Source organism: Bacillus sp. GW823-FHT06A11, assembly GCF_058795355.1.
In genome coordinates this window covers 859,937-917,607 of record NZ_JBXAHS010000001.1, presented here as the reverse complement: position 1 = coordinate 917,607, position 57,671 = coordinate 859,937, and the positions used below count along the sequence as shown (strand labels likewise).

General features: G+C 35.1%; 48 protein-coding genes, 3 other RNA genes and 3 riboswitches (2 of these 54 running past the window's edge). Of the genes, 41 read left to right on the top strand and 10 right to left on the bottom strand.

The features are described from left to right. The 13 genes from AC1Q8L_RS04455 to pbuX all read left to right on the top strand — a co-directional run. Positions 1 to 235, top strand: partial view of a YppG family protein gene (locus AC1Q8L_RS04455; RefSeq protein WP_000487718.1) — the 3' portion only. Its footprint begins 323 nt before the window's first position; 235 of the gene's 558 nt are visible here — the last part of the coding sequence; its start codon lies beyond the left edge, outside the window; its stop codon occupies positions 233 to 235. A gap of 155 nt (positions 236 to 390) precedes the next feature. After that, positions 391 to 819 (top strand): CotD family spore coat protein, encoded by a 429-nt coding sequence (locus AC1Q8L_RS04450; protein WP_000546289.1) that lies wholly within the window; start codon positions 391 to 393, stop codon positions 817 to 819. Between the two features lie 56 nt (positions 820 to 875). Further along, positions 876 to 1,430, top strand: coding sequence for an SLOG family protein (locus AC1Q8L_RS04445; protein ID WP_000862916.1), 555 nt, complete (start codon positions 876 to 878; stop codon positions 1,428 to 1,430). Between the two features lie 97 nt (positions 1,431 to 1,527). Continuing rightward, positions 1,528 to 1,863: a cell division regulator GpsB gene (gpsB, locus tag AC1Q8L_RS04440; protein ID WP_000622431.1), complete on the top strand. Its 336-nt coding sequence runs from the start codon at positions 1,528 to 1,530 to the stop codon at positions 1,861 to 1,863. 86 nt (positions 1,864 to 1,949) lie between these two features. Next, positions 1,950 to 2,340, top strand: an RNA gene (rnpB, locus tag AC1Q8L_RS04435) — RNase P RNA component class B. Between the two features lie 180 nt (positions 2,341 to 2,520). After that, positions 2,521 to 3,660, top strand: coding sequence for a THUMP domain-containing class I SAM-dependent RNA methyltransferase (locus tag AC1Q8L_RS04430; protein WP_000521224.1), 1,140 nt, complete (start codon positions 2,521 to 2,523; stop codon positions 3,658 to 3,660). Between the two features lie 61 nt (positions 3,661 to 3,721). Next, positions 3,722 to 3,904 carry a DUF3921 domain-containing protein gene (locus tag AC1Q8L_RS04425; RefSeq protein ID WP_000368570.1) on the top strand — a complete coding sequence of 61 codons (183 nt, stop codon included), beginning with the start codon at positions 3,722 to 3,724 and terminating at the stop codon, positions 3,902 to 3,904. A 139-nt stretch (positions 3,905 to 4,043) separates the two neighbouring features. After that, positions 4,044 to 5,981: an ATP-dependent DNA helicase gene (locus AC1Q8L_RS04420; RefSeq protein ID WP_000493700.1), complete on the top strand. Its 1,938-nt coding sequence runs from the start codon at positions 4,044 to 4,046 to the stop codon at positions 5,979 to 5,981. Positions 5,982 to 6,082: 101 nt separating this feature from the next. Beyond that, positions 6,083 to 7,600: a carboxypeptidase gene (gene ypwA / locus AC1Q8L_RS04415; protein ID WP_000215076.1), complete on the top strand. Its 1,518-nt coding sequence runs from the start codon at positions 6,083 to 6,085 to the stop codon at positions 7,598 to 7,600. A 48-nt stretch (positions 7,601 to 7,648) separates the two neighbouring features. Next, entirely contained in the window at positions 7,649 to 8,122 is a 474-nt protein-coding gene (locus AC1Q8L_RS04410) for a GNAT family N-acetyltransferase (RefSeq protein ID WP_000542515.1), read from the top strand. A 162-nt stretch (positions 8,123 to 8,284) separates the two neighbouring features. After that, positions 8,285 to 9,031, top strand: coding sequence for a type I methionyl aminopeptidase (locus tag AC1Q8L_RS04405; protein WP_000628414.1), 747 nt, complete (start codon positions 8,285 to 8,287; stop codon positions 9,029 to 9,031). Positions 9,032 to 9,147: 116 nt separating this feature from the next. Then, a riboswitch (purine riboswitch) is annotated at positions 9,148 to 9,249 on the top strand. 108 nt (positions 9,250 to 9,357) lie between these two features. After that, positions 9,358 to 9,951, top strand: a complete 594-nt coding sequence (locus AC1Q8L_RS04400) for a xanthine phosphoribosyltransferase (RefSeq protein WP_000866483.1) — start codon at positions 9,358 to 9,360, stop codon at positions 9,949 to 9,951. 3 nt (positions 9,952 to 9,954) lie between these two features. Further along, complete coding sequence (pbuX, locus tag AC1Q8L_RS04395) at positions 9,955 to 11,277, top strand: xanthine permease PbuX (RefSeq protein ID WP_000809229.1); 1,323 nt, start codon at positions 9,955 to 9,957, stop codon at positions 11,275 to 11,277. Positions 11,278 to 11,292: 15 nt separating this feature from the next. On the opposite strand, the gene AC1Q8L_RS04390 is transcribed toward pbuX, so the two are convergent. Beyond that, positions 11,293 to 12,456, bottom strand: a complete 1,164-nt coding sequence (locus AC1Q8L_RS04390; protein ID WP_000193087.1) for a DUF418 domain-containing protein — start codon at positions 12,454 to 12,456, stop codon at positions 11,293 to 11,295. A 548-nt stretch (positions 12,457 to 13,004) separates the two neighbouring features. Between AC1Q8L_RS04390 and AC1Q8L_RS04385 the strand changes: the two genes are divergently transcribed. Further along, positions 13,005 to 16,664: a dynamin family protein gene (locus AC1Q8L_RS04385; RefSeq protein ID WP_000182156.1), complete on the top strand. Its 3,660-nt coding sequence runs from the start codon at positions 13,005 to 13,007 to the stop codon at positions 16,662 to 16,664. A gap of 3 nt (positions 16,665 to 16,667) precedes the next feature. Here the strand turns inward: AC1Q8L_RS04385 and AC1Q8L_RS04380 are convergent, their stop codons facing one another. Further along, complete coding sequence (locus AC1Q8L_RS04380; RefSeq protein WP_000369740.1) at positions 16,668 to 16,922, bottom strand: DUF3931 domain-containing protein; 255 nt, start codon at positions 16,920 to 16,922, stop codon at positions 16,668 to 16,670. Between the two features lie 72 nt (positions 16,923 to 16,994). On the opposite strand from AC1Q8L_RS04380, the gene AC1Q8L_RS04375 reads away from it, so the two are divergent. The 5 genes from AC1Q8L_RS04375 (at position 16,995) to ssrS (AC1Q8L_RS04355) (ending at position 19,096) form a co-directional block, all read left to right on the top strand. Continuing rightward, positions 16,995 to 17,453, top strand: coding sequence for a GNAT family N-acetyltransferase (locus tag AC1Q8L_RS04375; RefSeq protein ID WP_000011410.1), 459 nt, complete (start codon positions 16,995 to 16,997; stop codon positions 17,451 to 17,453). 30 nt (positions 17,454 to 17,483) lie between these two features. Then, entirely contained in the window at positions 17,484 to 17,756 is a 273-nt protein-coding gene (locus AC1Q8L_RS04370; protein ID WP_000451820.1) for a YpbS family protein, read from the top strand. A 2-nt stretch (positions 17,757 to 17,758) separates the two neighbouring features. Beyond that, on the top strand, positions 17,759 to 18,592 hold the full coding sequence (locus AC1Q8L_RS04365; RefSeq protein ID WP_000637575.1) for a sulfurtransferase: 834 nt from the start codon (positions 17,759 to 17,761) through the stop codon (positions 18,590 to 18,592). A gap of 116 nt (positions 18,593 to 18,708) precedes the next feature. Beyond that, positions 18,709 to 18,891: non-coding RNA, 6S RNA (gene ssrS, locus AC1Q8L_RS04360), on the top strand. A gap of 21 nt (positions 18,892 to 18,912) precedes the next feature. After that, a non-coding RNA gene (ssrS, locus tag AC1Q8L_RS04355) (6S RNA) lies at positions 18,913 to 19,096 on the top strand. A gap of 54 nt (positions 19,097 to 19,150) precedes the next feature. On the opposite strand, the gene AC1Q8L_RS04350 is transcribed toward ssrS (AC1Q8L_RS04355), so the two are convergent. After that, positions 19,151 to 19,600 (bottom strand): hypothetical protein, encoded by a 450-nt coding sequence (locus AC1Q8L_RS04350; protein WP_001235522.1) that lies wholly within the window; start codon positions 19,598 to 19,600, stop codon positions 19,151 to 19,153. A gap of 83 nt (positions 19,601 to 19,683) precedes the next feature. Here AC1Q8L_RS04350 and AC1Q8L_RS04345 point away from each other — a divergent pair, with 83 nt between their 5' ends. The 15 genes from AC1Q8L_RS04345 to AC1Q8L_RS04275 all read left to right on the top strand — a co-directional run bounded on the left by AC1Q8L_RS04345 (position 19,684) and on the right by AC1Q8L_RS04275 (position 34,266). Further along, positions 19,684 to 19,995, top strand: a complete 312-nt coding sequence (locus tag AC1Q8L_RS04345) for a hypothetical protein (protein WP_000169030.1) — start codon at positions 19,684 to 19,686, stop codon at positions 19,993 to 19,995. Between the two features lie 3 nt (positions 19,996 to 19,998). Beyond that, complete coding sequence (locus AC1Q8L_RS04340) at positions 19,999 to 21,237, top strand: glutathionylspermidine synthase family protein (RefSeq protein WP_000084938.1); 1,239 nt, start codon at positions 19,999 to 20,001, stop codon at positions 21,235 to 21,237. Continuing rightward, a complete protein-coding gene (locus tag AC1Q8L_RS04335; protein WP_000606862.1) occupies positions 21,230 to 21,616 on the top strand; it encodes a DUF350 domain-containing protein in 387 nt (128 codons plus the stop codon). The genes AC1Q8L_RS04340 and AC1Q8L_RS04335 overlap by 8 nt, the downstream gene beginning before the upstream one ends. A 213-nt stretch (positions 21,617 to 21,829) precedes the next feature. Further along, positions 21,830 to 21,995: riboswitch (M-box (ykoK) riboswitch) on the top strand. 335 nt (positions 21,996 to 22,330) lie between these two features. Then, a complete protein-coding gene (locus AC1Q8L_RS04330) occupies positions 22,331 to 23,056 on the top strand; it encodes a P-type ATPase actuator domain-containing protein (protein WP_000964944.1) in 726 nt (241 codons plus the stop codon). A gap of 132 nt (positions 23,057 to 23,188) precedes the next feature. Continuing rightward, on the top strand, positions 23,189 to 24,055 hold the full coding sequence (locus AC1Q8L_RS04325) for a 5'-3' exonuclease (protein ID WP_000757069.1): 867 nt from the start codon (positions 23,189 to 23,191) through the stop codon (positions 24,053 to 24,055). Positions 24,056 to 24,410: 355 nt separating this feature from the next. After that, on the top strand, positions 24,411 to 24,551 hold the full coding sequence (locus tag AC1Q8L_RS04320; protein WP_001228048.1) for an FbpB family small basic protein: 141 nt from the start codon (positions 24,411 to 24,413) through the stop codon (positions 24,549 to 24,551). A 328-nt stretch (positions 24,552 to 24,879) separates the two neighbouring features. Next, entirely contained in the window at positions 24,880 to 26,073 is a 1,194-nt protein-coding gene (locus AC1Q8L_RS04315; protein ID WP_000833049.1) for an acyltransferase family protein, read from the top strand. Then, positions 26,074 to 26,817, top strand: coding sequence for a YveK family protein (locus AC1Q8L_RS04310; protein WP_000807053.1), 744 nt, complete (start codon positions 26,074 to 26,076; stop codon positions 26,815 to 26,817). Continuing rightward, positions 26,804 to 27,424, top strand: a complete 621-nt coding sequence (locus AC1Q8L_RS04305) for a CpsD/CapB family tyrosine-protein kinase (RefSeq protein ID WP_002093924.1) — start codon at positions 26,804 to 26,806, stop codon at positions 27,422 to 27,424. Before AC1Q8L_RS04310 ends, AC1Q8L_RS04305 begins: the two co-directional genes overlap by 14 nt. 18 nt (positions 27,425 to 27,442) lie before the next feature. Then, positions 27,443 to 28,081, top strand: a complete 639-nt coding sequence (locus AC1Q8L_RS04300) for a sugar transferase (protein ID WP_000617644.1) — start codon at positions 27,443 to 27,445, stop codon at positions 28,079 to 28,081. Between the two features lie 56 nt (positions 28,082 to 28,137). Further along, complete coding sequence (locus AC1Q8L_RS04295; protein WP_000533729.1) at positions 28,138 to 29,574, top strand: oligosaccharide flippase family protein; 1,437 nt, start codon at positions 28,138 to 28,140, stop codon at positions 29,572 to 29,574. A 3-nt stretch (positions 29,575 to 29,577) separates the two neighbouring features. Then, positions 29,578 to 30,792 carry an O-antigen ligase family protein gene (locus AC1Q8L_RS04290; RefSeq protein WP_000429879.1) on the top strand — a complete coding sequence of 405 codons (1,215 nt, stop codon included), beginning with the start codon at positions 29,578 to 29,580 and terminating at the stop codon, positions 30,790 to 30,792. Continuing rightward, entirely contained in the window at positions 30,767 to 31,576 is an 810-nt protein-coding gene (locus AC1Q8L_RS04285; RefSeq protein WP_000237699.1) for a glycosyltransferase family 2 protein, read from the top strand. Before AC1Q8L_RS04290 ends, AC1Q8L_RS04285 begins: the two co-directional genes overlap by 26 nt. After that, positions 31,573 to 32,625 carry a glycosyltransferase family 4 protein gene (locus AC1Q8L_RS04280; protein WP_001023701.1) on the top strand — a complete coding sequence of 351 codons (1,053 nt, stop codon included), beginning with the start codon at positions 31,573 to 31,575 and terminating at the stop codon, positions 32,623 to 32,625. The genes AC1Q8L_RS04285 and AC1Q8L_RS04280 overlap by 4 nt, the downstream gene beginning before the upstream one ends. A 93-nt stretch (positions 32,626 to 32,718) precedes the next feature. Then, a complete protein-coding gene (locus AC1Q8L_RS04275; RefSeq protein WP_000006065.1) occupies positions 32,719 to 34,266 on the top strand; it encodes a glycoside hydrolase family protein in 1,548 nt (515 codons plus the stop codon). A 112-nt stretch (positions 34,267 to 34,378) separates the two neighbouring features. On the opposite strand, the gene AC1Q8L_RS04270 is transcribed toward AC1Q8L_RS04275, so the two are convergent. Then, positions 34,379 to 49,411 (bottom strand): cell surface protein, encoded by a 15,033-nt coding sequence (locus AC1Q8L_RS04270; protein ID WP_492339408.1) that lies wholly within the window; start codon positions 49,409 to 49,411, stop codon positions 34,379 to 34,381. Between the two features lie 128 nt (positions 49,412 to 49,539). Here AC1Q8L_RS04270 and AC1Q8L_RS04265 point away from each other — a divergent pair, with 128 nt between their 5' ends. Beyond that, a complete protein-coding gene (locus AC1Q8L_RS04265; RefSeq protein WP_000571021.1) occupies positions 49,540 to 50,400 on the top strand; it encodes a GNAT family N-acetyltransferase in 861 nt (286 codons plus the stop codon). Between the two features lie 42 nt (positions 50,401 to 50,442). On the opposite strand, the gene AC1Q8L_RS04260 is transcribed toward AC1Q8L_RS04265, so the two are convergent. Next, the gene (locus AC1Q8L_RS04260) at positions 50,443 to 51,003 is read right to left on the bottom strand and encodes a cysteine hydrolase family protein (protein WP_000806317.1); all 561 of its coding nucleotides are present in this window, start codon (positions 51,001 to 51,003) and stop codon (positions 50,443 to 50,445) included. 182 nt (positions 51,004 to 51,185) lie between these two features. On the opposite strand from AC1Q8L_RS04260, the gene AC1Q8L_RS04255 reads away from it, so the two are divergent. Continuing rightward, positions 51,186 to 51,446, top strand: coding sequence for a DUF6123 family protein (locus AC1Q8L_RS04255; RefSeq protein ID WP_001195212.1), 261 nt, complete (start codon positions 51,186 to 51,188; stop codon positions 51,444 to 51,446). 2 nt (positions 51,447 to 51,448) lie between these two features. Here AC1Q8L_RS04255 and AC1Q8L_RS04250 read toward each other — a convergent pair whose 3' ends face one another. From AC1Q8L_RS04250 to AC1Q8L_RS04240, 3 genes are all read right to left on the bottom strand, one after another. After that, positions 51,449 to 52,354 (bottom strand): DMT family transporter, encoded by a 906-nt coding sequence (locus AC1Q8L_RS04250; RefSeq protein WP_000712599.1) that lies wholly within the window; start codon positions 52,352 to 52,354, stop codon positions 51,449 to 51,451. Positions 52,355 to 52,367: 13 nt separating this feature from the next. After that, positions 52,368 to 52,754: a reverse transcriptase-like protein gene (locus AC1Q8L_RS04245; RefSeq protein WP_000573877.1), complete on the bottom strand. Its 387-nt coding sequence runs from the start codon at positions 52,752 to 52,754 to the stop codon at positions 52,368 to 52,370. A 68-nt stretch (positions 52,755 to 52,822) separates the two neighbouring features. Then, entirely contained in the window at positions 52,823 to 53,695 is an 873-nt protein-coding gene (locus tag AC1Q8L_RS04240) for an aldose 1-epimerase family protein (protein ID WP_000127410.1), read from the bottom strand. A gap of 132 nt (positions 53,696 to 53,827) precedes the next feature. Continuing rightward, positions 53,828 to 53,872: riboswitch (PreQ1 riboswitch) on the top strand. A 6-nt stretch (positions 53,873 to 53,878) separates the two neighbouring features. Here AC1Q8L_RS04240 and AC1Q8L_RS04235 point away from each other — a divergent pair. The 3 genes from AC1Q8L_RS04235 (at position 53,879) to AC1Q8L_RS04225 (ending at position 55,366) form a co-directional block, all read left to right on the top strand. Continuing rightward, the gene (locus AC1Q8L_RS04235; RefSeq protein ID WP_001026474.1) at positions 53,879 to 54,364 is read left to right on the top strand and encodes a QueT transporter family protein; all 486 of its coding nucleotides are present in this window, start codon (positions 53,879 to 53,881) and stop codon (positions 54,362 to 54,364) included. Between the two features lie 153 nt (positions 54,365 to 54,517). After that, on the top strand, positions 54,518 to 55,177 hold the full coding sequence (locus tag AC1Q8L_RS04230) for a ribonuclease H family protein (RefSeq protein ID WP_000875548.1): 660 nt from the start codon (positions 54,518 to 54,520) through the stop codon (positions 55,175 to 55,177). A gap of 12 nt (positions 55,178 to 55,189) precedes the next feature. Continuing rightward, positions 55,190 to 55,366 (top strand): zinc-finger domain-containing protein, encoded by a 177-nt coding sequence (locus tag AC1Q8L_RS04225; RefSeq protein ID WP_000358801.1) that lies wholly within the window; start codon positions 55,190 to 55,192, stop codon positions 55,364 to 55,366. A 33-nt stretch (positions 55,367 to 55,399) separates the two neighbouring features. Here the strand turns inward: AC1Q8L_RS04225 and AC1Q8L_RS04220 are convergent, their stop codons facing one another. Both AC1Q8L_RS04220 and cspB read right to left on the bottom strand, forming a co-directional pair. After that, positions 55,400 to 55,648 carry a DUF2564 family protein gene (locus AC1Q8L_RS04220; RefSeq protein ID WP_000534400.1) on the bottom strand — a complete coding sequence of 83 codons (249 nt, stop codon included), beginning with the start codon at positions 55,646 to 55,648 and terminating at the stop codon, positions 55,400 to 55,402. 119 nt (positions 55,649 to 55,767) lie between these two features. After that, positions 55,768 to 55,965, bottom strand: coding sequence for a cold shock-like protein CspB (gene cspB, locus AC1Q8L_RS04215; RefSeq protein WP_001161731.1), 198 nt, complete (start codon positions 55,963 to 55,965; stop codon positions 55,768 to 55,770). A gap of 261 nt (positions 55,966 to 56,226) precedes the next feature. On the opposite strand from cspB, the gene AC1Q8L_RS04210 reads away from it, so the two are divergent. Both AC1Q8L_RS04210 and AC1Q8L_RS04205 read left to right on the top strand, forming a co-directional pair. Further along, positions 56,227 to 56,955, top strand: a complete 729-nt coding sequence (locus AC1Q8L_RS04210; protein WP_001043751.1) for a YqcI/YcgG family protein — start codon at positions 56,227 to 56,229, stop codon at positions 56,953 to 56,955. Positions 56,956 to 56,969: 14 nt separating this feature from the next. Continuing rightward, a protein-coding gene (locus AC1Q8L_RS04205) for a LysE family transporter (RefSeq protein WP_001196847.1) crosses the window boundary here: on the top strand, positions 56,970 to 57,671 show its 5' portion. It continues 42 nt past the right edge of the window; the window shows 702 of its 744 coding nt (coding positions 1-702); it begins with the start codon at positions 56,970 to 56,972; the stop codon falls past the right edge of the window.

Sequence of the window (57,671 nt, the reverse complement as noted above, 5' to 3'; positions counted from 1 at the left end):
AGCGCCCTATGCTAATCAACAAGGGATGTTTTATCCACCAAAACAACCGTATCCGACGCAGAGTAAACAAAAGCAACAACAGCCAAGTCAGTTTTCTAGTTTTGTTTCTCAATTTAAAACATCAGATGGTAACTATGATGTAAATAAAATGATGAACACAGCTGGCCAGATGATGAATGCGATGAATCAGGTGACAGGTATTGTAAAGCAAGTTGGAGGCTTCTTTGGTAAGTAATGTTGAAGGGTTGTCTCTGAAAGTATTGTATATGAAATAAAGGACTAGACAAATTTCCTTGTAATAAATGGGTATATATAACAAACGGCTTTCTCTCTTTTCTCATACTGTAAAGTGTAATCAGATTTTTTTAACGAGAGAGGAGAGAAAAAACTATGCATCATTGTCATCCTTGTTTTGGAGGGCATAAGCCTGTAGGACCTATTTGTACAACTGCTCCTGTCGTTCATCCGACGAAACAATGCGTAACACACTCTTTTTCAACAACGGTGGTGCCACACATTTTCCCAACACATACAACACATGTACATCATCAACAAATTAAAAACCAAAACTTCTTCCCACAAACAAATTCAAATGTAAATGTTGTGGACCCAATCGACCCAGGATTCGGCGGTGGATGTGGACCGTGTGGTCATGGTCATGGTCATCATCACCACGGTCATCAAATATCTCCATTTGGGCCAGGACCGAATGTATCACCGTTTGGACCAGGACCAAATGTATCACCGTTTTTACCAAACAATGTATCACCAGTAGGTCCAAATATCGGACCAAACGTTGGTGGAATATTTAAAAAGTAAATGATATGTTAGAACTAGCGAAATGCTAGTTCTTTTTTTGTAATTGGAGTGTTGATATGAAAGTTATTGCAGTAACAGGATATAAGCCATTTGAACTTGGAATATTTAAAAATGATCATCCAGGGGTGGAGTGTATAAAAAAGGCATTACACCGCAAATTAACCACTTTTGTAGAAGATGGTTTAGAGTGGGTTATAATAAGCGGCCAGTTAGGTGTAGAATTATGGGCTGCTGAAGTTGTTTTTGAAATTCAAGTAGAATATCCAGACTTAAAATTAGCGGTATTTACTCCGTTTTTAGAACAAGAAGAAAATTGGAAAGAAGATAATCGTGAATATTACGAATTTATTCTTTCTCAAGCAGACCATGTTGATAGTATCACGAAACGGAAGTATGAAAGCCCAGAACAATTTAAATTAAAAAATCAATTTTTTATTGAAAAAAGTGATGCGCTTTTAGCGGTATATGATGAAGAAAAACCAGGAAGTCCCAAATATATTGTAGAAGCAGCAAAGAAAAAAGGGGAAATAGAAAATTATCACAGTTATTTCATTCTTTTTTCTGATTTACAAGATATAATAGAAGAGGAACAGTGGAATAATGCAGAGTAATATGTAATATAGTACTCGTATATATGATTGACAAAAAGCATTGTTTCTGAAAAAATTTAGTTAATGAAAGTTTTGGTAAAAATTTGAGGTGAAGAAAATGATTTCGGATAAAATTAAATTAACAGCGAAAGATATTTTAGAAAAAGAATTTAAAACAGGTATGAGAGGTTATCAGCAAGAAGAAGTAGACAAGTTTCTTGATATGATCATTAAAGACTATGAAGCTTTCCACAAAGAGTTTGAGCAATTAAAGCAACAAAATGCTCGTTTAAAGCGTGAATTAGAGGAACAAAAACTAGCAGTAACGCAAGTTCCACAACAACCTGTACAAACACCAGTTGCACAACCGGTTTATAACAACACGAATACGGATATTTTAAAACGCTTATCTAACTTAGAAAAAGCTGTATTTGGAAGTAAGTTATACGAATGATGTAAGGTGGGAAAAGGTTTAAGCGTTTTACATAGAAAAAAACGTTGCAAAATCTTTTTGTTTCCACTATACTAATGGATGTCATAACGTTTGGGTAATCGCTGCAACGCCAACGTTGTAGAGGAAAGTCCATGCTCGCACGGCCTGAGATGGCTGTAGTGTTCGTGCCTAGCCAATTCATAAGCTAGGGTATTCTGGCTGTAAGGCTGGTTTAACGGCAGGGAAAAAACCTAAGTCCTTTCGGATATGGTTTGACTACCTTTAAAGTGCCACAGTGACGAAGTCCTTGAAGAAATGATAGGAGTGGAACGAGGTAAACCCCACGAGCGAGAAACCCAAATAATGGTAGGGGAATCTTTTCCAAGGAAATGAACGACGGGAAAGGACAGGTTTTATAACCTGTAGATAGATGATTGCCACCGGAGTACGAGGCGTGGGCCGTTTGTAGTACAAAGGAACAGAACATGGCTTACAGAACGTTATGAACCAACTATGAAATAACTCAGCTCTCCTTTGTTAGAGGAGGGCTTTTTATTTGTATGAAGTTATAAAGTATGAGTTAAAATGGTTAATGAGAAAAATTTTCGTAAAATGTAATGATTAATAGGACCAATTGCTATTAATTATTGTTTGAATATACATAAGAGGTGAATGCAAATGGGAAAAGTTACTTTAATTGCAACAGCGGCAATGGGTATTGAAGCGTTAGTTGCCCGAGAAGTTCGCGATCTTGGTTATGAATGTCAAGTAGAAAACAGCAAAGTAACATTTGAAGCAGATGAAAAGGCGATTTGTCGCACGAATTTATGGTTACGCACTGCGGACCGTGTAAAAATTAAAGTTGGCGAATTTAAAGCAACAACATTTGATGAGCTATTTGAAAAAACGAAAGCATTAAACTGGGGAGATTATATTCCAGAGAATGGCGAGTTCCCTGTTATCGGTAAATCTTTAAAATCTGAATTATTCAGTGTTTCGGATTGCCAACGTATCGTTAAAAAAGCTGTCGTTGAAAAATTAAAAACAACATATAAACGTACAACTTGGTTTGAAGAAGATGGTCCGTTATTCCGTATCGAGATTGCAATGCTCAAGGATATTGCAACATTAACAATTGATGCGAGTGGTGTTGGACTTCATAAACGTGGATACCGTATGGATCAAGGGGAAGCTCCGTTAAAAGAAACATTAGCTGCGTCTTTAATTAAATTAACAAACTGGAAGCCAGATCGTCCATTTGTTGATCCATTCTGTGGATCAGGTACAATTCCAATTGAAGCAGCATTAATTGGACAAAACATTGCACCAGGATTTAACCGTGGTTTCGCATCTGACGAGTGGGGCTGGGTAGGTAAACAAAACTGGCGTGAAGCTCGTCAAGAAGCTGAAGATTTAGCGAACTATGATCAACGATTACAAATCATTGGATCAGATATTGATCATCGTATGATTCGAGTTGCTCAAGATAACGCAGAAGAAGTGGGCTTAGGCGATTTAATTACATTTAAACAAATGCAAGTAAAAGATTTCACAACAAAAGAGGATTATGGCTACGTTGTAACGAATCCTCCATACGGAGAACGTTTAAGTGAAAAAGCACTCGTTGAACAACTGTATAAAGAAATGGGACAAGTATTCCGCCCGTTAGATACATGGTCAGCGTATGTATTAACAAGCTACGAAGCATTTGAGAAGTGTTACGGAAAAGATGCGTCGAAGAAGCGTAAACTGTTTAACGGATTTATCCGTACAGATTACTACCAATACTTCGGAAAACGTCCACCGCGTAATTCATAGTATAAAACTCCTCCAGCGCGCATATACTGGCTATTATGTAATGCGTAAAGGAGGAAGTGATATGGATAATTTCCAATTATCAATGATTCAAAAAGCTATTCACCGTACGTATGATGAGCTCGGAAAAGAAGTGGATAGTCAAGGTGCGATTGTAGATGAAATACAAAAAGCACAAGAAGAATATTTGTCAGCTCTTTCACATGAAACAGCGATTGATAAACGGTATTTAAAGTCATTAATATAGAAGAAAATTTTCCTTTTTCGAAAGGAAAATTTTTTTTCGTGAATTTCTATGTATTGCAACAGGGGAAAGCAAATGCATACATATGCGTAGCAGTTGCTATTATCTTTTTATAGAAAAACTTTTTGGTTGGAGGCTAAGGATGTTTACTGAGAAGAGATTACCATTTGAAGTAGGAAAACAAGATAATTTTTATGATAAGTTGAATGAGTGGATTGGAGATGTGTTTTACGACATCCTTCCGGAAAAAGGCTTTGAAGAGCGTGATGAACAAATTTTTATGGCGTTTCAGTTAGAACGCGCTTTCCAAGAAAAGAAAGTTATGTTCGCAGAAGCTGGTGTAGGAACAGGGAAAACAATTGTATATCTTCTATATGCAATTTGTTACGCGCGTTATACTGGGAAACCAGCTATTATTGCTTGTGCAGATGAAACGTTAATTGAGCAGCTTGTGAAAGAAGAAGGGGACATCGCTAAGTTATCTGAAGCATTAGGGCTATCTGTTGATGTAAGGCTTGCAAAATCAATGGATAATTATTTATGCTTACGTAAACTTGAAGATGTTATGAGTGGACGAGCTCCAGAAGTAATTGAAGACGTATATTATGAGTTACCACAGTTTGTATTCGATCATGGTACGATGCAAAACTTTACTCACTATGGTGACAGAAAAGAATTTCCACTTTTAAATGACGAAGAATGGTCAAAAGTAAATTGGGATTACTTCCAAGATTGCTTTACTTGTGATTCTCGTCATCGTTGTGGACAAACTCTTTCTCGTGAACATTATCGTAAAGCAGCAGATTTAATTATTTGTTCTCAAGATTTCTATATGGATCATATTTGGACGTACGATGCTCGTAAGCGTGAAGGACAAATTCCATTATTACCAGAAAGTAGCTGCGTTGTATTCGATGAAGGACATCTTGTAGAATATGCAGCTCAAAAAGCTTTAACATACCGTTTAAAGCAAACGATGATGGAGCAACTTTTAACGAGATTGCTACAAAACGATATTCGTGAGGAGTTTGCACATTTAGTAGAAGAAACAATTTGGCAAACAGAGCGATTCTTTGATGTGTTACAAGAAAACAAAAAAGAAATTGCCGGTTCTGATCGTTTAGAAATTACTGTGACAGAAAAAGTAACAGCTGAAGCGAAACGACTTTATGCAAAAATCGGTGAAGTTGGAGATGCATTAGTATTCGAAAGTGAAATGCATACAGTAAACACGTATGATTTAAATATTGTTGATGAGCATTTAGATGTATTAGAACATTCACTTCGTCTGTTCATGCACGAGAAAAATGTAATTACTTGGGGTGAAGAAGGTGATGGTGCCTTCACGTTAGTGATTATGCCGCGTGCAGTTGAAGAAGTATTACAAGAGAAAGTGTTCTCGAAGAAAATACCGTATATTTTCTCTTCTGCGACATTATCGAACAATGATTCATTCGCGTTTACAGCTAATAGCCTAGGGGTAAAAGATTACTTATCATTCTCAGTTGCTTCACCGTTTGATTACGAAGAGCAAATGGCAGTAAACTTACTATCGCATACGAAAGAAAATGAATGGGAAAGAAAGTGTCAATATACACTTGAAAATATACAAAAAACAAATGGACGTACGCTTGTATTATTCCGTACAACGCAAGAGCTTGCAGCGTTCAAAGAGTATGTAAGTAAGGAGCAAATGTCGGTTCCGTTCTTATATGAAGGAGATCAGGAAATTAGCCAGCTCGTTTCTCGTTTCCAAAATGAAGAAGAGACTGTACTTTGTGCGGTTCATTTATGGGAAGGTTTAGATATTCCTGGTTCATCATTATCACACGTTATTATTTGGTCATTACCATTCCCTCCAAACGATCCTGTGTTTGAAGCGAAACGTAAGCACGTAAATGATCCATTCTGGGATGTAGATGTACCATATATGATTTTACGACTTCGTCAAGGAATTGGGCGTTTAATTCGTACAAGTGAAGATAAAGGTGCTATATCAATCTTCTTATCTGATTCAGAAGATGAGAAAGTAGTTGCAGCTGTGAAAAATGTACTGCCAGTAGAAGGTAAAGAATTATAAGGAGAAAGCTTGGCGTTTGCCAAGCTTTTTTTCTATTATAAAAGGAATTTATGTTTCCGTGTCGAATTAAGTTTGAGGTAGAAAAAGGAGGCTTTTATACGATGACAGTTGCTACATATGAGGTAGAAAAACAATTTTTAACATACGTGAAGAAGATACAGAATTACGGAGAAGCATTAAGTTTAATGTTTTGGGATTTAAGAACAGGTGCACCAAAAAAAGGTGTAGATCAGCGTTCAGAAGTAATTGGTATGCTTTCGTCAGAAGTGTTTGCTATGTCGACTTCAGATGAGATGGGAAACTATTTAACAGAACTTGAAGCTTTAATACGTGAAGATAAACTTTCTGAAACGACGAAGAAAATGGTTGAAGAGTGTCGGAAAGAATATGATAGAAATAAAAAAATTCCACAAGCTGAATATGAGGCTTATGTGAAATTAGAAGCGAAAGCAGAGAGTGTGTGGGAAGAAGCTCGCGAAAAATCTGATTTCGAAATGTTCCGCCCGTACTTAGAAAAAATTGTTGAATTTAAAAAGAAATTTATTACATATTGGGGTTATGAAACATATAAATACAATACATTATTAGACATGTATGAGCCAGGTATTACAGTAGAAGTTTTAGATCACGTATTTGGTCAACTTCGTGAGCGCATCGTGCCGCTTGTAAAAGAAATCTCTGAGTCTAAAAAAGGATTAAAAACAAGTGCTTTATCGGAACAGTTTTCAAAAGAAAAACAAAAGAACTTTACATTAGAACTATTAAAGCAATTGAATTATGACTTTGAAGCAGGTCGTCTTGATGAAACAGTACATCCTTTCGAAATTACATTAAATAGAGGGGATGTTCGTATTACGACACGCTATGATGAAAAAGATTTCCGTATGGCTGTATTTGGAACAATTCATGAATGTGGTCATGCAGTATATGAACAAAACATTGCAGAACAATTTGAAGGTACACCACTTTGCAGTGGTACATCTATGGGTATTCACGAATCACAATCATTATTCTTTGAGAACTTTATCGGCCGTAATAAATCATTCTGGAAGAAAAATTATGATTTATTAAAAGAGTATAGCGATGGTCAATTTGATGATATGTCAGTCGATGAGTTTTATGATGCAATTAACGAATCGAAGCCGTCACTCATTCGTATAGAAGCAGATGAGCTTACATACCCGCTTCATGTTATGGTGCGTTATGAATTAGAGAAAGAATTATTTGATGGTACATTACAAGTGAAGGAATTACCAGCAGCTTGGAATGATAAGATGGAAGCATATTTAGGAATTCGTCCGGAAAATGATGCGCAAGGTGTATTGCAAGATGTTCACTGGGCTGGTGGCTCATTTGGATACTTCCCATCTTATGCGCTTGGTTACATGTATGCAGCGCAATTTAAGCAAAGAATGTTAAAAGACATTCCGAACTTTGATGCATTATTAGAAGAAGGAAACGTAACACCGATTCGTGAATGGTTAACAGAACATATTCACCAATATGGTAAAACGAAAAAGCCGCTTGAAATTTTAGAAGATGTAACAGGTGAAGGCTTAAATGCAAACTACTTAGCCGATTATTTAGAAGCGAAATATAGAGCGATTTATGAGTTGTAAAAAAAGAGCTGCTTAATTGCAGCTCTTTTTATTAAAGGGGATGGGAGAATGGGGTATACATATACAGTAATGAAGCAAGAAGAAGCGGAGGAAATTGCGTATAACTGGCATTATGAAGGGAAATATTCTTTTTATGATATAGAGGCAGATGAAGAAGATTTAGCTGAATTTTTACAGGGTGAGAGTAGAGGAGATCATACATTTTCTGTGAAGCAAAATGGCATTCTCATTGGTTTTTTTACTGTTTGTAAAATGAATGATGGAACGGTTGATATAGGACTTGGAATGAGACCTGATATAACTGGAAATGGATTTGGTTTACAGTTCGTGAATGCTGGACTAGCTTTTAGCAAAGAAAAATACGGGTGCAATTATATAACACTATCAGTAGCGACATTTAATGAGAGAGCAATCAAAGTGTATAAAAGAGCAGGATTTGAGGCGGTTGGAACGTTTATACAGAAAACAAATGGTAGTTGTTTTGAGTTTTTGAAAATGAACTACATATGTAAACATGATTAAAAAACAGAGGGGTCTTCTGTTTTTTATTTTGATTTAGAAATATATGATACATATTTTTGTACTTGTTGTATGTAATAGAGGGTTTTGAAATTTTGGTAAAGGATGTGTATGATAGAAGTTTAGTAGCGAATAGTAGGTTTAGCAAGGAAAGGTAGAGGTAGTATGATTACAATTAAAACGAAAAATGAAATAGATTTGATGCATGAATCTGGAAAATTACTTGCTTCATGTCATAAAGAAATTGCGAAAATGATAAAGCCAGGTATAACGACGCAAGAGATTGATACGTTTGTTGAAATGTATTTAAAAAAGCATGGTGCCACATCTGAACAGAAAGGTTACAATGGTTATCCATATGCGATATGTGCATCTGTAAACGATGAAATGTGTCATGCGTTTCCGGCCGATGTTCCTTTAACTGAGGGTGATATTGTAACAATTGACACGGTAGTAAACTTAAATGGGGGTCTTTCAGATTCTGCTTGGACGTATAGAGTTGGAAAAGTTTCTGATGAAGCAGAAAAGTTGTTGCTAGTAGCTGAGAATGCTTTGTATAAAGGGGTTGATCAGGCGGTAATCGGTAATCATGTAGGAGACATTGGCTATGCAATTGAAAGTTATGTAACAAATGAAGGTTTTTCTGTCGCAAGAGACTTTACGGGACATGGAATCGGTAAAGAGATTCATGAAGAACCAGCAATTTTTCATTTTGGGAAACAAGGACAAGGGCCTCAGTTACAAGAAGGAATGGTGATTACGATTGAGCCGATTGTCAATGTAGGTATGCGATATTCGAAAGTAGATTTAAATGGGTGGACTGCACGAACGATGGATGGGAAATTATCAGCTCAATATGAGCATACACTTGCGATTACAAAAGATGGGCCAATCATTTTAACGAAGTTGTAATTGGAAATGAAAGAGTTTACAAAACTCGAACGAAAATAGTAGTTTTTAAAAATTCGTACGTGTTTTTTCGATAAATGCTTTTCAAAGTATAAAAAGTGCGTTATAATCCTTCTATAAAATAAATAGTTAGCTACACTCATATAATCGCGGGGATATGGCCTGCAAGTTTCTACCGAAGTACCGTAAATACTTTGACTATGAGTGAGGACGAATATAATTGCTTGTTTAGCATTCTTTTTTTGCGAAACTCCAAAAGCGCGTCTCTCACTTGTAACGAGTGGTGGCGGCTTTTGGAGTTTTTTTATTGCATAAGAGGGGGAACAAACATGAAAGTATTACAAGAAAAGATTTTGAACGAAGGAAAGGTTTTATCTGGTGATGTATTAAAGGTGGATGCATTTTTAAATCACCAAATTGATCCAGTACTTATGCAAGAAATCGGAAAAGAATTTGCTAAACGTTTTAAAGAAGAGAACATTACAAAAATCGTGACGATTGAATCTTCAGGCATTGCACCAGCGGTTATGGCTGCATTAGAGCTTGGTGTAAAAGTAATTTTTGCACGAAAACGTAAATCGTTAACGTTACAAGATAATATGTACGTTGCAAACGTATATTCATTTACAAAACAAGAAACAAATGAAATTTCATTATCTCGAAATCATATTGATGAAAATGATCGCGTGCTAATCATCGATGACTTTTTAGCAAACGGTCAGGCTGCTTTAGGTTTAATGAGTTTGGTAGAGCAAGCAGGAGCAAGTATTGCAGGAATTGGAATTGTTATTGAAAAAGCATTTCAAGATGGAGGAAAGAAGCTTCGTGAACAAGGCGTTCGTGTTGAATCACTAGCAGAAATTGCATCACTTGATAACGGCACAGTTACATTTGTACAGCAAGAAACTGCGGAGGTGAAATAAACGATGAAGCAGCATCCATTTAAAATTGCATCGCTTGGTATGCAACATATGCTTGCAATGTATGCTGGAGCAATTATCGTTCCGCTTATTGTGGGCGGTGGACTTGGTTTAAATCAAAAAGAATTAACATATTTAGTCTCAATTGATTTATTAATGTGCGGCGTTGCGACAATTTTACAAGCATTATCAAATCGCTTTTTCGGTATTGGACTTCCCGTTGTACTCGGTTGTACATTTACAGCCGTTGGACCGATGATTGCGATTGGAAAACAATACGGTGTGTCTTCAATTTATGGAGCAATTATTGCTGCTGGGTTATTCGTTGTTATTTTTGCGAAATTATTTGGAAAGCTTGTAAAACTATTTCCACCTGTTGTAACAGGGTCTGTCGTTACAGTAATTGGAGTTACACTTGTTCCAGCCGCTATTAATGATATGGCTGGTGGAGTAGGAAGCAAAGATTTCGGAAGTCTTGAAAACTTAGCGTTAGCATTTGGAGTGTTATTATTTATCATCATTATGTATCGTTTCTTTGATGGGTTTATCCGTTCAATTTCTATTCTATTAGGTTTGTTGTTCGGTACTATCGTTGCAGCATTTATGGGGAAAGTAAGCTTGCAAGCAGTTGGAGAGGCGGATTGGTTCCATGGTATTCAGCCATTTTACTTCGGTACACCAACATTTGAATTAACACCAGTTATTACGATGATTCTCGTTGCTTGTGTAGGGATTGTAGAAGCAACAGGTGTATACTTTGCATTATCTGATATTTGCAATAAAAAAATCGGTGAAAAAGAATTAACAAAAGGGTATCGTGCAGAAGGATTAGCGATGGTGTTAGGTGGTATTTTCAACGCGTTCCCATATACAACATACTCTCAAAACGTAGGACTTGTTCAATTAACTGGAGTGAGAAATCGCGTTATTATTTATACTTGCGGTGGTATGTTAATCGCTCTTGGGTTTATTCCGAAAATTGCAGCTATCACAACAATTATTCCGAAGTCAGTACTTGGCGGTGCTATGCTCGCAATGTTTGGTATGGTTATGGCATATGGTATTAAAATGTTAAGTAGCGTTGACTTTGGAAGACAAGAAAACTTATTAATCGTTGCATGTTCTGTTGGAATTGGGCTTGGCGTAACAGTCGTTCCTACATTATTCTCACAACTTCCAGAAAGCATTCGTATTTTAACAGATAACGGAATTGTACTTGGAAGTGCATCAGCAGTATTGTTAAATATCGTATTTAATATGGTGCCGCAGCGCAAAGTGAAAGTAAAAGAAGAGCCGGTGTCTATGCAAAGTGCAGTAAGAGAAGCGTAAAAAAGCAAGGTCTCGTTATGAGACCTTGCTTTTCTTTTTAAGTGGCATCATTTTCCCGTAAGTACCAAGACGCCAAATGTACTCAAGTGGCCCGTATTGGTAATGTGAAAGCCACCAGCGGCTAATAAAGATTTGTAACGTGTAGAAACCGACGCAGAATAGTGGTCCAACCCATAATGGAGCAAGATAATCATTTTTGAATAGTAGCCCGAATACAAGTAATGTAACAATTGTATGTGAGATGTAATTCGTTAACGCCATTCGTCCAACGTATTGGAATGGACGTAATACTGTTTGCCATTTTTCTTTTTGTAATAAACGCATTAACGTGACAATGTAGAAGATGAACAATGTCTTTCCGCTTATCATCGTAATGCCCATAAGTGAAAATGGTGTGTATGGTTGATTGTTCATAAAGAAGTAAACCATAATAAACCACATCGGTAATGTTAAAATGAACATAATGATTTGCCATTTTTTAAGTTTTGGATCTAATTCCTTAGCACGGCGGAAAATGTCTTTTTTACCGGCATATAATCCAAGTAAAAACAATCCTAGTGTTTCAGGAAGCATAATAAGACTGTTACTTATTGCTTCAGAATAGAATGAATAGAATCTGTCTGTAATTTGTAAGCCCCAGTTTTCTAACGGCATAATGGCTATGGAAAGGCCTAGTTCATCTACCGGCACTAATAACATGACAAGAGAACCTAATAATGTGAACAATTGCATGAAACTTAATAGTACAATTGACCATATTAAAATAGTACGTGTCTTTCTTTTGTAAAATAAAAATAAGAAAAACCCGGTAATTGCATAAGTATGTAAAATGTCACCGTCCCATAAAAGAACGTAATGTAAGAACCCGAATAATAATAAGATAAGTAAGCGGCGAACAAACAAAGTTTTTGGACGATCGGTCTTCGCCTCAGCACGATTCATAAAAATATAAAAACCTAATCCGAATAAAAACGAAAAAATTGTATAAAATTTCGTTTGAATAAACATATCGTAAAATAGGCGAATATAGCTGTCTATCCCTTCGTAAATTCCTGTAATATCACGTGAGTCAACCCCGGCAATAATTGGCCAGTTAACAAGAAAAATACCTAATACAGCTATTCCTCTAATAATATCGATGGAATGTATCCTCTCGCCTTGTGAAATGTTTTGTGTCATTATTTTCCTCCTTGTTAAGTAATTCCCTTTTATTATACAAAATGTAAAGAAGAGGGTATATAGGTAATTTCCAATTTTTAAAACTGTTAAGATGTGTATTATGAGATATAATAAGAGTGCACAACAAGTTTTAACCTTTTTCAAAACAGGCAGTAAAGCTCCTTCTTATAAGGAGCTTTCTTTATGAAAAGTGTTGATAATGATTCTCTTTAATGATAAAATGTATTCAAAAGTGATAATCATTATCAAAAAGGTTGGTGCATGAGTATGGTATATGCATTAGTAGCAGGTACAGTTGCTGTATATGCAGTTATTGCAAAGTATGTTTTAAATGGAGTAGGAACAGCAAAATGAGTGATATGACATAAAATCCCTTTCATTTGTAAAAAGAATGAAAGGGATTTTTTATTTTTAATGAGAATATGCTGAAAATTTAGTATGATAGTAAAGTAAAACTGTAATCAATGGGTAAGTGTAACTCTCACTGGTTATGAGCTCGCAATTAGCGGGGAAAAGTATATACATCTTGGATAAAGGGGAACAAGGGGATGACAAACATAGTACAGACAAACGGTATGAAAAAACTTGTTTGTTTTTATGAAGAGTGGCAAAAACACGGCGATGCAGAGAATAGCTTAAAGTTGTTTGAAGTAATTCAAAAATATAAACGAGAGCAGCTTATGATAGCGTTCTGCGGTCACTTCTCAGCAGGGAAATCAACGATGATGAATCATCTATATAAAGCGCAGTTGTTACCAACAAGTCCAATTCCGACAAGCGCTAACGTCGTTAAAATTGAAAAGGGATTTGATCGTGTTGTTGTTACGATTAAATCTGGAGAACAGTACGAATATGACGGTGCATATTCAGCAGAAGAATTAAAGCAAATTTGTAAAGATGGCGATGAGGTAATTGGTGTTCATATTTATCGGAATGATGCACCAATTCCTGAGGGTGTTATGTTAGTTGATACACCAGGGATTGACTCAACAGATGATGCCCATCAACTAGCGACAGAATCAACGCTACATCTAGCAGACGTAATTTTTTATATGATGGATTATAATCACGTCCAATCGGAAGTGAATTTGCAATTTGTTAAAGAATTGAAACAACGTAATAAAACGGTTTATCTCGTTGTAAATCAAATAGATAAACATAAAGAAAATGAATTATCATTTGAGGATTATAAAGATAGTGTGAAACAATCGTTCTCTAACTGGGATATTGAAGTAGATGGAGTTTATTATACGTCATTACGAATGATGAACCATCCACATAATGAAATTGGAAGCTTAGAAACATTAATTACTTCTATTATGAAAGAAAAAGAGCAGTATGTAAGAGAGGGAATGGAGCGAGAAACAGAACATTTAATGGGAGAACATTTCTCGTTTATTGTTTCTGAAAATGAAAAAGCTCTTTTGACATATGAGGAAGAGTTAGCATCACCGCTTTTGATTTCAGAAATAGTTGAAAAGAAAGAAGAGCTAACGGAAACTAAACATCGCGAGGCTAGTAAAGAATCTCATGTGAGAAACGAATTTATAAAAGGTTTACAAGCTATATTAGATAACGCGTATTTAATGCCATTTGAAATGAGAGAATTGGCAAATGCATATTTAGAAACGAAATTAACAAAGTTTAAAGTTGGTTTGCTATTTGCGAAAGGAAAGACGGAGCAAGAAAAACAAAGACGTGTAGAGGCGTTTTATTCTGCCCTTCAAAAGACTGTTGAAACGCAACTTGATTTTCATGTGAAAGAATTTATTGTAGCCTTCTTAAAAGAAGAAGGATTGTTCACGGAGGAAATTGGGAAAGACATATATGCTTTAGAAATTGCTTTTGGACCAGAAATGTTAGCTGAAGTCATTAAACAAGGTGCAGGTTTCACAGGTGATTACTTACTTCTTTATACAGCGGATGTAGCGAATGAACTGAAGAAACGTTATTTTACAAAAGCACAGCAAATTTTTGATAAAAGTGCAGTTGTTTTAAAGCAAAAAGTGAAGGAAGCAGTTGCTCGTATGGAAGAAGAGATTGAAAAATATACGATGTTGCAAACGGCAAAAGAGACGGAATTACAATACAGTAACAATTTAGAGACATATGAAAGTTATTTACAAAATGTTTGGCACGAGCGTGTTGCTACACCAGAAGGATTGCAAATAGAGGAGATATTGCAACGTGAAAAACAAATTGTTAGTGAGAAATTCACACTACAAGAGCAGGAAATGGTAAATGATAACGTAGCGGCTCATGAAGAAGAGATAAAAGGAACGGCAGCTTTAAATATTCAGCGTATATTAGAGAAAGTGAAGAAAGCTGAAATGATATTAGAGCCATTGCCAGCGCTGAAACATGTACAGCAAGAGGTGATAGAAAAAAGGCGTCGTGTGGAAACGAAACAATTTACAGTAGCGTTATTCGGAGCTTTTAGTGCTGGGAAATCATCATTTGCCAATGCCTTACTTGGTGAGAAGGTACTTCCTGTATCACCAAATCCGACGACGGCAACGATTAATCAAATTTTGCCGGTTACAGAGGAAAAACCACACGGAACAGTAATGGTTCAATTCAAATCAAAGCAAGCTCTATTAGAAGATATGAAAGCTGTTTATAAGCTGTTTCATTATGAGATTACTACGTTAGATGAGGCGTTAGCACAAATTGATAAAGTTATGAAATATCCTTCACCGACTGGGAAGCAAAAAACAACATTTAGCTTTTTACGAGCGGTACAAAAAGGGTATGATGCAGTTTCTACTTATTTAGGAGAACAAGTACAAGTCACATTAGAAGAGTTCTCTGATTATGTAGCGAATGAAGAAAAATCATGCTTCGTTGAGTATATGGAGCTTTATTATGATTGTGCTTTAACAAGGCAGGGAGTAGCGCTTGTAGACACACCTGGAGCGGATTCTATTAATGCTCGCCATACGGATGTTGCATTCCAGTATATTAAAAATGCAGATGCTATTTTATTTGTAACATATTATAACCATGTATTCTCTCGTGCTGATCGTGAATTTTTAATTCAGCTTGGGCGTGTAAAGGATACTTTTGCCCTTGATAAAATGTTCTTCTTAATTAATGCGGCGGATTTAGCAGAGTCTGAAGAAGAACTTGAGATGGTAAAAGGTTATATCGCAGATCAGCTACTGCAATACGGTATTAGAAATCCGCGTTTATTTGCAATTTCAAGTTTATGTGCGCTTGAAGAGAAACAAGGAAAGAATGTTGAAAAAGAGAAGTATGGTATTTTACAAAACTCTGGAATTACTAAGTTTGAGGAATCATTTACGTCCTTTATGATGAGAGATTTAATGCTTGTTTCTGTGCATGCTCTATATGGTGCGTTGCAAGGGGCAGATCAGCTTTTAGTAAACATGATAAATGGTGCAAAGCAGGGGAATGAAGAGAAAGAGAAGCAAACGAAAAAATATGAAGCAGAGCGTGATCAACTACTTCATATTATTTCATCATATAGTGTACTTGCTGAAGAACAGGCGATGCAAAATGAAGTGAAAGAGTTGCTTTATTACGTGCAACAGCGTCTATTCCTACGTTATAACGATGTGTTTACTGAATTTATTAATCCGGCGTCACTTCGAACGGATGGAAATGTGAAAACACAATTGCAACAGTGTGTTATGGAATTAGTAGCATTTATTCAGCATGATTTATTACAAGAAATGCGTGCGACATCATTACGTCTTGAAAAATGGATAGACGAAGCGATGAAGCGTGCAAAGGACGAAATTGTAGTGAACTGTAAAGTAGAAAATCAATCAATTTCTATGAATGGAACAGTTGAGTATGAATATAAAGATATTACACATAAAGAACCGTTCCCTTCAGTTGAAATAAAAGATTTCAAAAAAGCACTGGCACATTTTAAAAATGAGAAAAGCTTTTTTGAAAAGAATGACAAAGCTTTTATGCAAGAAGACGCTAAATCTGTATTAGAACCGCTTGTATCAAACTATGTAGCCGATGAAAAAGATTTATTTGTCCATCATTATAAGCAAGAATGGGATATGAAGTGGAACTTATTCCAAAAAGTGATGCAACAAGATGTAATGAACTATTATGAAAGTATATTGTTTGCATTGGCTGAAACGATCGATGTATCTCTATATGAACAAAGTAAAGAACAATTGCACAATCAGTTAGTAGAGATTGAAAAAGAAATTTATGTTATATAGTCGTTATGAGAAAAAGATTCGTTCAATTTTCTTTTGCAGTACAGTATCTAAAGATTTGACAAATCCAGCAAATTCATCGGTAGAAATCATATGAGTAAGAACGAGTCGTCTGCCATCTGGTGTTTCACCGCATAAGACGAATGAAGAAAATTCGTATGTTTTATTTTCAACTACTAATTTTGGATAGGAATACGTGTCGCTTTTCTTCTTCTTTCCATCAATAGAGATGACGTTGCATTTTTTCTCATTGTTGTCCATGGTGAATCCCTCCTTTCTATTATTTATGGTAGACAAGGAGGGTTTAGAACAATAGAGATGGGGGGATTTTTTATGTCTTTTGTAATAGAACGTATTTTAAAAGAGGCTATACCGAAGTCTTTATTGCTACTTGCTGATCCAAGTGAACGGCAAATAGCTATATATGTACAAAGAGGGTTAACATACGTAGCAAAGCAAGGGGGCAGCATCATCGGTGTGTATGTTCTTTTGGAAACAAGGCCGAAGACGATGGAAATCATGAATATTGCGGTTGCAGAGCATTTGCAAGGAAAAGGGATTGGGAAGAAGCTATTAAGGCATGCCGTAGAAACTGCTAAAGGATATGGTATGTCAAAACTTGAAATTGGTACAGGCAATTCTAGTGTTTCACAACTTGCTTTATATCAAAAATGTGGATTTCGTATTTTTTCTATTGATTTTGATTACTTTTCGAAGCATTATGAAGAAGAGATTATTGAAAATGGCATTGTATGCCGTGATATGATTCGGCTTGCAATGGAATTGAATTAGAACGTATAACTTATTTAGGGGGAAGAGAAGATGGAAGTACATAAAGCAATTACAGCACATTCTCGTAAACAAAATGAAAGTGTAAAAGCATGTTTACAATTAGATGCGCAGCGTGAAGCAGCTATTGAAGCAGCCGTATCTCTTGCGTCAAATGGGAAAGAATTTTCGGTTGATGTCATTAATGTTGTAACAAAGCAAATTAATGATCTTGCAAAAAATGGTGTTACCTTGCAGCGTAAATATGTTACAGAAGAAATGGTTATGGAGTATGTAAGTCGTTTACAAGAGAAAGAAGGTCGTTAAAGATGATAGTTACAGTCGAATGGTTACGTGAGCATATAGAAGATGAGAACGTCCGTGTAATCGATTGTCGTTTTGATTTAGCGAATCCTAATTGGGGTAGAGAAAAGTATGAAGAAGAACATATTCCTCATGCGTTATATTTTGATTTGAATTTAGATTTATCAAGTCCTATAGCAGAACATGGTGGCCGCCATCCGTTGCCAAGCATTGAAGAGTTTGCGGACAAGCTTTCGGAGGTTGGTATTGATGAACATATGACAGTAATTGCGTATGACAGTCAAGCTGGTGCAAATGCTGCTCGTTTATGGTGGTTATGTAACTATGTAGGACATGAGAAAGTATATATATTAGATGGTGGTTTCCCGGTTTGGAAAGAGAATGGACTACCGACAACAACGGAAATTCCTGTTGTTATACGAAAAACATTTAAAACAAACATACAAGATCATATGCTTGTATCGATGGAAACAGTAAGAGAGAATATCCAGGCAGGTGCAGATGTTACGTTAATTGATTCAAGAGAGCCAAAACGTTATGCTGGTGTAGAGGAACTTGTCGATCATAAAGCAGGACATATTCCGACAGCAACAAACTATTTTTGGAAGGATGGAATGTTGCAATCAGGACAATTTAAGAATGAAGCTGAGCAACAAGAACGATTTCAAAATCTGTCGAAAGATAAGGAAACCATTGTATATTGTGGTTCTGGTGTTACGGCATGTCCAAATATCATTGCGTTAAAATTGGCTGGATTCCAAAATGTTAAATTGTATGCAGGTAGCTGGAGTGATTGGATTTCTTATCCAGAAAATCAAATTGCAAAAGAAGAAGATTAATCACTTGCATGCAAAAATAATTTGTATTAAAATAAGGTCACAAGCAAGAGATTGCTCGAAAAACTTTGTATTTTACACATTGGAAACAATGTGATAATATAACGACAAGTAAATAATACATCCTGCGGTGTACGTAACTTATTTATGTCTAAAACCGATGTTAGTTATACGGAAGCTCAATATTTAGCGACCATCATCAAGCCTTCCTTGTGGAGGAAGATGTACGGTAACTGTGAGGGCATCCACCTGCGAGTAGCGGGTTTTTGGACATTTACGAGGAGCGGCACGTGCGGGGGTCTTATTTCAACTAACCTTATATAAAATTCCTACGGTGTACGTAGCTTATGCATGTCTTAAACCAATAAGTTTAATATGGAAGTTCAATATTTAAATGTAGCTAACATGCCATCTTTTTAAGAAGGAAGTTACAAACATTTGTGAGAGCATCCACCTGTGAGAGCAGGTTTATGGACATCTAGAGAGAACGGCATATGTGGGGCTATATAAAAACCTTACGTTTTATACGTAAGGTTTTTTTGTTGCATAGATATATCAATATTATCTTGATTCACCTGTGAAGTTTCCGTAATAAATGTAGCACTTTCTGTCTTCATCAATCTCTCTTGAATCCAAGGAGAATTCCATAGACATGCCGTCTCGCTGAATATATATAATATCTGAATGAAGAGATGGTAAAATTTCTTCGTAGTTCCATACATCTTGACTATCTACTAAGCTTGAACTCGTTTCACTTAGTTCTCTAATTTCAAAACCGATGTGGGAGTATGTAGGGTCTGAAGGGTCATTGGCGAAAACTTCTTTTTGAATATAAATAACTGCTGTTCCGTCTGGATCAACCGAAGTTGCAGTAACAACATAAGTATTTTTCTCTTTAATAAAATATTCACAAGTCATGCGTGCGATAATTTCAGAATTAGAAATATTGGCGTAGTTCCATAAAGCAGGATACCCTTTCGTTTCATCATTAAGTCGATATTCTAAGCGCATTCAATCCCTCTTCTTCCTTTTTCTTCTACTTTATCATGCCATCCTATATAATAGGAATAGAATTTAAAAAGGGGAGTGCGAAGGTGACAAAAACGAAATGGCTAGTAGGTGGTGTCGTAACGTCTTTAATGACTGGCACTTTATTTGGTTGCGCACAAGATCTTCCCCCAAAACCGAATGATAATAGTTGTTCTGATTGGGATTGGGATGATGAACTTGGGGTATGGCAGTGTGATGATAGTAGTTCAGGTTATCGTGGGCATTATTTCTATGGTGGGCGATACTATCAAAATAAATCTACTTTTAAAAATTCATCGGCGTTTAAATCGTATCAATCGTCTGCTGAATTTAAAGGTGGAATTGGAAGCGGTTCAAAGGGAGGATTTGGGGGCTAAAATATGTCGCAATACATAAGGGATCGAAAAGAATTTTATTTAAAATATCCGAATTTTTGGTCGGATTTATATGAATGTGAGTATAGTTTGTTTCATGTTTTTTCTATAACAAATCAGACTTTGGACCAATTACACTTAGCGACTGAACGAATGGGGAAAATATTTTTTAAGACTGCTAGACTGCTGCGTAATTTAAGTGACGAACAGCTTCTAGATCTTGGCTTTCCATCCGCGAGTTTATCATTCATTAGAATGAAAGGGCTTTATCCTGAATCTGTAATTTCGCGATTTGATTTTGCTGTAACAGAGGATAATAAAATCAAAATGCTTGAGTTTAATAGTGATACACCAACTTTTATTGTGGAATGTTTTCGAATGAATAGGAAAGTATGTGAAAATCTAGGCTATGATGATCCAAACTCGGATCAAGAACGATTGCTATCTTCTGGTGTAACGAAAGCAGTAATGGAAGCGACAAAGGGATTAGATAATCCAAATGTTGTTTTTACAGCACATCATGAACATATCGAGGATTGGAATACCACTATGTATTTAAGTCAGCTATGCCATGTTGAAAATAAAGTAGTGCCAATGTCAGAACTTAGAATTACAAAGGGTGCTCTAGTCGATAAAGATGGGGCGAAGATTGATGTTTTATATCGCCAAACATATCCGATAGAAGATTTAATTGAGGATCAAGATCCTGAAACAGGAGATTTGGTAGGTGTGGAACTGTTACAACTTGTAAAAGCCGGAAAGCTTTTTATAATAAATCCTTTGTCAGCATTTTTACTTCAGCCAAAATCAATTCAGTGTCTTATTTGGGGGTTAGCAGAAGAAGAGGTCTTTTATACAAATGAGGAACAACAGTGGATTAAAGAATATATGTTACCTACATATTTAGAACCAGATTTATTTTTAGGAAAAGGTTCTTTCGTTCAAAAACCTTCATTTGGGAGAGAAGGAGATACAATTACGATTCGCGATAAAGACGAAAATATTATGCTTCAAAATGCACACGAAACGTATAAAGCGTCACTGCCGATATTTCAAAAGTATACCGAACTGCCAGTCGTATCCTTGGAAACAGAAAAAGGGATCGAGAAACTGTCATATGTGTTTGGTTCGTTTTTAATTGCTGGAAAAGCGAGTAGTATCGGTATTCGTGCGGGAGAAAAGATTACAGGAAATGAATCGTACTATTTACCGGTAGGTATAAAAAGGAGGGGGAAAAATGATTAATTTTTTATTATATTTAGCAGTAACACTCGGCCTTTTATGTATAGGTCTGTTCTTGATGGAAGTGACAACGAAAGTAAAGGAATTTAAGTTAATGGCTCAAGGAAATAAGGCGGTAAGCTATGTGCTTGGAGGACGATTACTTGGGTTAGCTGTTGTTTTATATTCGACAGCAGCTAATTCAATTTCACTTCTTGATATGATTTCGTGGGGAGCAGTTGGGATTTTGGCTCAAATTATCGTCTTTTATTTAGCTGAGTGGCTTACACCACGCTTTAATATAAACAAAAGTCTCGAAGAAGATAATCAAGCAGTCGGTCTTTTTCTTATGTTTTTATCGCTTTCGATTGGGATTGTAATCGCTGGTTGTATAACTTATTAAAAACTTTACGTTTAAACGTAAAGTTTTTTATTTTATCCCGCTATTTGCCGGGCAGCCCGATTGGTGAGGGCTAATAATCAGTGGGGGATGAACAAAACCCCCACTGATTAAAGTTTCACTTTATATACGTTAGTTTGCCATACCTTTTGAAAAAATTGTAGGCTACTGTTGACATCTATTTTAAATAAGAGTAACATTTTCAATGTAATGAAAATAAGTCTCTGTTAGGTGAGGCTCCTGTATAGAGAAATGCTACTGCCCAAAAATGTCGAGAGACGCCAATGGGTCAACAGGAATGATCGAATTAAGGTTTTTCTTAACGTAGCTGGTAATGTACCTATGCTATACAGTGCTAAAACTCGGCGAGGGAGAGGTCCGTAGATTTCTAATTATATTAGAAATCGTTTATTTGTGTATGTAATGGCCACTACTCTCTTAAGGGTAGGGGTCTTTTTTGTTACCAAGCTATGAGTAATTTCATAGTATAAACTATAAAATTAAACGAGGAGGTGAGGAGCATGTCAAATTCTGACTCGGTTCCGTTACCCATATACTTCAAATCAAAAATATATGATGTAGGCAGGAAACGATTTGTTCCTCCCTCTATATTTATCACAATGTAGCGTTTATAAAGCGCTAGACACTTTCACAGTAAAGTGGATAAATTGAGAAACAAAGCGTTTCTTCCTATGTTGTAAAGGAGGAGACGATAATATGTTATATGCAAACAAAACTGTGGGTAACACGTCATATAAACTAAATAAAAAATCAATAAAAGAACAAACAATGCTCCAAAAAAATAAAGATTTATTAATTGAAATTGCAACAAGAGATGTAAAATCTGTATTTGCATATTTTAAAACAACAAGAGACGGACTATCAATGAAAGAGGCGCAAAAACGTATTCAAGTATATGGCCGAAATGAACTAACTTCAAAAAGAGCAATTCTTGCAGAAGTAATGATGAAGCTTGGTGGCATGATTCCAGGTTTTTCAAAACAACGTGTGTGTGATGAATTACAACGTGAAACGATTACTGTATCTAGAGTAGAATGTTCTAGTAGTACAGGGCTAAATAGTGAACTGAAAATGATGGAGATACCAGTGCAAGAACTTGTACCTGGAGATATGATTTTTCTTTCGGCTGGAGATGCTGTGCCAGCTGATGTACGTATTATTTATGCAGATGATTTATTAGTGAATGAGTCTGTGTTAACGGGAAACGAAGCGAGTATAGAGAAGTTTGAAAGCTGCTATCACCTTGAACGTAAACGATTTATTCCATTAAAACGGATGAAAGATTATAATCCACTTGAGCTTGAAAATGTATGTTTTAAAGGTTCACATATCGTTAGTGGAAGTGCAAAGGCTGTCGTTGTTTCTACTGGAAAAAATACGTATTCAGGCATATTGCATACTTGTTGTAGTAGAACGTCTTAATGTGTTAATGGTGCTAAATATACAAAAACAATGTATAATAGACAAAGTTGAGCAAAAACGTAGAATGGTAATCTATTTATATAACCTTACGTGATAACGTGAGGTTATTATTTTTTTAATAGGAGAGGAATTATGAAAAAAGTATTATTAGTTGATGGTATGGCACTATTATTTCGTGCTTTTTACGCAACAAGTGTCTACGGACAATTTATGAAACGACAAGATGGAACCCCTACGAATGGGATTCATGGTTATATGAAACACTTGTTAACAGCTACGCAAGCGATTGAACCAACACATATCGTTACATGCTGGGATATGGGAAGTACGACATTTAGAACAGAATCGTTCTCGAATTATAAAGCAAATCGTGCAGCGCCACCAGAAGAATTAATTCCTCAATTTGATTTAGTGCAAGAAATGACTGCGAAATTATCCATTCCAGTTATCGGTATGAAAGGCTACGAAGCGGACGATTGTATCGGTACGCTTGCAAAACAATACTGCAATGAAGCTGAAGTTTATATTTTAACTGGTGATACAGATTTACTTCAACTTGTTGATAAGAACGTTACGGTTATGCTTCTGCGTAAAGGAATTGGAAATTACGAATATTACACACCGGAGAAAATCATGGAAGAAAAAGGTGTAGAGCCGTGGCAAATCGTCCATGCAAAAGCTTTCATGGGAGATACAAGTGATAATTATCCAGGTGTAAAAGGTATCGGTGAAAAAACAGCGTATAAGCTTATTCAAGAGCACGGAACAGTATCCGCTGTACTAGAAAATGTAGAATCATTAACAAAAGCGCAGCGTACGAAGATTGAAAGTGATTTAGAGAACTTAAATATTTCGTTGCAATTAGCACAAATTCACTGTGAAGTTCCAATTTCATGTTTACTAGAAGAGGGATTACACACAATGGATGAAGAAAAACTTAGATTTGTTTGTGAAGAAATGAATTGGGGAAGACCTGAAATATTAATAAATATGCTATAAATAGTTTGGAAAGAGGGATGTTGCATAAGTCGAAATTTGACTTGGTGACACCTTCTTTTTGTTTTTGTAAACAGTATTATAGTAAATAAAATTATGTCGAACTCAATTTTAAATATATAAATGTTTCGACAAGATATAATGATAAAAGTTGATGGGAATAGTAATTTTTATAATGAAGTGAATTAATTTCAACATAGTTTTAGAGAGTCTTTTTTTCGTGTTCACAAAGTTGTCAGAAAATAAACGGAATTTTCATATGAAGTTCAAATAGAATTCACAACAATCAATTATTATAAGGACACACAGATAATTCTTTATCTTTTATATAAACCATCCCCCAAGGAGGACAATGAAAATGAGAAAAAAAGTGAGGAAATCTTTTAAACAATTATTAATTGAAAATAAACAATCACTATTAAATAATAAAGAAAATATGAAAGAAATTGAAGAGAGAATTGAGAAACGACATGTAGCATATAGTGGTGCGAGTAATTAAATAAAATAAAAAAGATAGCCTATATAGGCTATCTTTTTTATTTTATATTGAAAAAACGCTATTCATCTCTTTAATTTTGTAAATATGCAAGATATTTTTATAGTGTTTTTCTATCAATATTACTCATTTTTCGAGGTTGAAATTGGTATATACCAATTTTTGAGATTCGCTATTCATAATATTACAAAAAATGTTACAATACACTCAAATTTATACTATAAAATCATTTTAATATGAAAAATTGGAATGAAAAGAAAGGAGAGGAATATGAATAAAGATGTCGCTTTGAAATGATTAGTATCATTTCATTAGGAGTTGATGTAAAAAGATGAAGAGATACGAAGAATTGGACTCTATAAGAGGGATTTCTTCATTAGTAGTAATGATCGGTCATCATTTAATGATTTTTTCAGCATTTCAAAATTACAGTTATGAAGATAATAAACCATTTGTTGTGTACCTATTAAAAGAAACACCTGCTCGTCTAATTTTTAGTAGTGGTAACGAATCTGTTATTATCTTTTTTGTTTTGAGCGGATTTGTTTTGTATGAATCTATTCAAAAAAACTATAGTAGCTATGGATCATACCTTTTAAAACGTATATGCAGAATATATATTCCTTATATTGTGGCAATAATAATAGCTATTATATGCCAGGCTACAATTAGTGAATATGGTATTTCTTATTTAAGTGAATGGTTTAATCGCTCATGGACGATTGAAAGTTCTTCAAGCTTAATCGCACAACATATTTTATTGGTGGGGAAATATAATACAGATGCATATAACGGTGTCATTTGGTCACTTGTCCATGAAATGCGAATATCAATAATTTTTCCGTTAATTTTGATGATTTGTTTACGAAAAACGTTAAGGTGTTCATTACTATTATTGTTTAGTTTTAGTATATGTTCTGTCGTAATATTATTTTTGTTTCGCTCGGGCTTAACATTAACAAGCTATGCATTAACATTGCATTACACGGTGCTGTTTTTACTAGGAGCACTAGTTGCGAAGTATAAAAATAATTTAATAGTTTTTTATAGTAATTGTACTAAAAATACGAAAATTGCATGGTTTTTATTTGCGATTTTACTTTTTATGTATGAAGGGCTTATTGGAGAAATGAAAGTACTCAATAATTTTATATTTCGAGACTACGTAGTGGCGATAAGTGCATGTCTATTTGTCATATTAAGCTTGTCAATATCAACTTTGTCGTCCTTACTACGTAATAAATACTTGTTATATTTGGGGAAGATTTCTTACAGTCTTTATTTATATCATATTATATCGTTATTTTCCCTTATATACATGCTCCATGAAATATTACCGTTGCCAATTATTTTAATTTTTTCACTTGTTTTTTCGTTTATACTTGCAATACTTTCGTATATATATGTAGAAAAATTTGCATTCAGAGTCGGAAAGTATGTAACAAAACAAGTGGATAGAAAGAAGAGAGGGGTATCTGTAAAGAGTGACTTGCAGGATGTTATTCAGAAAAGGGCGGTGAAATAATTGAAGCAAGAAATGAGTATAAAAGATTTTCAACAATTATTGAAAAGAAGATTCGTAACGATTATTTTAACGATGTGTTGTTTAACCGCTTCTTTAGTTCTTATCTCTATGTATGTTTTAAAGCCGTCATATCAATATTCAACGCAAATTCTTGTTGGGAATTTAGATGAGTTTAATAAGGAAAATTCAACAAATAAAACACAAGAAAATAAGCAACTAGTAACATCGTATGTTGATATTTTAAAAAGCCCATTAATTATTTCAACAGTCAAAAAAACTTTGAAATTAGAGCAATCAAGTTATGAATTAGCACAAAAAATCTCGGTATTGAATACGGACAACTCACAAATTGTAACTGTTACAGTAAAAGATTCCAATCCGAAAGTCGTGAAAGATATTGTAAAGACATTGGCAGAGCAATCACAAAAAAGCTTTCAACAGTACACAAATGTACAAGGAGTGAAAGTATTGACTGATCCTGAGTTACAGGAACAGGCTGAAAAATTGTTTCCGAAATTTCAACTAATCATTCCTATTTCTTTAATTGTTAGTTTTTTTGTTGGGATAGGTTTAGCTGTATTTCGAGATTATTTTGATGAACGTATATACATGGAACAGGATTTAGAGAAAATAACAACAGTCTCTGTTATTGGTCACATAAATATGAAACCGAATAGAAAAAAGAAACTTACAGAGGTTGATAAACAATCATCTATATATCGAGGTGAACATGTCGATGTTTAGGACAAAGAAACAGCTGCCATTCGATCTGCATGATGATCTGATGAAAGAGCAGTTTTATACGGTGTATCACGAGTTGAAAAAATCTGGAAAACAACTGTTCACAGTTAGTTCAACGAAGGACAGAGGTGTTGTTGCCTCGCTTATAGTAAATATGGGTCTAGTGTTTGCTGAAATGAAGAAAAAGGTGTTACTTATTGATGTGAATTTTTCTGACCCAAAATTACATGTATTATTACAAAGTGATCACATGATAACAGTAAACGATATAATAAGCTCTTCCCCCTGTAATTATGAATCTTTTTCTAGTAATTTGTCTAAATACTTATATTGTATTCCTGCAAAAAAAACAGTACACACAGGGACGCCCTTAGTTGCTATGGATGAATTTGATAATGCAATTGCTAAGTGGAAAGAAGATTTTGATTACATTTTCTTTTATTCTTCTGAAGTATTTGATCTTCCTGCTACGCACATTATTGCAGGGAAATGCGATGGAGTAGTCTTAGCAGTTAAAAAGCGAAAAGATTCACTACGTACAGTGCAAAAAGTAATAGCGAATATAAATAGAAAAGAATGTGAATTAATAGGGATAATTTTATATTCTTGAATGTGGGGGTAACGATCCATGATTCGTGAAACAAATCAAGCCAAGTTGTATACGATTCCAGCTCAAGAAAAGCCTAGCATATTGAATCGAAGTGTAAAACGCTTGTTTGATATTATATTTTCAATCATATTGTTACTATTAACGATACCAATTATGTTGTTCTTTTGTATTATGATTACTTTAGAAACATCAGGGGCTCCAATTTACTTTCAAGAACGTTTAGGTATAAACGGGAAGAAGTTTAATGTATTTAAATTAAGATCGATGGTAAAGGATGCTGAAATAAATGGCCCACAATGGGCAAAAGAACATGATTCAAGAATTACAAAAGTTGGATTGTTTATAAGAAAAACGAGAATTGATGAATTACCGCAACTTTTAAATATTTTAAGAGGGGATATGTCTTTTGTAGGCCCTAGACCAGAGAGAGAGTTTTTTTATAATGAATTTGATGCGTATATTCCAGAATTTAAGGAACGTTTAATGGTAAAACCAGGATTAACAGGATGGGCGCAAATAAATGGAGGGTATAATCTTGATCCAAAGGAAAAGTTGAGGTTGGATATGGAATATATTGAAATGAAAACGATTCGAATGGACATCCGTATTTTATGTAAAACCGTTTTAATTGTATTGAACGGTAATGGTGCAAGATAAATATATATGTAAACAAACAACATATGTAAGTAGGTTACTTGCAAAGGAGAACTGGTATGGGTAGATCTATTCTAAACAATATTATCCATCTATTTTATAGTACGATTTTAGCTAACCTTCTTCAGGCCGTCAGTTTAATTGTTTTAGCAAACTTTTTTAACGCACAACATTATGGGATGTTTAGTGTTGCCATAGCAGTGACGTTTGTTATGTTATTTTTTACAGACTTAGGACTTAGTAATACGTTTCTTCGAGAAGGGGCAAAGGATGGGGCAGATTTAGAGAAGATTTTATCATCGTATATAAAAATAAGGATGATCCTACTTATTTTTATTTCTATAATCGGTTATATTGTTATTCATTATATGTATGCGGACAAAAATTTAATTTATATGATGATAAACGTAATGTTTTTCATGTTAATAGGATTAACTTGGCAAAATATAGGGATTGCCTATTTTCAACTGACGGAACGTATGAAGTATATAGCGCTCATTAAAGTTGTATCAGCATCGGTTGTCATTATAATTACATGTTTTTGTATTTTCGGAGAGTTACCGGTGTATGTAACGGCTCGCTTATATGCTTTTGGGTATATGATCGGTGGTTTATTCAGTATATATATCATGAGAAGAAAGACGAAAATGAATATGAAAGTCGTAATTCATAAAGCGTTATTTTGGCAATTAACTCCCTTTATTATTAGCGGTTTTTTAATAATGAGTACGCCACAATTAGCACCTATCTTGCTTAACTATACATTGCCATTAAGTATGGTAGGTGTTTTTGCAGTGGCGTACCGGATGCCGGCAGCTTTATATCAAGTACCAGGGGTAATTGCAGGTGCATTTTTTCCAGTGCTCTTTAAGCATTATAACCAGAATAATATAGAAGAGCATACGAAATTAAATTTGCTTCAAATTAAATCAATGGCGATTGTAGGGATATGTATGACGATCGGTTTATATCATTTAGCACCATACTTTATTTCTATATTTTTTCATGAAGAATGGAGCAATGCAGTAGAACCACTCCAAATATTATCATTTCTTATTGTGCTACAGAGTTTAAATATTGCCATTGCTGATGGTTTAACGACGAGTGGATGTCAAAATAAGAGAACTGTTGTGCAGTGTGTAGCATTGGTGATAGGTGGGGTTATGCTTTATAGCTTTAGTAGTATTGGTGGAGTGATAGGAGCGGCATACGCTATGGTTTTATTTGAAATCGTCGCTTTAGTGGGATACATAGCGGTAAGTGTAGTGAAGAAAAAAATTGTATTCCAAATTGTAATACCGTATACAATTTATTTTGGTGTAACCTTTATTGGAGTGCAATATATATTGCATACATATCATTTAATTGCGCTTGTTCTTAATATAATAATCGTAGTAGCTGCCATATTCCTATATGATTATGAGCTGAAAAAACTTCTTCTTTCTTTTATAAGAAAAATACGCAAAAAGGATTATATTACGAAACAGGGGATATAGCCTATGGAAAATAATATGAAAGTATCGATGGGATGGATTATTCTTCTAATATTATTTGTTATGTTAAGTAAATACAATTTATATATTGGATTTTCATTGAAGATATATATGATTTTTTTAGTCATATATTTTTGTTTAACAATTAAAAACTTTCATATTCAAAAGTTATATTTTCATGAAGTTGTATTTTTACTGTTTTATTTCATTTATTGTTTAAGTGGAATTCTTTCTATGTATTTAAATGCTAGTATTCGTATGATTTTTGGCGTGCTACTCGTTTTAGGATGCTATTTTATAATGAGGAATTTATTGGGGAATACTGAAATAGTGGTACTTGAATCATCTATTGCTTATGTAGGAGTAGTATTTAATGTTGTAAGTCTAATACTATATATAATTGGTTTACAATACTTTAGTTTATACGGTGGAGAAGAGAGAGAAATTTTTGCTGGGTTATTAGTGGATAGAGGATATCCACGATTAATTGGATTGCTAGATGATCCTAACATTTTTATTTTTTATAATACAATATTTTTTATGTACTATATGACGAATTTACAAAATATTACTAACATCTTAGGATTGATTTTATGTGTTACGACAAGTCTATTAACCTTTTCAAGGGGCGGTATATTAGCGCTTGTACTTGTCGTTTTTGTATATATATGTATGTCTAGTTTCGCCAAAAAAATAAAAATAATTATGAGTTTAGTATTGTTTAGTGTAGTTATTTTTAGTTTATCGAATAGTGTAATGGGGGGCCAATTAGATGATATATTAAATAAACGAATTTCTGATTTTTCCCATGATAATGGAAGTGGTAGATTTACATTATGGGAAGCTGCTTTTAAATATTATTTATTCAATCCATATATTGGAATCGGCGCTTTTAACTTTTCGAATTATTATGAGTATCAATTTAATGAAAAATTATATGTACACAATACATTTTTAGAAATTTTGTCTGAATCGGGTACAATTGGTTTTCTTCTATATAGCGCGTTTTTATTCATATTAATGTTCAAGCTAGCGCAGCATACTTTGTTTCGTGAAAAACCATATCTTCTATTGACTATGATTGCATTTTTATTTCAGATGATGTCATTGTCACTCATTATTAACGAAGCGTTCTTTTTATTTTTAGCAGTTGTTGTGAAGTATATTTCAATATATGAAGGAAGGGGAAAGATAGATGGTAAAATGTCTATCAGTACATAACGAGCCTAACGAGCCGCCTTATGTTTCTGTAATAACACCTTCTTATAATAGTATACGATTTATAGGTGAGACAATTTCATCTGTACAGAATCAATCGTATGAAAACTGGGAAATGATTATCGTTGATGACGGTTCAACCGACCAATCTGCCGCGAAAATTAAAGAGATAATAGAAGGAGACTCACGAATTAGGTTATTATCATTAAAAGAAAATGTTGGTGCTGCTAAAGCTCGGAATTTAGCGATCCAAGAGGCAAGAGGAAGGTACATTGCCTTTTTAGATAGTGATGATATATGGTTGCCGCATAAATTGAAGACACAATTGTTATTTATGGAAGAAATGAATATTGCTTTTTCATATGCGTCGTATAGTTTAATTGATGAAAATGGTAATGAATTAAATCGTGAAGTGAGTGCACCAAAATCTGTTGACTATCATTATTTAGTAGGAAATACAATTATCGGTTGTTTAACAGTGATGATTGATCGTGAAAAAATTCCATATGTCGAAATGCCTAGTATACAGCCGGAAGATACAGCGTTATGGCTGAACTTATTACATGAAGGGTATGAAGCAAAAGGGATACAGCAAGTGTTAGCAAAATATAGAATTGTTACAAATTCTGTTTCTAGAAATAAAATTAGAGCAGCTTTCCGGTATTGGAAATTGTTAAGGGAACAAGAACGACTGAATTCGGTGCAAATTTTTTACTATTTTAGTAAGTATGCTTATCATGCTTATAAAAAAAATAAAATTAATGTAGTTGGGAAGACGCAATTATGAATATACTGTTGATGACAGATAAATTGATAACTGGCGGAGCCGAGAGCTATTTCTGTAAATTGGAAAGTAATTTGCGTTATGATGATTTTAAGATTTATACAGCTGCAGGTGATGGAGAACTATATGAATCTCTTACTAGAAAAGAAAATTTTATATTACTTAGTCGATGGAATCATTTGAGAAATATTTATTATTTACGAAATGAAATTTGTAAACGAAAGATAGAACTTATTCATGCAAATAGTTTGCGAATGGTATTATATGCTTTTCTAATTCAAAAGTTTATTAAAAAAAAGATGAAAATTGTTTATACGAAACATAATGTAACGATATTAGAAAAGAAAATGCCAACGCTTTTTCGTTATTTCATGAATAAATATGTAAACAATATTATTACAGTAAGTGAGTTTGAAAAGAATAATTTAATTTCAATTCATGTAGCAGAAGAAAAAATAAATACAATTTATAACGGTGTCGATATTGAAAAGTTTTTATTCCAGCAGAAGAAGAAAGAACCTACATATAAAATAGGGATATTAGCTAGATTATCCAAAGAGAAAAACCATCAACTATTTGTCAAAATTGCAAATGTGTTGAAAAAGAGAAATGATTTTATGTTTTATATTGCTGGTGATGGACCAGAGAAAGAATCGATTATGAAAGAAATAGAAAAATATGGATTGCGGCAAAGGGTGAAGATGCTAGGGAATATTTCAGAGCCGCATGAGTTTATAGGGAATATGGATGCCTTACTTTTATTATCTTTTCGTGAAGTGTTTCCAATGGTAGTAATTGAAGCGATGGCTACAGGGACACCAATTGTTTCAATAGATGTTGGCGGAATAAATGAAGCGGTAATAGATGGAGAATCAGGTGTTTTGATATCTGAATATTGCGAATCTGAATTCGCAAGTGCACTTGAAGAACTACAAGGGAATGAAGAAAGGGTAAATGATATTAGATTGAAAGCACGAGAGAAAGCAGTGAGGTATTTCTCGTTAACTAAAATGATAGAAGAAACGAAAAATATATATGAGTTAAACAAATGACCGGGTAGGTCGTTTGTTTTTTTTATTATAGAAACTTTTAAGAGAGAACTCACATATTATATGAAAAAAGGTAATATGAGGAGTGAATTTATTTTGTCAGAATATATTTCTTCCCAAGAAGATTGTGCGCCAGAAAGTAGCGTTCACATTGATTGTTTTGGCGCAGTTCCAAACTCGGTAAATGATAGCTCATTAGCAATTCAACAAGCTATTGATTATTGTGTAGCTAACCGAATTTCGACAGTAAAAATTACAGGAGTAAATACGTACAAAATTGTAAAGCCGATTGTTATTAAATCAAACGTAAGATTAGAGTTAGATCCTACCGTAACGCTGCAAATTGATGGAGATTTTAATGCATTTGAGCTACAAAGTAACGCTTCGATAGTTGGTGGTACTATTCAAGTTATAAATCCATTGTTTCAATCTGCTGTTATTTATGTTTCTGGTTCACAACAAATCGAAGTACCTAATCAATCTGTTATATCAAATATAAATATAATAAATACAACTCCATCGTATAAAGGAAAAGCTATACATTTTTATTGTCAAAAGGCATGGGATTATATTAGTTTCTTTCAAGTTAAATTTATTCAAATTAAAAACTTTCAAACTGCAATATATTTGAAAACAGAGTATATAGATGATATTAATACACCTTGTTGGATTAACGCCAATGTATTTCAATCTATATTTATTGATGGATGTGTGTATGGGATTGAAGTAGATGGAAATAGTGATTTGCCAAATGAAAGTTCAGGAAATACGTTTCATGATATTCAAGTGCAATGTAGACAACAAACGAACAAAGTAATTCGTTGTTCAGGTGCGTATAATACATTTGATTGTATGATCTGGGATACGTACCGGATGAGTAGTGAACAAATTGTTATTGAATTTTCTTCCAATTCTCATCGTAACTACCTTTTTTCAAATCTGCTTTCGACAACTATTGTAGATCAAGGACAATACAATGTTTGTAAGTCTACTTATGAAGAATCCCTACGAATTCAGTTACCTTTGACGTTAAATAGACCTCATTTAATAGGAAATCAAGATGATATTTTAGTAAATGCTCAGCAGAAATATAACGTTAAGCAAGTAAGTGGAAAAGTGCCGTACGGGGGAAATCTCACAAATTGCTTTAATTTAATAGATGAACAAAGTGTAAACTATATTGACGTTCCAGATAGTAATCCAGTTGTAATTGAACTGGATTTTACGAAAAAACCAATACAAATGTTAAATTGTTTTGGAATGTATTTTGGGTGGGGAGAGAGTCCAAAGAAAATTAAAATTGAATATGCATTAAGTGCAACTGGAAGTTGGGTTATCGCGTTGGATGTTCCATTAAATGTTGGCGATACAATTATATCGAATATGAAGGCGAGTCAGTTATATAAAGTTAGAATTACATTAAGTGGTTATTCTCAAGACCATAAGCGTTTTCGAATTAATCGTATCTTTGCAAGATCTTCTATGGAAAATGGGAGTGCTTGGTTAGCGACAACTGGAGGAAGAATGTTTGGAGATATTGAAATAGAGGCAAGTAAAGGTATAATCATGAAGACTGCTAGTGGAGTGAAATGGAAAGTTACTATTAATGAAGCTGGCCAACTTATTACGACTAAAATAACTTGAGATGGTGTTTAATCCTATATCATTGGACGAGTTACAACGTAGTGGAATATAGGTAATGAAAAAGAGATTGTAATTTGGTTTCAACCAAACTACAATCTCTTTTTTGTTTCAATTACTTCCACCAAATCCAAGTCCAAAGGTAATTTCGTACATTTCGAGGAGTAATACGAATGAAGCGCTCACCGTCAAAGAAGCAATTTAAATTTGGAAGTGTTTCATCTGGATTTTCTGGAACAAAGGTGACGATGTTTTCGTTACTTGTAACGGTTACTGTAATTGGTGGGTCGGTAGGTGAGACTTGAAGTTGTAACGAAATATTGGCCGTATTTTTAAATTCATTATTAACAGGTGGACTTATTACTTGTACTGTGAATAACACGATAATTGTTTCGTTTGGTTCCAAATTAGTAGCGACTAGGAAACCGATATTCGGATTCGCTAGTGGAGAGCGTTCACCGTTAATAAAGACAGTGCCGTTTATAAATTGTAAACCTGCTGGAATAGTATCTTGTAATGAAATATTTGAGAGTGAAATTTTGGAAGTATTCGTAATGCGCACCGTGTAATCAAAATATTGATTTAAATAAGCAGAGCTGAAGGAAGCATTTTTCGTGACTGTTGTAGTTATAAATTGAACTGGTATACGAACGATATTTGAATTAACAATGAAAGTAATAATTGGATCCTGTGGTGTCAATTGAAAGGCAGCGGTAACTGTTGCAGAATTTATAATTGTACTGTTTGAAGGAATAGAAGTTACGAGGACTTGAAATGTTATAGTTGCTACTGAATCTGCAGGTAAAGAGCCGATATTAATACCAGTGTCTGGACGAACATTTGGAACGGGAGTACCGTTAATTGTTAAGCTGTTTTCTATAAATGTTGTACCAGCTGGAATTGTGTCTATAACAGAAGTGCTGATTGTCGGAATTGGGGAGTGATTAAATACCGCTAATGTGAATGTAATGATATCTCCTATAACGACAATAGATTTGTCAGTTGTTTTTTCAATACGAACCATCGGATCAATGACTGTCGTTGTAACGGTATTTGTTTGCTTTGTAATTGTAATAGGTGGTTTTGTTGGATCAATGATAACGGTATAGGAAACAGAAGCATCGTTATTAATTGTAGGTTGAAGAGTAGAAGAAGATATTGTCACTTGGAACGTAATAAAGACAGAGTCATTAGGAGCAAGATTTCCTAACGTAATACCATTTTCAGGATTCTCATTAGGCTGATTGATTCCGTTAATCGTAACACTACCAGCAACAAAAGTCGTATCTATTGGTACGGTGTCTATGGCAAGAAGGTTTTCAATCGTTACATTACCGCTATTCGTAATCGTAATTGTATACGTCAAAGTTTGAGCAGGTAAGGCATTCGTTACATCAACAGATTTTATGGCAATGACATTATCATTTTGGACAGTAGTTGTGACGGTATTTGTTGTAGTCGTATTTGTAACAGGTACGTTATTTGGGTTGACTATATAGTTAAAAGTAGTAATTGCGTTGTTGTTTAGTTCATTTGGTGTTGGAATAGAAGTCACAGTTACTTGGAATGAAACGATAGCATTTCCATCAATAGTTATAGTACCAAGTGGTATGCCGCTTACTGGATTCGCTCCTGGAAGAGTTTCTCCGTTTACAATGACGCTATTTTCTATAAACGTAGTACCTTGAGGAATAATATCTTGAATGATCACATCATTTGTTGCAACATTACCGGTTTGATTTAGTGTAATCGTATATGTTAACGTATCACCAACCGTTGCAAATGCAAGGTCAACAGCTTTATTACTATTCAAATTTGCGTGATTAATTTCTGTTGCGGCAGCTGATGAAATAATAGTTTCGGTAATAGGTGGTCGATCTGGTACCGTGTATTCATATTTAATTGTACTCGTGTTAGAGATTGGATTTGTTTGTGGAATCGAAGTAACCCGTACTTGGAATAGAATAGTTGCTGTCGTATTAGGTGGAATGGTATCAATTTGTATACCGTTAAGAGGGTTGTCATTTGGCCGAGCGTTGCCGTTCACGATAACACTATTCTCTATAAAGCTCGTATTTACTGGGATGATATCTGTAGCAATAATGTTTTCTACTTGTATATTCCCATTGTTTGTAATGGAAATGGTATAAGGGATAATAGTTTGTAGGTCAGCATATTGGATAGGCGTTGTTTTTGTCGCAATTACATTAGCAGAAATAACTTCAGTGAAGGTAATATTGCTAGTCGATATTTGTTCTTCCACGTTTATTGTATAACGAGAAGTTGATTGATTTTGAACATGGCCGCTAGCAGGAAGAGCTACGACAGTAACAGAAAATGTGACTGGGATAGAAATATTAGGAGCAATCGTTCCTACAAGTATACCTGCACCTGGATTGGCGTTAAGCTGAGGAATGTTATTTACTAAAACGCTACCGTCAATAAAGGTTGTTCCATCGGGTATATTGTCTGTAAATACAACAGCAGTGGCATCCGTATTCCCTGTATTCGTTAAAGTTGTTGTATAAGTTAAAATGTCACCAATTGTTACAGAGGTCAAATCAACAGTTTTAAGTGAAACGATATCAGCATCATTAATTTGAACGAAAGTAGTATTGGAAGTAGTAGATTTTTGAATTGGTGCAAAGTCAGGATTGAAAATAAAGTCGTAGACGATGTTTGCAGTATTAGGTGTTGGATTTACAGCAGGTAAATTCGTAACGGAAACTTGGAATGTTATTGTAGCCATTTGACCTGCTGCGACATTAGGAATGGAAAAGCCGATATTCGGATCTGCTGCAGGAAGTACAGTATTGTTAACTATTACACTTCCTGGAATAAATACTGTTCCATCCGCTATAGTATCTGTAAAAAAGATGGAGTTAGTTGTAGTCGATCCATTATTTTGAATGAATACTGTATATTCAATGGTTTCATCAATGTTAGCTAATACAGTATTAGCGGATTTTGTAGCAATAAGAATAGCATCAATAAATTGTATATTTGTACTATTGGAAGAGGTTGTTTCTGAAATTGGTGGTCCGCTTGGGTCTGGTCGATACTCATAGTGAATGACGGCGATATTATTAATGTTATTTTGTGGCGGTATAGAGACTACGCTTACTTGGAACGTAACAATAATCGTATTATTTGGAAGAATTATATCAAGATTAATACCGGTAATTGGATTTTCGTTAGGTCTTGGTACGCCATCTACAAGAATGCTATTTGGAACGAATGTGGTGCCAGAAGCAATTGCGTCAAGTAGGAGAGTATTTGTAATAGGTATTGTACCGGCGTTTGTAACTGCGACTGTATATGTGATGATTTGACCGATACGTGTAATGGATCTGTTAGCGGATTTAATTGCACTAACATTTGCCGTTCGCACTTCAGTATTTACTGCATTTGATAACGATCTACGCTGAATAATGGGAGAACTAGGGTCAATTTGGTATTCGTACGAAGTGTCTGAAATATTAATGACTGTATTGCCCTCTGGTATATTTGTAAGTTGTACTTGGAATGAAATAGTGACTGTTTCATTTGGTTGTATCGTGCCGAGAGTTACTCCGTTTTCAGGATTAGCGCCAGGCTGAGTTACATTATTTATTGCTAAGCTATCCTCAATGAATATAGTACCTTCTGGAATGTTATCAATGAACACGGTATTGTTAGCCGGAACGGTTCCTATATTTTGTAGTGTATTTGTGTAGGTAATAATTTGCCCGATTGATATGAAATTTACATCCGCGCTTTTAACAGAAATAATATTTGCATTTTGAAGTGATGTTGTAACAATGTTAGAATTTGCAGAGCGATTTACTGGTGGGGCTGTAGGAATACTTACATATTGGTAAGTTGCTGAAGATTGATTTGCAATTTCGGTTTCAGTAGGTGGATTATTTGTTTGCACTTGAAATAGTATCGTTTTGGAACTGTTTGCTGGAATTGTTCCAATCGGTATTCCGTTTTCAGGATTTACACCTGGCTGAAGGACACCATTAATTGTGACACTATCGGGAACGAATGTAGTCCCAGCTGGAATAAAATCTGTGAAATTAATATTTATTGCGTCAACATTACCGATATTTTTCACTTCAGAAATATAAAGTATAGTTCCACCGATATCTACAGTTGTTGGATTGGATGTTTTAGTAATTGTCAATTGTGCTTGCACGAAATTTGTAATGACGATATTACTAGTAGATGTTTCAGTAATAGGCGGTTGCCCTGGGTCTGGTTGGATTGTATATGTTGTATTGGATTGATTTGTAATCGATTCTTGCGAGAATGAATCGTTAATAAGAATTTGGAACGAAATAAGATGAGTAGCGTTTGCTGCTAGGGTAGGTAAAGTAACACCTACATTTGGATTAGCACCAAGTATAGTTGTTCCGTTAAGTGTAAAACTATTTTCTACGAATGTAGTATTTTGGGAGATAGTATCTGAAAATATGAGATTAGTAGCTGGAATATTTCCGGTATTTTCTAGTGTTATTGTGTAAGTCAAAATATCACCTGTTGTTGCTTGTTGTGAATTGACTCCTTTTAAAGAAAGGATAGTCGCATCCGAAATTTGTGTGAAAGCAGGATTAGACGTAATTGTTCGAGAGATGATAGGGGCAGTTGGATCGGCGATAAAAGTATAGTCAATACGGGCTGTATTAGAAATTGGGTTCACGCTTGGAATAGATTGAACGATAACTTGGAATGTTACAGTGACGTTTTCTGACGGTGCGATGGAGTTTAATGGTATTCCTACGTTAGGATTGGCACCTGGAACGGAAACACTATTAATAGTTACGCTATTCGGAATAAATGCAGTTCCTTCTGGGACCAAATCTGTTAAAGTAACTGTATTTGCAGTAGTATTTCCGTTGTTTTGAACGACTACTGTGTAAGTGATTGTACCGTCAGTAGATTGTACGAGAGAATCTGTACTTTTAATTACGGATAACGATGCATCAACAACAGCTGTATTAACCGTATTAGACGAGGATGTTGCTGTAACAGGAGGTTGACTTGGATCGACAATATACGTGTAACTTGTAAGTGCTTGATTTATAATCGCTCCTTGCGGTGGAATAGAACTTGCAAGAAATTGGAACGTAATAGTAGCGGAATCACCTGGTGCGATAATACCAACTGGAATACCGAGAGTTGGACTTGCATCTGGAAGTGAAATCCCGTTGAGCGTAACACTATTTGGAACAAATAATGCTCCTTCAGGAACTCCGTTAATGAGTAATACAGAGTTTGCAGGGAAGTTTCCAGTATTCGTTAATGTTGCTGTATACGTAATTATATCCCCGATAGATACAATTGAACGATTTGCTTGTAAAACAGTTGTAACAGTCGCGTTATTAATTTGTGTTGAAGCGCTATTAGAATTTATTGTGCCTGTAACAGGAGGAGAGGTCGGATCAACGATGAATGCGTATTGAATAGATGCTACGTTTGTAATCGGATTTGAAGGTGGAGTTGATGTAACTATGACTTGGAAAGTAACGGTTAAGGAACTACCTGCGCTAACTGTTCCGATATTAACTCCGTTATTTGGATTTGCGCCTGGAATGGTATTTCCATTTACAGCAAAACTATTTTCAACAAAGGTCGTTCCAGTTGGAACTGGGTCTGAGAAATTTACATTCGTAGCGTTTGTATTGCCGTTATTTTGAATCGAAACTGTATAAGTGATCGTATCTCCAATATTTGCAAAGGCTGTATTAGCAGTTTTTACAGCTGAAAGTATGGCTGTATTAATAGAAGTAACGAAGACATTCGTTTCCACATTGCCAGGCTGAGCCAGTAATGCATTGCCTACGTTATATTGGAAGTTAACAAATCCTAAGTTTTGGAGTTCAGGTGTGAACGTTGTTGGATTACTTATGATTTGTACTTGGAATATGATTGTAACAGTTTGATTTGGATTGATTGTATTTATACCAACACCGTTAATAATCGAAGCGGATGGTAATGGAGTGCCATCAACAATAACTGATCCTGCAACAAATTGTGTCCACGATGGTAAAGGGTCTGAGAATATAGCGTTGTTAGCAGGAATATTGCCTGTGTTCGTAATAGTCGTTGTATACGTAATTGTATCACCAATCGTTGCAAAAGTTTTATCTCCTATTTTAATAGTATTTAAAATAGCACTTTCAATTTTTGTTGTAACGTTGTTAGAAATAATATTTTTTGAAACTGGAGGATTAGCTGGATTAACGATATGTTGAAAGCTAACGCTAGCTTGATTAGTAATTGGATTTATAGATGGAATTTCATTGGCGATAATGTGAAATGCTACGATGACAGATTCGTTTGGCGCGATATCACCGATTGGAACGCCTGTAATGATATCTGCATTTGGGATGCTAGTTCCGTTCAGTGTAAAGCTATTCGGTTCAAAGGAAGTTCCGTCTGGAATAAGGTCGGTAAAAATAACATTCGTTGCACTCACATTTCCGCTATTTGTAATTGTAACGGTGTAGGTAATATCCTGCCCGATATCTACCGTAGATACATTTGAATTTTTTTGTGCAGTAAGGATAGCGCTATTAATTTGTGTTGTCGTTGTATTAGATTGATTGGAAATTGTAATAGGTGGTTGGCTAGGATCAACGACATAATGATATGTGGTAGAAGCAGAGTTAGAAATGGGATTAAGTGTTGGAAGTGTAATAACAGTTGCTTGAAATGTAACGATTGCCGTATTACCACCATTAATGGAACCAATATTTACACCAGTTGATAAATCGGCGTTTGGAATGGTTTGCCCATTAACTGTGAAACTATTTGGAACGAAACTTAAATTGCTATCAAGAATATCGATAATAGTTACATCAGTTGCGGTCACATTCCCGGTATTAGGAAGGTTAAGTGTAAATGTTATTGTATTACCAACATCTGCAAAAGTAAGATTTGCTGTTTTGGTGCTAATAATAGTTGCGTTGTTTATTTGAAGAAGTGTAGTGTTGGAAGTAGCTGCACTTGAAATGGGAGGATTAACAGGATCAACAGTAAATTCATACGTCGTTGTTGCTGTATTTGGTGCAGGATTAATAGGTGGGATGCTGTTCACCGTAACTTGAAAGACGATACTATATATTTCATTTGGTGGAAGTGTTGCAAGTAATACGCCTGTATTTGGATTCGCATTCGGTTGTAAAACGCCATCGACCGTTAATGTGTTAGGAACAAATGTGAGTCCACTTGGTAATGCATCTGTGAATACTATATTAGTTGCATCGGTATTGCCTATATTGGTAATAGAAGTAGTATAAAAAGCAGTTTGCCCGAAATCTGCAAAGGATACACTTTCATTTTTCGTCATAGATAATATTGCTTCTTTAATTTGTGTTGAAACAGGATTACTAATTGAAGTTTCTGCATCAGGTGGTGAGACTAATTGGTACGATGTTGATGAGAAATTTACAATTGGGTTTTGGGTTGGTAATGAGGTCACATTTACTTGGAATGAAACAGTTACTGTAGCCCCAGCTGTTATCGGCCCAATATTTACACCGTTTGTTGGATCTGCACCACTTTGAGGAATTCCATTAATAGAAAATGAATTTGTAATAAATTTCGTTCCGCTCGACATAGCATCTGTGAAAATAACATTTTGTGCGGAGGAATTTCCATTGTTTGTTAAAGTGACAGTATAAGTGAGTGTATCTCCGATGTGGCTAAAAGCTTTATCAACTTGTTTCGATGAAAGAATGTTAGCAGTATTAATTGTAGTAAACGTTGTGTTTGAAGTAACATTTCTTGAAACAATCGGTGCATTTGGATCAGCGATAAATGTGTAAGAAGCAGTAGCGGAATTGGCAATAGGATTTTGAACAGGGGTAGAAGTAGCGGTCACTTGAAATGCTATAGATATTGAGCTGTTAGGGGCAATTGATCCAATCGTTATGCCTGTATTAGGATTCAATCCAATTTGTGTGATTCCATTTATTGTAACGCTGTCAGTAATAAATGTTGTGCCATCTGGTATAAGATCAGTGAAAGTAATATTCGTTGCATTTGTATTGCCGTTATTTGTTAAAATTGTCGTATAGGTAATGGTATCGCCTAGTGTTACAAGTGTTTGATCGACCGATTTTACCATCGTTATCATAGCATCTAATACTGGGTTTGTGACAATATTCGTTGAAGTAGAAGTAGTAGCAGGAGTTCCGTTTGGATCAACAGTATAAGAATATAAAATTGTATCGTTACCCATAATTGAACTTGAAGGAGGAACAGAAATAACATTTACTTGGAAGGTAACAGTTACTGTTTCACCAGGCGCGATATTTGGTATATTTACTCCGAGTGCTGGCTGTGCACCAAGCTGTTGGATGCCATTTATTGTGACGGAATCTGGTATAAAAGTAGTACTAGCTGGAATTGCACTTGTAAAAGTTATATTTGTAGCTGGTGTATTTCCTGTATTTGTAATAGTTGTTGTATACGTAAGTGTATCCCCGACGGAAATAATAGATTTATCCACACTTTTTTGGGTTGTTAATATCGCACTGTTAATAGTTGTCGAAACCGTATTAGATACATTCGTTTGTGATACGGCAGGTTGGCTAGGGTCGACCACATGTGCAAATTGTACAGAACTAAAATTAGAAATTGGATTTATACTTGGAATGTTTGTAACAAGTACATTGAGAGTAATAATGGCGGTTCCACTCGGATTTATATTTCCAATCTGAATCCCGTTAGATGGATTTCCGATTTGCTGTGTACCAGAATCGTTTGTAAGAGTACCAGATATGAATGTCGTCCCATTAGGTAAAGTATCCGTGAAAATTATATTTTGTGAAGTGACATTTCCAGGGTTACTTAATGTAATCGTATAAGAAATTGTATCGCCAATTGTAGCGAAAGTTTTATCTACAGATTTGATTGCCACAATTTCCCCAGAATTTATTTGTGTCGAAACCGGATTGGATGTCGTACTTCTTGAAACGAGTGGCAAGTTTGGACCTGTCATAAATTGATAATTAATGGAAGCGCCGTTTACAACCGGTGAGTTTGGTCCGCCTGGTCCAATTGTGAAAATTGGATTTGGAATGCTAACTACTTGCACACGGAAGGTAACGTTTATAAAATCTCCTGCAATAATATCCCCAATTGGTATCCCATTCGCTGGATTTACTCCAGGTAATAAAACTCCGCCTACTCGAACGCTATCCTCTATAAACACTGTATTATTTGGAATTGGATCTGTAAAAATGATATTCGTAGCAGTTGTGTTCCCTACATTTTCTAATAAAACTGTATACGTTAAAAATGAATTTCCAGGTGCTATGTCAGAAAAGAGTCGATCCACACTTTTCGTTGCTTGAATAATCGCTTCGTTAATTTGAACTAAAGTTGGATTACTTGTAGCTGTTTCTGTCACCGGCGGTTGGGTAGGATCAACAATGATCGAGTATGTCGTGCTAGACTGGTTCAAAGTTGGGTTTGTAACTGGTATTGAGCCAACGATAGCTTGAAAGCTAATTGTTGTCGTTCCTCCAACTGGAATTGAGTCTAAAGAAATCCCGCTATCTGGTCTAAATCCAAGTTGTGGGATGGTATTAATTTGTACGCTATCAGGAACGAATGAAAGTTCAGGTGGTAATATATCGATAAAAACAGGTGTGTTTGCGGCAGTATTTCCGCTATTGGTGAGGGTAGTTGTATACGTAATTGTATCTCCAACAGCAGCAAAAGCACTGCTTGCAGTTTTTGTTGCGATAACAGAAGCAGTATTTACTTGTGTAAAAGTTTTATTAGATTTAACTGTTCGTGAAACTGGCGGTTCATTTATATCTACAATAAAGCTATATTGAAGCGATGATTTGTTAGGGATTGGATTAGGATTTGGAATCGTTGTAATGTTTACTTGAAAACTGAGTATAACGGATGTATTTGAATTTATGTTGCTAATATTGATACCATTTTGTGGATTTGCATTAGGAATAGTTGTTCCATTTACCGTAAAACTATTTGGAATAAACGTTGTACCATTTGGAATTACATCTGTAAAAATGACATTGTTTGCGGTAGTATTACCGGAATTAGTAATGGTAGAAGTGAAAGTAAGTGTATCTCCAATAGTAGCGAATGTTGAATTGACAGTTTTATTTATAGAAAGAGTAGCATCAATAATTGGAGTAACCGTCGTATTCGTAATTGTACTACCAACAGCAGGAGATTGGTTTGGATTCACGGTATATTCATAATTTACAAGAGCATTATTTGTTAATGTGCCACTAGGTGGTATCGCTAAAATTTGTGCTTGAAAAGTAATGAATACAGTATCTCCTGGCGAAATATCTGCCAAGTGAACACCAAGTGATGGATCTAATCCTGGTTGTGGAACATTATTGATAGTTACGGAGTTTTGGATAAATGAAGCTCCTGCGCCAAGCCCATCTGTTAAAACAGTTGCACTAGCAGGGATATTACCTGTATTTGTTACTGCAATCGTATAGGTAACAATATCACCAATTGCAGCTGTCGGTGTATTCACAGACTTCGTAGCGACAATAGTAGCGTTATTAATTTGAGTTGTTATTACGTTACTTAACGTATTGGCGGATGTTGGAGGTAAGTTAGGATCTACGACATACTGGTACGTTGTATTGCTTTGGTTCGGGATTGGATTTGGATTCGGGATAGAATTTACTTGTACTTGGAATGAGATGATTGTATTTGCATTCGGATTTATTGGGTCGATTGCAATTCCGCTTGCTGGATTGACATTAGGCAGTGTATTCCCGTTTACAGTAACACTATTAGGAATGAACGATGTCCCGTTTGGAATTACATCTGTAAATATTACATTTGATGCAAGTGTGTTCCCGTTATTCGTTAAAGTAGTCGTGTACGTAATAATATCATTTACGTTAGCAAACTGTTTATCTGCCGATTTAGTAGCAGCAATTGAGGCGTTATTAATAGTTGTCTGTACAGTGTTAGAAGCAACCATCTGCATCACAGCGGGTTTGGATGGATCATACGTATATTGGAATGTTGTGCCTGATTGATTTGTAATTGGGTTTACAGCAGGGATAGTTGGTACAAAAACTTGGAATGCAACGGTGCGTGATGAATTCGCTCCTATCGTACCAATTGAAATGCCGTTAGCAGGATTTGCATTAGCTATAGGGACATTATTAATCGTTACAGTATTAGGAATGAAGAGGGTACCCGTTGGAATAATATCTGTAAATGTTACATTAGCAGCAGGGATATTCCCGTTATTCGTTAAAATAGTCGCATATAGTATGACATCACCAATATCAGCGAAGTTTGTACTCGTTAGTTTTGTAGCAACAATATTAGCAGTATTAATTTGTGTAGTTACTATATTGCTAGCAGTGTTTCTAACAAGAGCAGGTAAGTTTGGATCAGCGATAAAGCTATATTGAAGTGAAGCGCTGTTTTGAATTGGGTTTGGTGAAGGTAGCCCATTTGCACTTATTTGAAAAACAATCGTTGTAAAACCACCCGAAGGAATGGAGCCGACTTGAAGACCGGTACTAGGGTCTGCACCTAGTTGTAAAGCACCACCTATAAAAATACTATTTGGTACGATAGTGGTGCCATTAGGGATTATGTCGGTAACGATAACATTATTTGCTGTAGTATTGCCAAGATTAGCTAAAGAAATTGTATATGTGATTGGTTGCCCGACATCGGCGATAGTTAAATCTACTTCTTTGACAATCACTACATTTGCTAAATTAATTTGTGTACTTACAGTGTTACTTACAGATGTTTCTATAGTTGGTGGATCGCCCGGATTTAGAATAAAGCTATACTGTGTACTAGATGAATTTAATGTTGGGTTTTGTGTTGGTAAAGAGGTGACGGTTACTTGATAAGAGACAGTAAGTGAGCCATTAGCAGCAATGGAAGGTAGTGGAACACCTATATTTGGATCTGCGTTATTTTGAAGTACACCATTAATAAGAAAAGTGTTTGGAATAAAGGTAGTACCGTCTGGATTCGTATCTACGAAAGTAGGGCTATCAGCAGAAACACTTCCTGCATTCGTCAAAGTAACAGTATAAGTTAATATATCCCCTACGGTAGCGAACGCTCGATCCACTGTTTTGGCTGAAATGACATTTGCATCGTTTACTTGAGTAAATGTAGTGGTTGAAGTAGTGTTCTTACTTACAGGTGAAGTGTTTGGATCAACGATAAAGTTATAGGAGATGGAAGCGCTATTTGAAATAGGGTTTGGATTTGGAATGCTAGTTATTACTACTTGGAATGAAGCTGTAATTGTAGTATTAGCATTGATGTTACCAATATTGATGCTAGCTGGTGTAACGCCTGGCTGAGTAACACTGTTAACTATAACACTGTTTGGGACAAAGGCGGTTCCATTCGCAATTGAATCAGATAGTAATATATTGTTCGCTGCAACATTTCCATCGTTAGTAAGGGCAAAGGTGTAAGTTAATACATCACCAACTTCCGCAAACGTTTTATCTACAGATTTATTAACGTGGAGATTTGCTAGTCTAATTGTTGATGTAACAGAATTAGAATTTGCTGTTTTTGAAGTCGGTGGCAAACTTGGATTTACAGTGTAAATATAAGAGGCGAAAGCGTTATTAATGATAGGATTTTGGGCAGTGATGTTAATGACTGTTACTTGAAAGGATAAGGTAAAAGTAGCTCCACCAGGAATTGTGCCGATAGGTAAAGCAACGAGAGAATCTACATTCTGCAAAACCCCGTTTAGTGTTACAGTACCAAGAGTCAATATCGTTCCGTTTGGAAGTGGATCTGTTAGTTGAACGTTATTAGCGGCTGCATTTCCACTGTTTGTAATAAGGATTGTATAACTTATCGTTTCGCCAATTGTGGCAAATTGTTTGTTAGTTGATTTTGTTAATGTTAAATTCGCATTGTTAATTTGAGTGGAAACGAGATTAGAAGAAATGTTTTTTGTAACGGGAGATTGGCTAGGGTTGACGGTATATTGATAAGAAGCGCTTGATCCGTTAGATACGACATTTGACGCGGGTATTGTGTTTACTACTACTTGAAATACAACATTTTTTATTGTGCCGCTTGGGATGGATCCAATGTTCACGCCGGTAGCGGGATTTGCGCCCACTTGTGTCGTGCCATCAATTGTTAAACTGTTTAGAACAAAAGTTGTTCCAGTAGGAATGATATCTGTAAAAATAACATTGTTCGCATTTGTATTACCTGTACCTGTAAAGGAAACGGTGTACGTTAGTGTATCACCAATATCTGCGAAATTTTTATCTACTGCTTTTGCCATTGTTACAGTGGCGTTATTCACTTGAGTAGATACGATATTGGTCGTATCAGTCCCACTTACTGCAGGTTGATTTGGTACAGGAATGTATTGATATGTTGTTGTACCACTATTTAATATTGGATTTGTTTGGGGGATAGAAGGAACGAATACTTGAAATGAAATAGTAGTAGTAGAATTTGCGGCAATTGATCCAATTGATATACCATTAGCGGGATTTGCGCCAGCTTGAGTAACTCCGTTCACAGTTACACTCCCTGGAATGAAAGTAGTCCCGCTAGGAATCGGGTCCGTATATATAACATTTGTTGCAGCGATATTTCCTATATTAGCTAAGGCAATACTGTAAGTTAATGTTTCACCAATATCGGTAAAAAGTTTGTTAACTGATTTTGTTCCATTAATATCTGCCAGGTTAATTTGTGTTCCAGCAGAGTTGCTTGTTGCAAGACCGTTAAAAGTTGTTCCTCCGGCAATTGGTGTATATTGAAATGTAATATTAGCAGTGTTAGAGATAGGATTTTGACTTGGAAGAGAAACGACAGTAGCTTGGAAAGTTACTGTGCGAGAAGCACCATTATTAATTGTTCCAAGTGATATACCAGCCGCGGGATTTGCATTTGTTTGTGGTATGTTATCTACTGTTACAGTGCCGGGTATAAAAGAAGTACCGTTAGGGAGACTATCTATAAAAATAGCGTTATTGGCAGGAAGAAGTCCAGTGTTAGGGATAGTAACTGTATAAGTGAGAATATCTCCAATTGCAGCAACACTTTTATTTACGCTTTTCGTTGCTTGTATATTTGGTGAGTTTATATTAATTTGTAAGCCTACTGTATTCAACATATATGCGTCTCCGTTAGTAGTTAAACGGATTGCGGCGGATACTTGTGAGTTTGTTAAATAAGGAGAAATATCAATAGAAGTAATATCCCAGCCCTGTCTTCCAGCGGAGATGTTTGTACCTGTAGAAGCACTTTGATTTCGCGTTCCAAATGTCCCAGTTGTATCTAAATTTCCTGCAGCATTATTAACTTGAGAACCGAAGAAATTATTTACAGCATTATTTGGCCCAGATAAAGCATTTAATGAACTGAAATTTGGTCCAAATAAAGCTTGATCCCCTATTAAATCTGCATCTCCTTCAATAGAACTTAAAAATAACCTCCCGCTTACAGGTCCTCCTGAAGGTGTTAAAAATCCAGAAACAGCTACATCTGCACTACCGGTATCAGCAGAAACACGGTTACCCGCTACATAAATGGTTAAGTTTCTTGCTGGCAATGTCCCGTTTTGATAAGCGACGATAAGCGTCCATCCAGCCGAATTAATTGTTCCATTAGAAGCATCTATAGGATCTACAAGTCCAGGAACCGCGCCTGTAGTATAGGAACCAGAACCTCCCGCTTGAATAAGGGTTGTTACGTCTGCTGAACGAGTGTAAAATCCAAATGTAATAGAGTTTGAAACGAATGTTTGGTTTGAAGCCGTAACAGCTGAAGGGGTAATCGAGTATGTTGAAATAGGTGTTGTAAAAGAAACTGGGTTTCCTAATACACTCGTAATGTTTTGATCACGAGATAAATAGTTTCCACCCCAAACGAGTTCTGCGTAAAGAATAGTACTACCAGCAGGGATATTTAAAATAGCGGTAGAACTATTTTGTGTATAGTTTAACGTTGTACCAGCAGGAAAAGTAGGTACTTGTAAAGCAGTATTCGTAGTTGCGAATGCACCAATTGCCCCGATTGTACCAGCACGGTTTTGATTACTAATTTTGCTTAAGCCTAAAGTATTTCCAGTAATAGCGAGTGCGCCGTTAGTGGTGGTAGAAAATCGATTCGTAATGGGCATGTTGTCACCTCATTTACAATATAAATATAGTCTTGGTCAAAATAACATATGTATGTGACAAATGAATGGAAACATGTACAAGTTGATTTAGTAATAATGATTTAAATGTCTAGATAAGGGGATGGAGTATGATTGAATTGGAAATTAGGGTGGAGCGTCTTAGGAAAGAACAAATAGGCGATATTGTATCGTTATCTTCTTATATTGGCTGGGATTATAACAGAGAAGAAATTGAAACAGTTTTTAACACAGGTATTGTATACGGCGTATGGAATGAGCGAAAGGAACTTATTGCTAGCGCAGCAATAATATTATACGGGGAGGCGTTGGCATCTATCGGAATGGTAATTGTACATCCAGATTATAAGGGAAGAGGAATAGGAAGGGTGATAACGAATTCATGCATGAATAGCGTATCAGCTCAAACTCCAATTATGCTTATTGCTACGGATGAAGGGAAGCCCTTATATGAAAAATTAGGATTTAGGGTAGTAAGCTATGTTTCTAAATATATTTGTAACTCGTACAATGCGAATCATAAATGTGCAGAAAATGAAGAATATATGATGGTTTATAGAGAGAGTGATTTAGAAGGAATAATAAAAATAGATGAAGGCGCATTTGGGACAAGCCGAAACGGGTTTTTAAAACAAAGAATTATGCAAAGTGAGCGGTGTGTCGTTGTAAAGGATACGAAAGAAAATGTAGTAGGATACGGTATAAGTATACAAACGCCAGAAAATAAAATAATAGGACCAGTCGTTGCTAAAAATAATGCGATGGCAATGAGAATAGTACATGATTTAGCAAGAGGGCATAATGGAAAATTAAGAATGGATGTACCAGAAGGAAAGAACGATTTTATGAAAGAATTAGAGATTGCTGGTTTTAAAAAGGTGAATACACCACCAATTATGATGAAAAATAGTAATCGGTTATTAAAAAGAAATGGTGAACTATATAGTATTGCAGCGCAAATTTTTGGATAAAAAAAGAATCCTTTTAAATGAAGGATTCTTTTTCGAGCTAATTTAATCACGATATTGGTCATGAGTTGGCTGAAAGAGGTCTTCCTCAATATCTCTCACCATAGAAAAATTATCAACGTTATAATGACCGTGTAAAATTTTATTGTGGTGATTAATAATTTGCTCTGCAGACAATACGTTAGAATCAGTTGTTGAATGCCCGTTTTTAATTAATGTAACGTCAAATCCTTGTACAGTTGCTGTCCTAACGGCAGTGTCGATGCAATGTTCTGTTTTACATCCGCCTATAACAATATGATTAATGTTTTCTTCTTTTAAAAGTTCAAGTAAAGAAGTGCCGTAGAATGAATTGGTTGCTGCTTTATTAATAAGAATTGCAGACTGGGGTACTTGAATTTGATTATGTACTTCAAATCCTTCGCCACTACCAGAAGCAACATCGATATCTCTTATGAAAACAATAAGAGCATTTGAATCTATTGCTTTCTGCAGTGCTATATTTAGTGTAGATAATAGCTCGGTTTTACGAAAAACTTCATTTTCTTGCTCATTTCCATCAATTAATTCTTGTTGAGCGTCGATAATTAATAGTGCTTGTTTCATCGTGTCTCCCCTTTAATATGAAATAAGTTCCACTTTACATATTCCTTCAGGTTGTTAGGAAATCCTCCATTGTAAGCGAAGTAGAAGATTGATTTACAAAGTTGTCAAAGAAATTTCATTCTCATAGCGTGTAAAAACATGTATGATAGGAGATGGAGAATTTTTGAGTAGGTGGGAATAACATGCAAACAGTAGAAGATTATCTTTCATTCTTACATACGAAGGGATTTAAATTATCAGAGGAAGCGCAAGGGTTTATTATGTTCGGACAAGGATATACTGGTGCGTCTGATGGGATTGTGAACGCAGCAATAGAAGCGACAATTAAACATCAATTACAGTTTGATGGTAGTTATTTCGTTGCGTTATTAGAACGATTGAAAGAGGAAGAAATTACAGATAAAAAAAGCGCTAAGGCTTTTATGCGGAAGTTACAAGCGTAACTTCACGCAGCCTGCGCTTCTTTTTTTGTTTTGGAAGGTAATTCAACAAAAATCATGCCTAGAAAAATACATAGACATCCGATAATAGCAGAAATAGAAAGTTGTTCATTTGCAACGAGAACGCCTGTTAAGGCAGCAAAAACGGGCTCCATTGCGAAAATAATTGCTACTCTCGTTGGAGAAGTGTGTTTTTGTGCCGATGTTTGAATGAAAAAAGCAATAGATGTTGCAAACAGGGCAGTTAGAAAGAGTGCGAATAAAAAGGATTGATTCGTCCATAGTGATACTGAAAATAACTTTTCCCAATCTTCAAACAAGAAAGCGCAAATAGAAGAAAATATACCAACAGCTAATACTTGAGATGTGCTTAATAATAAAGGTGATATTTTTTTAGAAAAGAAGCCGTTAATAAGAATATGGGCAGCGAAAGCGACTGCACAACCGAGAACAAGTATATCTCCTATATTTAATTGGAAAGAATCAGCAGCTGTTAATAAGTACAAACCTGTTGTAGCTACAGCAATACCAAGTACGATGAAAATGGTAGCTTTTTGTTTTAAAAAGATAAATGATAAGATTGGGACCATAACAATGCTTAGCCCAGTTAAGAAACCTGCTTTTGAAGATGTTGTATAGAGTAAGCCAAATGTTTGCAATAAATAACCGACAAATAAGAAAAAACCAACGATTATCCCTGCCGTGCTACTATGTTTTATATCTTGTTTTGAAGTTTTTTGTGAGAAAATAATTTGAACGAATAATAAAATAATTCCAGCGAATAAAAAGCGAATACCATTAAACGTAAATGGACCAACGAAAGACATAGCGTTTTGAACGACAACAAACGTAGCTCCCCAAATAAAAGAGACAAATAATAAAGCAAGAGGAGCAATCCACTCTTTTTTCACACTCATACCCCCGTTAATTTTGTAAGATAGCTTTTCTAGCTAATTCATCAGCTACTTTATTTTGACTACTTGGAATCCACTTAATAAAAAAGAGATCGAAGTTTTTTATGTACTGCAGCGCTTCATCTAAAAGAGGTGCAAATATTTTATTTTTTGCGTATTCCTTTTCAACAGCCCGTTCGACAAGCTGGGAATCTGTACGAAAAGAGACAGTGCTATAATTATGCTCGATGCAATATTTTAATGCTAGAAGTAAAGCGCGGTATTCTGCTTCATGATTGGACATTGTTCCAAGTGGTAATGATAATTGTACAGGCGGCTGAACGCCTTTAATAAACACTCCTGCACCAGAAGGACCAGGATTTCCTTTTGATGCACCATCAATATATACTTCAATCAAAATGAGAAACCTCCAAATTATAAGATTATCCCCTACTTAAATGCTTTTTGAAGTAGGGGATAGAGTAGTTATCCGATTGTGATGCTATAACAACATGTAAATGTTTCATTCGCTTGTAACGATTGAATTCCCTTTTTGTCCTTGAAATCTTTTGCTGGATTTATTTCATCAGCGATTCCATACCAAGGTTCAATACATAAGAAAGGTGCGTTATCCCCTGGTGTCCATACGCCGACAAATGGGAAGCCATCAAATTCTACTTTTACAAATTTATTATGTTTATGAGAACGAATCGAAATTTCATTCGTATTCATATTTTCAAAAATAAGCGCATCATTTTTGAATAAATCATATGTAAGTGGCAATTCAGTTGTATTTTCAGCGATTAATTGCTTTTTGTTTGAAAGATAAGGTCCTTCTAATACGCTTGTTTCTAAGCGTTCCGAACCATTAAACGATAAATGATAATCTGTAAATGATTCACCATCCAATAAAGGGAAGTTGAAGCCAGGATGTGCTCCGATTGAGAAGAACATCTCTTTTGAAGTAGGATTGTTTACTTCATATGTTACATGAACGATTTGTCCATCTAGCTCATAAGAAACGAGTAGTTCGAATTCGTATGGGTATTTTTTTAATGTTTCTTCATTACTAGTAACGATATAAGTGATTTTTGTTTCGCTTTGTTCTTTCACAGAGAAAGTAAGATCACGAGCGAAACCGTGTTGTGTTAATGAATATGGTTTACCGTCTACGTAGTATGTATTATCTACTAATCGGCCGACAATTGGGAACAAAATTGGTGCACGGCGTCCCCAATAAGTAGAATCACCTTGCCATAAATATTCTGTGTTGTCTTCTTTTAAGCGAACGCTCTGTAATTCTGCACCTTTGTCAGAAATGGAAACGATCACTTTTTCATTTTGAATTGTTGCTGTCATGAAGTGAAACCTCCTAAATCTTTCATATGTTTCATTATACGTTGTCTAAAAGGAAAAAGGTAGTTTATGATAGGAATCTATTGACGAAAGAGGGGCTACCACGTAAAATATAATCTTGTTGCTTAAAAAACGAATAACGTGGTTCGAAACCATCCCACGTAAAAAAACTAAGGAGATTTTGTCATGAATATTAGAACTTTAGTCGGTAATGGTATTTTAGCGGCATTATATATTGCTGTTTCTATGCTTATTCAGCCATTTGGCTTTACGAATGTACAATTTCGTATTTCAGAGATGTTTAATCATCTCGTTGTATTTAACAAGAAAGCAATTTACGGAATTGTATTAGGTGTATTTTTAACGAATCTCTTTTTCTCACCTATGATCGCTTACGATTTAGTATTTGGAGTAGGGCAATCTATTCTTGCGTTAGTTGCAACGATTATTTCTATGCGATTTATTAAAGGTGTTTGGGCTCGTATGATTTTTAATACAGTTATCTTTACGATTACAATGTTTATGATTGCAATTGAACTTCATCTTGCATTGGGTTTACCATTTATGTTGTCTTGGTTAACTTGTGCAATCGGTGAATTTGTTGTCATGGCGATCGGTATGCCTGTAATGTACTGGATTAATAAGCGAGTACAATTTGAAAGATTTATGTAATAGATGAAAGAGCTATTCCTATAGGGATAGCTCTTTTTGTATGTAATCATATTGAATATAATGCTGTGACTCTAGATAAAATATAATAAAATAAAGTGAGGCTTCAATTAGCCGGATATATATATAAGAAGTCTTACATAAGGGGAATGTAGTATGAAATATAAAATTCATTGGTTGTATAAAACGAAGCGTGGATTGCAGACGGAATTAACAACAGAGTATATGAACATAGAAGAAGTACTTCAATTTGCAGAGGATTTTGAGAAAACAGGAAGAGCTAAGGAACTTTTATTTTACGATGAAATGGACGCAGAATGGTCATTAAAAGAGATGAAAAAGTTAAGTAAGCAAGTAGAGGAAGAGCCCCAAGAAATACTCGTTTATTTTGATGGGGGGTATGATGTGCAAACGAAAGAAGCTGGCGTTGGTATATGTGTGTATTATAAAAAAGGAAATACAAACTACCGCATTCGCCGCAATGCATATATAGAAGGTATATATGATAATAATGAAGCGGAATATGCATCATTATTATACGGTATGAATATACTCGAGGAACTAGGGATTAAGTATGAAGCAGTTACACTTCGCGGAGATTCACAAGTGGTACTGCAGCAATTAGCCGGAGAATGGCCTTGTTATGATGAGCATTTAAATCATTATTTAGATCAAATTGAACAAAAGGCGAAGCAAATGAAATTAAAACTTGTATGTGAACCGATATCTAGAAAACAAAATAAAGAAGCACATCAATTAGCAACGCAAGCATTAGAAGGGACAGTCATTGATAGTCATAAAGAAATAACCGAATAGAGAGGTGCAAAGGTGGATAAAAAGCAACTCATTACAGAGGTAAATGACTTATTAGAAACATATTGTGAAGGATGTTTCTTGCGAGAACATAATCGAAAGACAAATAGTAAGTATTATGCTCATTCATTTTGTATAAGACAATGTACAGTTGGAGAAACATTGAAAAAGTATGGAGAACAGTTGTCATAAAAAAACATCCAGAGAAAATTCTCTGGATGTTTTTTAGTGCTTTGCTTCGTTTAATTGCTGCTCGCATTTGCTTAGTTTCTTTTCCTCGTTCATTAAAAATGGTTCATCTAAATCTACTGCAACAGATTTCATAATTTCAAGCTGTGAGCGAGCTGCTTCTACTGCAGTAGTAGCATGCTCTAATGTATCTGGATCCATTGAAATTGTTGCTGATCCTACCATTTTTTGTGCTGTTTCTACACGGAATTTTACTTCTTCAAAATCATTTACTTCTGATCCCATTGTTACTGCCTCCTTTGTATATTGCGCATTTCACATAGTTTTTGCTCTGTAAAACGGAAATATACAAAGGAATAATAAAGGAGGTTACCAAGTAAGGTAACCTCCTGTTATATGTTGGATTAAAGTTTTACTACGTTAGCAGCTTGAGGTCCGCGGTTACCTTCAGTAATGTCGAAAGATACTTCTTGACCTTCTTCTAAAGCTTTATAGCCGTCTCCTTGAATAGCAGAGAAATGTACGAATACATCGTCAGCGCCTTCCATTTCGATAAATCCAAAACCTTTTTCGTTGTTAAACCATTTTACTTTTCCTTGCATGTTATAATTCCTCCTAAAAGCGTTTACTATTTTCATTTAGTGAAATTCATTTAAAAAATAATATAAACTAAAAATGCTATATTCTTGAATATTCTGCTAAATGATTAATTTAAATATACACGAATTGGGAGAATTTAGTCAAGTAAGCGATTTTATTTTTTGTATTTTTAAATAATTTTTCAGTCGAATTTTTAAATAGGTATAGGACAGGCCGAGTATGTAATATTCTTAATTGAATGCTATACATAATGAGGTGAAAGAATGAATAAGTCTTATTTATTAGATAATGAAGGAATAAGAACGAGAACCGACATACCTGATTGGGTTGCAAAAGAATTTGAGATTTTTTCAAGTGTCGTGTTAGAACCAACTTTTCCATGTTATTTCGGTTTAACAGCTTTGAAAAAGAATGAACTTCGTTATTCATTTCTTTCTCATAATGATTGGAGTCATTTGCCGCATACAATGTTATCTTTTTTAGAGTTAATGAAAGAGAGGCCGATTGTAAGAAGGGGCTTTTTCCTTTTTATAGAACCGGAATGTGAAGAACAATCACTCGAATATTACCGTGATTCCTTTTGGAAAGTGTTACAGTATTTACATGAAAACGATGATCAAGCATGGCCAAAGCAGATTCCTGAAGATCCAGACCATCATTTATGGGAATTTTCATTTGGTGGTGAACCAATATTTGCATTTGGAAATGCGCCAGCTTATAAACAACGAAAAACTAGACATTTAGGGAATTCTCTCGTTATTGGGTTTCAGCCACGCACTATTTTTGATGGATTAGAGGGAGATCGTCCTAAAGGAGCATATTCAAGACAAATGGTCCGTGAGCGAGTTGAAAAGTGGGATCAATTGCCGAAACACCCTAACATTAGTCATTATGGTGACCCAGAGCATCGTGAATGGAAACAATATTTCATAGGAGACGATGTAGAACCAATAAAAGGGAAATGTCCTTTTCTTCATAGGATAGAAAAGTAAGAGCCATCACCTAGATGGCTCTTTTGTATATTTTGGATAAAAAAGGGTATTTTATTACGAAAGCTAGTCTATTTTTTCAAATTATATCATTAACTAGTAATAAAGAGAGTAGAAAGGATAGAGTGATGTTTGGAGCAATTATACAGCAAATCGTATTAGGTATTTCATTAGCTGCACCAGTAGGGCCGATTAATATTGAAATGTTAAAACGAGGAATTGAACGTGGGTTTTGGCATGCTTGGGTTGTTGGAATTGGTGGAATGACTGCAGATGTTTTATTTATGTTACTCATTTATTTCGGTTTATCTTCTGTGTTTATGTATACATATGTACAAGCCTTCATGTATTGCACGGGTTTTTTCTTGTTATTTTATTTAGGATTTCAAAGTGTAAAACAAGGAATTTTCCACTCGAATATGGAATATAAAAAAGAAGAGGTAGGTGGCCTTAAGCAATCGTTTATGGCAGGATTTTTAATTGCGATATCCAATCCATTAAATCTTGTTTTTTGGTTTGGTATATACGGAAGTACACTTAGCTCATTACTTACGAAGGTAACGAAACAAGAAGCTTTTTTGTACAGTCTTTGCATTATTGCTGGTATTATTTTATGGAATTTAAATATTGCTTTTTCTGTACATTTTGGAAGAACTTTATTAAAACCAAAAGCGCTTGGCTACATAACAGCCGGAGCAGGTATTATTTTAGTAGGATAT

Excerpts from the sequence above, each read along its gene's own strand:
- AC1Q8L_RS04450 (WP_000546289.1), top strand. The coding sequence starts at position 391 with ATGCATCATTGTCATCCTTGTTTTGGAGGGCATAAGCCTGTAGGACCT.
- AC1Q8L_RS04445 (WP_000862916.1), top strand. The coding sequence starts at position 876 with ATGAAAGTTATTGCAGTAACAGGATATAAGCCATTTGAACTTGGAATA.
- gpsB (WP_000622431.1), top strand. The coding sequence starts at position 1,528 with ATGATTTCGGATAAAATTAAATTAACAGCGAAAGATATTTTAGAAAAA.
- AC1Q8L_RS04430 (WP_000521224.1), top strand. The coding sequence starts at position 2,521 with ATGGGAAAAGTTACTTTAATTGCAACAGCGGCAATGGGTATTGAAGCG.
- AC1Q8L_RS04425 (WP_000368570.1), top strand. The coding sequence starts at position 3,722 with ATGGATAATTTCCAATTATCAATGATTCAAAAAGCTATTCACCGTACG.
- AC1Q8L_RS04420 (WP_000493700.1), top strand. The coding sequence starts at position 4,044 with ATGTTTACTGAGAAGAGATTACCATTTGAAGTAGGAAAACAAGATAAT.
- ypwA (WP_000215076.1), top strand. The coding sequence starts at position 6,083 with ATGACAGTTGCTACATATGAGGTAGAAAAACAATTTTTAACATACGTG.
- AC1Q8L_RS04410 (WP_000542515.1), top strand. The coding sequence starts at position 7,649 with ATGGGGTATACATATACAGTAATGAAGCAAGAAGAAGCGGAGGAAATT.
- AC1Q8L_RS04405 (WP_000628414.1), top strand. The coding sequence starts at position 8,285 with ATGATTACAATTAAAACGAAAAATGAAATAGATTTGATGCATGAATCT.
- AC1Q8L_RS04400 (WP_000866483.1), top strand. The coding sequence starts at position 9,358 with ATGAAAGTATTACAAGAAAAGATTTTGAACGAAGGAAAGGTTTTATCT.
- pbuX (WP_000809229.1), top strand. The coding sequence starts at position 9,955 with ATGAAGCAGCATCCATTTAAAATTGCATCGCTTGGTATGCAACATATG.
- AC1Q8L_RS04390 (WP_000193087.1), bottom strand. The coding sequence starts at position 12,456 with ATGACACAAAACATTTCACAAGGCGAGAGGATACATTCCATCGATATT.
- AC1Q8L_RS04385 (WP_000182156.1), top strand. The coding sequence starts at position 13,005 with ATGACAAACATAGTACAGACAAACGGTATGAAAAAACTTGTTTGTTTT.
- AC1Q8L_RS04380 (WP_000369740.1), bottom strand. The coding sequence starts at position 16,922 with ATGGACAACAATGAGAAAAAATGCAACGTCATCTCTATTGATGGAAAG.
- AC1Q8L_RS04375 (WP_000011410.1), top strand. The coding sequence starts at position 16,995 with ATGTCTTTTGTAATAGAACGTATTTTAAAAGAGGCTATACCGAAGTCT.
- AC1Q8L_RS04370 (WP_000451820.1), top strand. The coding sequence starts at position 17,484 with ATGGAAGTACATAAAGCAATTACAGCACATTCTCGTAAACAAAATGAA.
- AC1Q8L_RS04365 (WP_000637575.1), top strand. The coding sequence starts at position 17,759 with ATGATAGTTACAGTCGAATGGTTACGTGAGCATATAGAAGATGAGAAC.
- AC1Q8L_RS04350 (WP_001235522.1), bottom strand. The coding sequence starts at position 19,600 with ATGCGCTTAGAATATCGACTTAATGATGAAACGAAAGGGTATCCTGCT.
- AC1Q8L_RS04340 (WP_000084938.1), top strand. The coding sequence starts at position 19,999 with ATGTCGCAATACATAAGGGATCGAAAAGAATTTTATTTAAAATATCCG.
- AC1Q8L_RS04335 (WP_000606862.1), top strand. The coding sequence starts at position 21,230 with ATGATTAATTTTTTATTATATTTAGCAGTAACACTCGGCCTTTTATGT.
- AC1Q8L_RS04330 (WP_000964944.1), top strand. The coding sequence starts at position 22,331 with ATGTTATATGCAAACAAAACTGTGGGTAACACGTCATATAAACTAAAT.
- AC1Q8L_RS04325 (WP_000757069.1), top strand. The coding sequence starts at position 23,189 with ATGAAAAAAGTATTATTAGTTGATGGTATGGCACTATTATTTCGTGCT.
- AC1Q8L_RS04320 (WP_001228048.1), top strand. The coding sequence starts at position 24,411 with ATGAGAAAAAAAGTGAGGAAATCTTTTAAACAATTATTAATTGAAAAT.
- AC1Q8L_RS04315 (WP_000833049.1), top strand. The coding sequence starts at position 24,880 with ATGAAGAGATACGAAGAATTGGACTCTATAAGAGGGATTTCTTCATTA.
- AC1Q8L_RS04305 (WP_002093924.1), top strand. The coding sequence starts at position 26,804 with ATGTCGATGTTTAGGACAAAGAAACAGCTGCCATTCGATCTGCATGAT.
- AC1Q8L_RS04300 (WP_000617644.1), top strand. The coding sequence starts at position 27,443 with ATGATTCGTGAAACAAATCAAGCCAAGTTGTATACGATTCCAGCTCAA.
- AC1Q8L_RS04295 (WP_000533729.1), top strand. The coding sequence starts at position 28,138 with ATGGGTAGATCTATTCTAAACAATATTATCCATCTATTTTATAGTACG.
- AC1Q8L_RS04290 (WP_000429879.1), top strand. The coding sequence starts at position 29,578 with ATGGAAAATAATATGAAAGTATCGATGGGATGGATTATTCTTCTAATA.
- AC1Q8L_RS04285 (WP_000237699.1), top strand. The coding sequence starts at position 30,767 with ATGGTAAAATGTCTATCAGTACATAACGAGCCTAACGAGCCGCCTTAT.
- AC1Q8L_RS04280 (WP_001023701.1), top strand. The coding sequence starts at position 31,573 with ATGAATATACTGTTGATGACAGATAAATTGATAACTGGCGGAGCCGAG.
- AC1Q8L_RS04270 (WP_492339408.1), bottom strand. The coding sequence starts at position 49,411 with ATGCCCATTACGAATCGATTTTCTACCACCACTAACGGCGCACTCGCT.
- AC1Q8L_RS04265 (WP_000571021.1), top strand. The coding sequence starts at position 49,540 with ATGATTGAATTGGAAATTAGGGTGGAGCGTCTTAGGAAAGAACAAATA.
- AC1Q8L_RS04260 (WP_000806317.1), bottom strand. The coding sequence starts at position 51,003 with ATGAAACAAGCACTATTAATTATCGACGCTCAACAAGAATTAATTGAT.
- AC1Q8L_RS04255 (WP_001195212.1), top strand. The coding sequence starts at position 51,186 with ATGCAAACAGTAGAAGATTATCTTTCATTCTTACATACGAAGGGATTT.
- AC1Q8L_RS04240 (WP_000127410.1), bottom strand. The coding sequence starts at position 53,695 with ATGACAGCAACAATTCAAAATGAAAAAGTGATCGTTTCCATTTCTGAC.
- AC1Q8L_RS04235 (WP_001026474.1), top strand. The coding sequence starts at position 53,879 with ATGAATATTAGAACTTTAGTCGGTAATGGTATTTTAGCGGCATTATAT.
- AC1Q8L_RS04230 (WP_000875548.1), top strand. The coding sequence starts at position 54,518 with ATGAAATATAAAATTCATTGGTTGTATAAAACGAAGCGTGGATTGCAG.
- AC1Q8L_RS04220 (WP_000534400.1), bottom strand. The coding sequence starts at position 55,648 with ATGGGATCAGAAGTAAATGATTTTGAAGAAGTAAAATTCCGTGTAGAA.
- cspB (WP_001161731.1), bottom strand. The coding sequence starts at position 55,965 with ATGCAAGGAAAAGTAAAATGGTTTAACAACGAAAAAGGTTTTGGATTT.
- AC1Q8L_RS04210 (WP_001043751.1), top strand. The coding sequence starts at position 56,227 with ATGAATAAGTCTTATTTATTAGATAATGAAGGAATAAGAACGAGAACC.